Source organism: Arthrobacter cupressi (assembly GCF_900099975.1).
In the GTDB taxonomy this organism is placed as follows: domain Bacteria; phylum Actinomycetota; class Actinomycetes; order Actinomycetales; family Micrococcaceae; genus Arthrobacter; species Arthrobacter cupressi.
Map to the genome: position 1 here is coordinate 55,355 of NZ_FNEI01000006.1, position 57,671 is coordinate 113,025.

The window sequence follows — 57,671 nt, forward strand, 5'->3', positions numbered from 1 at the left end:
CCGAGGTCCAGCACCACCGGGTCGAGCTTGAAGTTGACTGAAGAACTGTCCAATACCTGCGCCATAGTCCCTTAAGCTTGTCAGATTTTCGCCGCCCGCTCACACCCGGTCCGGGCATCGGCCCGGCGATTACTGCGGCGCGTCACCGGCAGGCAACCATGAGTCCATGTCCCGGTCATCAAGTCCGGGCAAGAGTCGTTAGAGTGGACTTCATGGCCAACCCGATCCCGAGTGCTCCAGGCAGGAGGACCAACGCACCATTGCCGTCGGCAATCGGTGCGCACGTCGCGCCCGCCCCGCACCCGGCCCAGGCCTCGCTTCCCACAGTGGAGGAAGTGTCCGCCGGCGGCGTGGTGGTGGACACCTCCGACGGCGAACTTCGGGTTGCGATCATCGCCCGCCTTAACAGGGGTGGCCGGCTTGAGTGGTGCCTGCCCAAGGGGCACCCGGAGGGCAAGGAAAACAACGAAGAGGCCGCGGTCCGCGAAATCGCCGAGGAAACCGGGATCGAGGGCAACGTCCTGGCCCCGCTCGGCAGCATCGACTACTGGTTCACCGTCAGCGGCCACCGGGTCCATAAGACCGTGCACCACTTCCTGCTCCGGGCCACCGGCGGCGAGCTGACAATCGAGAACGATCCCGACCAGGAAGCCATCGACGCCGCCTGGGTTCCGCTGCACGAACTGGCACGGAAGCTCTCCTTCCCCAACGAGCGCCGGATCGCGGATCTGGCCAAGGAAGTCCTGCCGGAACATCTCTGAGCACACAGCTCATGGGACGATTAGCGCAATGTCTGCTGCCAAAAACAACCAGTCCGTCCAGTCCGGAGAAGCCCGTTCCAGCGCCATCATGGCCGCCGGGACCCTCGTTTCGCGGTTCCTCGGCTTCGCGAAAACCTGGATGCTGGCGGCCGCCCTGGGCCTGGGTTCCACGGTCAACGACACCTTCATCAATGCCAACAACCTGCCCAACCTGATCTTCCTGCTGGTGGCCGGCGGCGTGTTCAATGCCGTGCTGGTGCCGCAGATCATCAAGGCAAGCAGGGGTCCGGACAGGGGAGCGGACTACGTCAGCCGGCTCCTGACCCTTGCAGTGCTGGTGCTGCTGGGGCTGACGCTGCTGGTCACACTGGCGGCCCCCGTGGTCATCGACCTCACCACCCAGGGCTACTCGCCGCAGCAGAAAGCCCTGGCCGTCACCTTCGCGTTCTACTGCCTGCCGCAGATCTTCTTCTACGGCCTCTACGCCCTCCTGACCCAGATCCTCAATGCCAACGGCGCCTTCGGACCCGCCATGTGGGCACCCATCGTGAACAACGTGCTGGCCATGGCAGGGCTCGGCATGTTCATCTGGCTCCTCGGCGCCAACTACGTCAACCCGCACACCCTGGACAACTGGGGACCCTTCCAGACCTTCCTCATCGCCGGCTTCTCCACCATTGGCGTCGTCGCCCAAACGGCGGTGCTGTTCATTCCGGTCCTCCGGCTGCGCCTCGGCCTGCGTCCGCGCTTCGGCTGGCGGGGCGTGGGACTTGGCCGGGCAGCAAAGCTGAGCGTCTGGACGCTCCTGACGGCCGCCGTCGGGCAGTTGGCGTTCCTGTATGTCATGAAGATCGCCACGATCCCGGGCGCCGAACGCCTCCGCCTGGAGCACGCGGGCGAAAGGGAGGCGGCGGCAGCTCTGCCCGGCAACGCGGTGCTGGAAGTAGCAAGCCAGCTCTACCTGCTGCCGCATTCGATCATTGCCCTGTCCCTGGCCACCGTGCTCTTCAACCGGATGACCCACGCGTCCCAGGCGGGCAACCGCGCCGAGCTGCGTGAGGCCCTTTCGCACGGACTTCGGACCATGGCCGTCGCCACGGTCTTCGGTGCCCTGGCGCTGTTCGCCCTGGCCGGTCCGCTGGGCATGTTCTTCTCCGGCGGCAAGCCCCAGGACGGCGTGATGCTCGCCCAGACCCTCACCATCCTGGCCCTGAGCACGCCGTTCATGAGCGCCAACTTCATGATGTCGCGGGTCTTCTACGCCAATGAGGACGCCCGCACGCCCTTCTTCATCCAGGTCATCCTGGCGGGCGTGAACGTGGCGGGAGCCTTCGTCATCCAGTTCCTGCCGGTGGACCGGATCATCTTCGCCATCGCCGTGCTGTACACGCTCGGGAACATCCTGTCCGTGGTGATCAGCGTCGGCTTCCTGCGCCGGCTGCTGGGCCACGTGGACGGTCCACGGATCGCCAACTCCTACATCCGGATGGGCTACGCGGCGCTCGGTTCGGCCATCGCGGGCACGCTCGCGCTGTGGCTGCTCGGCAGCTACCGGGCGGACGGATTCGCGTGGAGCAGCCGGCCCGCCGCCCTGGTGACGATCGTCGTCGTCGGGCCCGTCATGCTGCTCGCCTACCTGCTGCTCCTCCGCCTCTTCCGCGTTGCCGAACTGCGCGACCTCCTCCGCCCGCTGCTGGGCCGCCTCGGCCGCGGCGGTTCCGCCACTGCTGCGGAAAGCCCGACGGCGGCACGCGCCACGGTCTCCGATGACACCGGCCTGATTCCGCGCATCTCGGGCGAGTTCGACGCCGCGTCCTTCCGTGCCGGGCCCGACCTTTCCTCCTTTGGTCCCGGCGGCCGAGCGGAACCCCAGGACGAACACGCAGGCTGGACCCGTCCAGCCCGCAGCTATCTTCCCGAGGAAGACAAGCAGGCAGCCGGGCGGGGTTCCCGGCTCCGGAGTTCTCCGCTGCGCCGCGACGTTCCGCTGCCCGGCAGGCGGACCCGCCAGGACCCGGCCGAAGGAGCCTCCCGCCGTGGCCGAAAACGCAGGAACCAGGAGTAACTTGCGCCTTCGGACACCGGGCCGGTCCAGCTCAATCGGCTAGGATCAGAAGCTGAGAGGTAGTTGCAGGCCACGGGTCAACCGGCTGACCGGGAGCCCCGGGAAAGGGCAACGCAGCTGCCGGACAGCCTAGGAGGAGCCAGTGTCCCAACCGATCGACGTCGGATCAGTACTCGGCGGCCGCTACAAGGTCACCGCCACCGTGTTGACCTCGCACGACCACGATCTGGTGCTCGACGGCGTCGACCAGGTCCTCAACCGGCCGGTCAGCATCCTTGTCGCCGGCCCCGGCAACGCCGACCAGCTTGCCCAGAGCGCCCGCGAAGTGGCCACGGGTGAGCGGCCCGGCAACGTGCAGATCCTGGACCTCGGCGTCAGCGAAAGCACCACCTACCTCATCGCCAACCACAGCACGGCTCCGGACCTGCTGGACCTTGTGGTGGCCACCAATCCTCCCTATGTGGAGCCGTTCTTCACCGACACCCTCGGCAGCGAAATCTTCGGCCAGGCGCGTTCGCACGAGCCCGAGACCTATGACGGACTGTACGACGACGATGAGCACGAGGCCGCGTACATCAACTACGACGACCCCGGAAACTACACCGCAGCTCCTGCCGAGCGCCAGGGACAGGCCGCCGGGGGAGCCGCTGTTCCACCGATGCCCGCGTCGAAGCCTGGTTCCGCCGGCGGCATCGGTTCGCGCATCGCTGCCGCCGCAGCAGGTGCGGGAGCCGCCGCGGCTGCGGCCGCTGCCGCAGTGAAGAGCGCCGGAAAGACCGGGAACGAGCCGGTCCATGACGACGCCGACAGCCCCGCGCCCGCGGGGCCCGGAGATGCCGAACCCACGGCACCGGCTGCTTCCCGCCCGCCCGCTGCGTCGCAGGCACCGGCAAACACTGCGCCCGCCCCGCTGACCCCCGCCCCCGCCTCGCCGCTGCCGCCAGCCACCCAGGCAGTTCCGGCCGCGCAGGCGGTGCCCCCGGCCCCTGCAGCGGTTCCGAAGGCTGCCCCACAGCAGGCTCCCGCGGCCGAACAAACCCCGAAGGTTTCCCTCTGGTCCGACGACGACCTCGCCGGAGCCGGTGCTTCTGGTGCTTCTGGTGCTTCTGGTGCGGCTGGTGCTGGAGTTGCGGCGGGCTCTGCTGGGGGACCCTACGACCGTGGGGCCAGCAACTTCCCGGCCTCGGCGCGTACCCAGACCAACGACTACGAGGACGACGACTACTACGAGGACGAGGAGCCGGTGCGGGAGCCTCGGTCCATGCGCTGGCTGGTAGGCGGCATCCTTGCCGCCGTCCTGGTCGTCGGGCTGATCCTTGCAGTCAACACCCTGGGCGGCCTGCTCGGCACCAACAACAACCCGCCGGCCGCGAACCAGCAGAGCACCGCGCCCTCCAGCGCGGATGCCGGCAACACGGGAACCTCCGACAACAACTCCAGCGCCCCGCCCGCCGCGGCAGCTCCTGCCATCGAAGAAATCACCCGCCAGGGCGACTTCGACTTCGCCGGCACCTACGACAAGGACCTGGCCAAGGCCTTCGATGGCAACGCCGCCAGTTTCTGGTCGAACATGGAGTTTGCCACCGCGAACTGGGGCGGTCTTGCCCCCGAAGGCGTACCCCTGGTCGTAAAGCTCAAGGAGCCCGCCGAAGTAAAGTCGGTCACGCTCAGCCAGCTGGGTGCCTCGGGTGGAAGCATCAGCGTCTACACGAACGACCGCCCGGCAATGGAAGGTGCCAAACTCGTGGCCACCAACAGCTTCACTTCGCCTGAACTGACCATGCCGCTCAGCTCGCCCACCACAGCGCAGTACGTGATCATCAACATCAAGACGCTGCCCAAGCTTGCCGCCCCGAAGACTCAGTTCGGCTTCGGCCTCCGGCTTGCCGAGGTCAAGGTCCAGTAGCACCGGAGCGCTGTCAGCGCCGGTGACCGCGGTGCGGTTTCCGGCGCTGACGCATTTAAGGGCAAGCTGCCAGCCCGCCTTCCGTCCGCTGCCGTGAAAGCTGCCCGACGCCGTCGGGCAGCTTTCACGGGGAGGTTGCGGTCGTGTTACGGGCGGCAGGGCCGGCGGCCTTGGGCAGGAACACCAGACGGTACCCTGAATGTGGTGGATATGAGGTCCCCGGAACCACCGGAATATTCAAAGGCGCCACGGGGTTGTGCCATGTGGCCGGGTTCGAGACCGGTGCATCGACTAAGGAAGAGGTTCACCCAACAGTGAGCAACGCAGAAAACACCGCGTCGCAGGTACGCGATGTCATCATCGTAGGCTCCGGTCCGGCCGGTTACACGGCGGCTGTCTACACGGCACGCGCCAACCTGAAGCCGCTGCTCATCGCCGGCTCGGTCACGGCCGGTGGAGAACTGATGAACACCACCGACGTCGAAAACTTCCCGGGTTTCCCTGACGGCATCATGGGCCCGGATCTGATGGAGAACTTCGAGAAGCAGGCTGCCCGTTTCGGCACCGAGATCCAGTTCGAAGACGTCACCGAACTCGAGCTTGAGGGCGACATAAAGACGGTCACCATCGCCACGGGGGAGACCTTCCAGGCACGCGCCGTCATCCTGTCCACGGGCTCGGCTTACCGCGAGCTTGGACTGGAGAACGAAAAGCGCCTCTCCGGCCACGGTGTCAGCTGGTGTGCAACCTGCGATGGTTTCTTCTTCAAGGACCAGGACATCGCCGTGATCGGCGGCGGCGACTCCGCCATGGAGGAAGCGCTCTTCCTCACCAAGTTCGCCAAGTCGGTCACCGTGGTCCACCGCCGCGACACCCTGAAGGCTTCGAAGATCATGGGCGACCGCGCCCAGGCCCACGAGAAGATCAACTTCGTGTGGAACACCGCCGTCGAAGACGTCGTGGGCGGCGACAAGGTCACCGGCCTGAAGCTGAAGAACCTGGTGGACGGCACCGAGTCCGAACTGGCTGTCACGGGCGTCTTCGTGGCGATCGGCAACGATCCGCGCACCGAGCTCGTCAAGGACAAGCTTGAGCTGACTCCCGAAGGCACCATCGCCGTCCAGGGCCGCAGCTCCAAGACGAGCATCAAGGGCGTCTTCGCGGCCGGCGACGTTATCGATCCGAGCTACCGCCAGGCCATCACCGCAGCCGGTTCCGGCTGCGTGGCCGCCCTTGATGTCGAGCACTACCTGGCAGAACTGCACGGCTGAGCTGAGCAGCCGGCAACAGTCCTTACGAAGGGAACGAAAGAATGAGCAACGCAAAAGACGTTACTGACGCAAGCTTTGGCACCGATGTCCTGAACGCAGACAAGCCGGTCATTGTGGACTTCTGGGCAGAGTGGTGCGGCCCGTGCCGCAAGCTGGGCCCGATCCTCGACGAGATCTCCGTTGAGTATGGTGACAAGGTGGACGTCGTCAAGGTCAACGTTGACGACAACCCCGCCATTGCTGCCGAGTACGGCATCACCTCCATCCCCGCCGTCTACCTCTTCAGCGGGGGAGAAGTGAAGAACACCGTCATCGGCGCCAAGCCGAAGCAGTTCTTCGAGAAAGAATTCGAAGCGGTCCTCTCCTAGGGAATTTCCCAGGTCAATCCGCTGAAGCCGGCGGCCGTTGCTCATCGGAGCAGCGGCCGCCTTTTTCGTACCCTGATTGCAAGGCGTTCGTGGCGTCTACTGGCCATTTCCGGCGAACAGGGGTGGGCAGCTGGCGAACCGGGTGGGCAGCTGGCGAACCCCACCCCTGTACTGCTGCGCAGATAAACCATCTTCTGTTTCAAGCAGGCTCCCTGCGTCAGGAGCGCCCCCGACAGGGCAGGACTTTTTCGGGGCGCCCGTACATGGCTAACCGGGCGGTACCGGCGTCTGGAATCCGCCTGTCCTCGCTGCCGGTACCGCCGCCGAAAGAGTTTCACGTGAAACACCAAGGCCCGCCTTCGCGATCCCTTATTCACGGCGATTGTTTCCGGCGTCTAGAGCCCGTGAACCGAATAGTCGCCTTTAAGGGCGGATCCAGCAGAGCTGAGACACTCATCGGTCGACCGGCCGATTGCAGACCTCGATCTTCCTCGTAGAACACTTAACGGCATACTTCACGCTCGCCCTCAGGGTTTCCTGATCCGCTCCCACTTTGCAGCAGATACTTGGGTTGCCAGCCTCGCCATGCCCAGCGCGGTCCATAGGCTGAACACATGCGAGGAAGCCGGCAGCGATTATCTGGCCTTGGTCGGCAGTAACCGGCCCGTCCGACTACCGTCAGATTCCAACCCCTCCCAGTGGCTGTAGCGGAAACGGCGCCCAGATATTGGGTGTGTTCCGATCCTTCGACCGAGCTTCGGCCCCATTTCGGCCGCTTAATCAAGGCGTCTACCGGACGCTGACCCGCCGGTGGTGAATGCGGTCTTAGTGCCCAAGTCCGCCGTACGAGCTCCCGTCCTGCGCGCCAGGCCCCCTGAATGTGTCCGCCCTGACCGCTTCAGTCAGGCTGCGTGCTGCGAATGACTGTTCCGCACACAAGTGCATGGTCCTGTTCCGGGCTACTTGAGAACCGGTGCAGAGGCATAACCCGAACGTGGTGCGGGGCTTACCGAGTCATGAAGCTCGAACTCGTTGAGATACCAACCCGGCGCCTAGCCTCTTGCCCAACTTGCTGTGCCCCGGGGATCACTCCGGAGCGACATTAATGCATCCACCGGCTCGAATGGGTTCAGGAATTCGGGGGAGGATCGTAGCGCCCAGTCTAGATACTCATGCCCACCCGCTATCTGTGGAGGCGCCGTCATCGTGTCCCTTCTGTCCTCGTGAGACGCGCACTCGGTTGGAGCTACTCCCAGGGCGTGGTCAGCCTGACTTTGCACAGCCTCACGAGTATTCGCAACGTTTCACACCGAGAGTTCCTCAAATCCTGCACCGCCTAAGTCCGTCCGCCTCCACATCCCGGAGCGCGTGGAATCCCTGTTCAATCTTCCTGCAAGACTCGTGGACAGTAGGAGTATGGAACTCATCCAGCATTCCGAACTCCGCTCTTTCTGTGATCAGCCAGCGTCGGAAACCCTCCCGGTCTTCTTTGCCATAGGCGGCGGCCCTTCCTTTCTTCGGTCCCCAATCGGACTCACGAAATCTGGCCAACTGCACCGCATGCTCGACGCGAGCGAGGCAACACTTCTCCAGTGTGCCCACAGGTCCGCCAGGCTCCTCGAGAAGGTAGAACGTTACGAGCGTCTGACCTGTCCCAATACGAGCAAGCAGGCGACGTTGCCTACTGGCCCCCCAAACGACCCCACCCAACGCTCAGGTCGGGGTTCCCAACTGTACCGTCCGGAGCACCCGCACATTGAGGCCCGCCAGTTCGTCGACCCCTGATGCTCGGCCCCCGCAAGGCCGCCGTTGCGTCCAGCATTCTATGTGCTGAAGCCGATGGGAATCCGTATCTGCCGGCGGCCTCACTTGGATACGTGGAGGCAGAACTCTGTTTCACGTGAAACACGAATCTTCCGCGCCGGACCCCTCGCGCCACCAAAGTGTCCGCCCAGCCAAATTGCTGCGCAGCTGTCGGCCTACGATGGCACCGCAGGCTGACGCAATCCACCGCCGGGCTTGCGTCCCGGAAGCGGTGGTGATGCCCGGTGCATCAAAACGGGCGCCGAGCACCGAGCACAGCGGGACCGCTTCCTTCGAGCGCCTGGAGTGGCCAGATCCGCGAAGACCGGGCACTGCCTTGGTTGCTCTTGAGCCGAAGGTCGTACCTAATCGTGCACCCCCGCACGACTTTCAATCCCCCGCTATCTGCCCTTCCGGGAGGCGTGCTGGGGGTACGTCATAGCTATCCAGGCCTCGGAATAGCGGGCGCCCCGCGAGTTGGCTACCGGCGCGCGAGTTGGCTACCGCCCCGCGAGTTGGCTACCACCCCGCGGGTTGGCTACCGGCCCGCGGGTGGCTACTCACGGCGGCCCCCATCTGCGGCTAGCGGCCTAATGGCCCAGCACGCACAGCGCCGGACGTCGGCCCCACCGGCGCGGGAGTTGCCGTGGAACCTACCATCCGACATCGACGCTAACGGCCGTGTAGCGAGTCGTTGTGTTTCACGTGAAACTGCGAGGTGTGGCCAGCCCGTCAGTGCGTGCCACTTCGGGAGGCGCCCTCAACCGCCATGCTCACCGCTGCTTGGGTAGCCGCTTGGAACAGGATGAAAAGGATTAGCGGCAGGCAGCTTGCCTCGTGCCCGCACACCGCACGACATAGATCTTGATCCGGGAAACCGCTCCTTACAGCCACCCGGCAGAGCCTCCGCAGCTCAGCGGGAAGAAGCCGACAGTGAGTGGTCTGTGCATGCCGACACCTGCTACGGAAGCGCCAATTCGGCAAAGCCGACGGGTCCGAGGTTGACGTAGAAGATACCTCCCGAGAGGCGTGCGCGTGGCGAACTACCGGCCAACGGCATCACCGGAGCGCGCGCCGCTCGACTCAACCTTCGGCTGCCTTCTTCGTTGTGAGAGGTAGCGAGCATCCACCGGGCCGGGGTAGGTAGGCCCGCCTAACGCCGCGGGAATTCGTCACTACGACGAGGCCCCGCCCGATCGATTTCCGCACCAGGTACAAGCTAGACATCCGATGATGCCAGCGAAACGTACCTGCGCCTGCTCGGGATGACGCATCTCACGAAAGAGTTATCCACCAGCGGCTGCAAAGTTATGCACAATGTTATCCACAGCCGAATGCACAGGTCACTTTAAGGGGGCTCCGTGGCCCCCGAAGACGAGCCAGGAACATCGAGGTATCAACTGCGAGTAGGGCTGGCCCGAGTGCTTGCGGGAACGAGCAACTGAATGGATCTTTTACCCTGAAGGGCGCGAAATTCGCCCAAAAGAGGCTCCAAGAACAAAAGATTATCTCCTCTCTGGATGTTTCACGTGAAACGGGGATAGGCAGGCAGGGGATCCGGCGCCTCACCCTCCCGTGGGGTGGGGCGATCAGGCACGTCAACCCTTCGCCACACGATGCACGCTGACCAGCAATCCACAAAGTTATCCACAGCGATATCCACCGACCGCTGACCTGTTTTCAACAACCGCAAAGCCGGCCCATGCACTCCAAAACGTCCGTCCAGTCGAGTGTAATCGTGGCGTGCAACGCAGGCGCAGGAGTCCCATGGGTGTAGGAACCTGGACTGCACCGCGGGCAGAAATAGGAGCACTCAGGAGGCAAACTCGGTGAGCCAGTTGTCAGCCTCCTGGTCACGCGACCACAGCAGGAGGACGGTCACACTCCCGCCAGCGGAAGTCAACGGCGACAAGACTGGGCGAGTCGCGATTGGCGTTTTGTCGGCGGCTGACGGTTTTTGGCGGAGCGTTCCCAGCATGCGGCGGACACACGCAACTACCCGTCTGCGCCTCCGCCAGCGGAGAGTTCAGATACTGCACAAACTTGGAGTGGACAGAGTGGCTGTCTTGGTCGATGAGCACGGTTGAAGATCCCAGCGTTCTGACCACCGGGACTCCAGGCAAAGGTGCGATCGCTCGGAACCTACAGGCGTCTCCGGTTCCAGCAGGCAGGCAAGGCGGTGCACGAATCGCAGCCTTCCAAGCTCGCGTCCTGTCAGCAACTCCATAACACGATCGGCCTCAATAGCGGTGTCAGATCTTATCCGCTGCAGGCCCATCAATACGGCTCCTGGAGACGCTCACTCAATTACCACAGCTTTTGGGCAAACAATACGATCATTTCTGGAGCCCTTACGCGAAGCCAGCCTGCAAACCCCACATCATGCATTCACGAAATCTGCCGCAGCCGGTGCAGCTCTGGTGGACCTGGCCTCGTTCGCGAGGCCAGCATGCCCGTTGCGCAACAGTGCGCAACAGCCCGTCGGGCACCACGCCAGCTACTGGTCTTCGCTGTATTGCCGTGAAGCGCTGCGAAGGCCGGAAATAGCTTGTCCACGCCTGTTGGGGGCTGCCGCTGAACCTATGTACTTTGGGCCGGAATTGGACATCTTCCGGCGTCCATGTTTCACGTGAAACGGCGCGAAAGTCCCGGGACCAGGGGCACAGCAAGTGCGTCCCCAGGCCGCGATAGAGTGCGGCGTAATCCTGGGCCACGATACAGCGCAGCGTATTCTGCCAGCCACAAGACTGCAGACCATCCGCGCATCGGACCAGGGCGTGCGCGATAGACCAACAAGAACGGAAAGACGCTGAATACAGGCATTAGAGCCAAGTGAAGAAGTTTTCCGGCGCGGGAGGCCAAAGACTAATGGGGCCTACCGCGATGAAATGGCTCCCCAACTGCAATGTGCCTGTCACGACGGCCACAGGCGCCCGCGCGTCGCCTGCGCTGCGGGTGTTTCACGTGAAACACCTGTCGTGGATCCAGGGGAGGGACCGTTGAACGAACCTACCGGCCACCCGGCCACGTGTGCCCGGCGAGGACTCCTTTTGCCACGGATTCGCCCGGGCTCGGTCGGCGCCGGCAAACCCAGCCCCAGGAGATCACGAGCCCCCCCGACGGGATCCACAGACTGGCGCCATGCCGCATTCCGGGGCCGCCACCCCGGGATGGGTCATGATGGGTCATCGAGGCCACCAAAAGGGCAGCAGAGGCGTCTCAGGGGCCCTAAGCCTCCGTGGCACCCGCGGACAGTCGGAAATCCCGGGCCGTAATAACCCCCTTCAAAAGCACAATGTCGGTGCATCCACCTCTTTGTGGACTCGCCAAGCGTCCGAACCTTAGTGCATATCGCACCCGAGAGACTCGGAAACTATTGGTTCGCGGACAGAGAGCATCAAACATGCAAGCGGTTGCGATATTCGAGGCCGATGTGAGCGCTTCGTGGGTGGAATGACACAGAAGAATCCAGCCCAGCAGCGTGCGCATAACGGTTCTGATTCATAATGCGGTTCCTGATCCATTCTCAGGGTGATTGGCCAGGTAAGCCGAACGCGGGCAGCCCGACCACCCGCAGATGACCGACTCAGTACAACCCATTTCGCACCAACGCTGGACGCGGAAGAGAATAGTCGGCAGACGAGTGAGACCGAACAACAATAGGAGGGGATCCGCCTGCCCAACGAAGCGGATTCACCGGCCCGCGCCGGGTAGATCGCCGCCACAAGCTACTCAGCCGCAGCGTCCGCCCCCGTGTAGCGTTAGACTTTCGGTGCCATTGAGCCTCGGAACGACGTGGGGCCATCGGCGCCCTATGGGGGCCACAACACGGCTAAAGCGCAGAGCTCGACACCGCAAATCGGCCCATACACACTTCGGCACCGTAGACGCGCACTGTACAGAACGCGAGAAAACTCAAGCTGGTCTGCATTGCGCCAGTTTCACGTGAATCCAAATAGCACCGCCGGCCATAACCCGCCAAGAAGATCAGTACATACACCTGGGAGAAACAAAGAAAAAGGGGCGCTTTCCCAAAAGAAAGCGCCCCTCAACCCAGCCGAGTAACTCTAGGAGTCCGCCCCCGGCGACAAAACCTCCATGATGCGGTTCAGGTCCTCAACGCTGGCAAACTCGATGCTCACGCGACCCTTGCGCGCACCAAGCGTGATTTTGACGCTGGTGTCCAAGCGGTCCGAAAGCGAGGATGCCAAGTAATCAAGGCGTTCGTGGCGGGCATTTGGCCGGGGAATGTTATTCTTCGCAGGCGTCGCGGGTTCCTGGTACAACGCAACTGCTTCCTCGGTGGCGCGCACTGACATGCCTTCGGCGACGATCTTCTGTGCGAGGCGTTCCATGGCAGCAGCATCCGGCAAAGCGAGAAGCGCCCGCGCGTGGCCGGCAGAGAGAACACTCGCGGCCACCCTGCGCTGCACCAAGGGCGGCAGCTTCAGGAGCCGCAGGGTATTGGAGACCTGGGGCCGGGACCGGCCGATGCGGTCAGCGAGCTCCTCGTGAGTGGTGCCAAAGTCTTCGAGTAACTGCTGGTAAGCGGCAGCCTCTTCCAGCGGGTTCAGCTGGCTGCGGTGGAGGTTTTCCAGCAGTGCATCACGCAGAAGGTCGTCGTCGCTTGTATCGCGGACGATTGCGGGGATGGTTTCCAGGCCGGCGGCCTGAACCGCACGCCAACGACGCTCACCCATGACCAGCTCGTACGGTTCTCCACCTTTTTCGGTTGAAGTACGTACAACAATTGGCTGGAGGACGCCGATTTCCTTAACGGAGTGAACAAGCTCCGCCATGTCGTCTTCATCGAAGACGCTTCGGGGCTGTTTCCGGTTCGGGTGGATGTCGCCGACAGGGATTTCAGCGAAGCGGGCGCCCGGCACGTCGACAAGTTCGACTTCCGCCGTCTCGGAGGCGGCAGCTGCCTTCGCGGGAGCACGGCGGGATGACTTGCTCGCCGGTGCAGGGGACGAAGAATTTTCCGCTGCTGCAGGCGCGGGTGAGGACTTGGCTGCACTCTTCGCCGCGCCGGTCTTCGCCTTGGAAGCGGGGGCTGCAGCGGAAGGAGCAGGAGCCGAATCGGCTGCAGCGGAAGCTGCCTTGGAGGACGTCCGCGCCGCGGGCTTCCTCTCCGCCACAGGACTCTCCTGGACAGCAGGACTGTCCGCCGTCGTCGAAGGCGCTTCGGAGGCGGGCGGCGCAGGAGCGGCCTTCTTCGCTTCCGGGAAGAACAGGTCTACCGGACGCGATGCTCCGGCGCCGTTTCCTGCAACACCAGCCGAAGCGGAGCTGGGAATGAGCGCACCAAGGCCTCTGCCCAATCCGCGACGCTTTTCGCTCATGTGTTTATCCCTCCAAAGGAACGGCAGGGAAGAAACCCGCCAAGGCTGTTGCAGTGTTTAGAGAAGTCTAGCGTTCAGCGATTTCCGCTGCGGCTTCCATGTAGGACAACGCGCCGCTCGATGAAGAATCATAGGTGAGCACCGTCTGCTGGTAGCTCGGGGCCTCGGAAATACGGACCGAGCGCGGCACCACTGCACTGAGAACCTGCTCCGGGAAGTGTTCGCGCACTTCGGTGGCCACCTGGGCCGCCAGGTTGGTGCGGCCGTCATACATCGTGAGTAGGATCGTCGAGACCACCAGGTCACCGTTGAGGTGCTTCTGGATCATTTCGATGTTCTTGAGGAGCTGGCTCAGGCCTTCCAGCGCGTAGTACTCGCACTGAATCGGGATCAGGACTTCACTCGCGGCGCAGAAAGCGTTAACGGTAAGCAGGCCGAGACTCGGCGGGCAGTCAATGAAGATGTAGTCGAGCCGGCCTTCGCCGTTCTTTTCCCGCTCCTTGGAGTACACGTCGATTGCCCGGCGGAGGCGCTGCTCGCGGGCCACCAGCGAAACGAGTTCAATCTCCGCACCGGCAAGGTGGATCGTGGCCGGTGCGCAAATGAGGTTCGGTACATCCGGGCAGGGTGCAATGACTTCGCCCAACGGCAGGTCATTGATCAGGACGTCGTAGATGCTGTCGACGTCGGCGTGATGCTCGATGCCGAGCGCGGTGGATGCGTTGCCCTGGGGATCAATATCAATGACCAGCACGTTCAGCCCCGCCGAGGCCAGTGCGGCAGCGAGGTTAACCGTCGTCGTGGTCTTGCCGACGCCGCCCTTCTGGTTGGAGACGGTGAAGACACGGGTCTTTTCCGGCTTCGGCAGCTTCCGCCCAAGCAGGCGTTCCCGTCGTCGGGTCTCATTAGCGAGCTGGCGGGCGATTGGGCTGGAGTCGTCGATCAAGTCCATCACATTCCCTCCACCGCTGACGGTCGTTTCACGTGAAACTATCGAGTTATCAACCAAGTTGGTGCTCATTTGCACCACGGAGCCCAGTGCGTTGGGCGCAGAGACTGCACGCGCGGACCCCAGGGAGATAAACGGGGGGATCCGCTGCGTGGAGGTTTCGCTACTGGCCACTGTCACACTCACTCTCATTCGGCGTTGGCTGCCGTTCTCTAGCCTAACGGCTCCGCCTGGGACACGCCGGACACAGCGCGGGATAGGCCTCGGAAACTAGGCGGATTTCCGCGGTTTGTCGACGAGGACCTTGACCACGGTGGTGGGCTCTTCCAGGAGTTCAGCGCCGCAAAGCACAACGCTGGTCTGGACTCCGCCGAGCTTTCGGATCACTTTGGCAGCCTTCTCAATTTCTTCTTCGGCGCTGCGTCCCTTGATCGCTACAAGCTCACCCTTGCCGTCGAGCAACGGGATGGTAAGTCCGGCAAGCTTGCTCAGCGCAGAAACCGCGCGGGCTGTCACGACGTCGGCCTTGACCAAGCCGACGGCAAGCTCGGCCCGGGTACGCATCACTGTGACGTTATCGAGTCCGAGGTCATCCACAACTTCCTGCAGCCAGATAACGCGCCGTTCAAGCGGTTCGATCAGGGTCAGCTCGAGGTCCGGCCGGGCGATCGCCAGGCAGAGGCCGGGCAGGCCGGCGCCGGATCCGACGTCGGCCACATGGCTGCCGCGGGCGATCTCCGATTCGATGACCGCACAGTTGAGCACGTGGCGACCCCACAGGCGGGGGATCTCCCGCGGACCGATGAGCCCGCGTTCGATCCCCGACGTCTCGAGGTGCTCCACATACCGGCGTGCCAGGTCCAGGCGGTCGCCGAAGATTTTCTCCGCGGCCAACAGGTCCGCTGCAGTGATGTCCGCCATGATCCTCTAGTCGGCCGAAACCACGATGTGGCGGTTGGCGCCTTCGCCTTCGGACTCCGAAACGAAGCCGAGGTCGGCGACGGCGTCGTGAACGATCTTGCGCTCATACGCGCTCATCGGTTCCAGGGCGACCGTGGAGCCGCTTTCCTTGACCTTCGCGACGGCGTCCTCGGCGATCTGCTGCAGCTCACCGGCGCGCTCCTTGCGGTAGCCGTTGATGTCCAGCACCAGGCGGGACCGGGTTTCCGTCGCCGAAAGCACGGACAGGCGGGCGAGTTCCTGGAGAGCCTCCAGGACTTCGCCATCGCGGCCGACCAGGCTCTCGAGGCCCTCAGACCCTTCCTCCGCGGCGATGGAGATGTAGGTGCGGCCATTACGCACCTCGATGTCGATGTCGCCGTCAATGTCGGCAATGTCCAGGAGTTCCTCGAGGTAGTCAGCGGCGACGTCGCCCTCTTCTTCGAGGCGGCTCGCGGCACTGCCCTTGGCGGCGGGCTGCTCTTCGGCCTGGGATGACAGGGACTCGTTGGCCAGCTCTTCGTTCACGCCTTCAGCCTTCGTCTCTTCAGTGCTTTCAACCGACATTACTTCTTCTTCCTGTTCTTGCGTTGTGGCTGGACGCGCTGACCCTTGGGCTTCTCGGGCTCGGCCGGAGCGGCTTCCTCTTCTTTCCTACCGCCGAGGACCGGCAGTACCGGCAGCCCCTTGGCGGCACGCCGTTCGGCGAGGGCCTTCGCGGCGGGGGAGCCCGGCGTCGGCATGCGGCGGATGACGAAGAACTGCTGGCCCATGGTCCACAGGTTGGTGGTGGTCCAGTAGATAAGCACACCGATGGGGAAGTTGATGCCGCCTACACCGAAAACGATCGGCAGGATGTAGAGCATCATCTTCTGCTGGCGCATGAACGGGCTGGCCATGGCCTCTTCGGACATGTTCTTGGCCATGATCTGCTTCTGCGTGATGAACTGCGACGCCGTCATGGCGAGGATCATCACGATGGACAGGATCCAAACAGAGGTTACGTTGCCGCCGGCCGGGGTGCCGTGGAGGAGGGTCGCGGAAAGCGGTGCGCCGAAGATGCTCGACTGGTCGAACTGGACCACCTGTTCGTGGCTCATTGCACCAATACCATTGCCCCGGTCCTTGGCCTGGGAGATGCCGGAGAGCACCTGGAACAGCGCGAAGAAGAACGGCATCTGGATCAGCATCGGCAGGCAGGCCGAGAACGGGTTGGTGCCGTGCTTCTTGTACAGGGACATCTGTTCCTGTGCCATTGCCTGGCGGGACAGCTGGTCGGTCTTGCCCTTGTACTTATCCTGCAGCTTCTTCAGGTCGGGCTGCAGGAGCTGCATGCCACGCTGGGCCTTGATCTGCTTGACGAAGACCGGAATCAGGGCGGCCCGAAGAACCAGCACGAGGCCGATGATGGACAGCGTCCACGTCCAGCCGTTGGCGGCCGGCAGCCCAATGAAGCTCAGACCCTCATGGAAACCGACCATGATGACTGAGACCAGCCATTTGAACGGAAACATGATTGTTTCAAAGAAGTCCATACGTTTTCCCTATTTCCTCAAGCCGCTTCCCGGCGGCCGTCTTCATCAGCCTGAGCAGCCAGGAACAGGTCCGGGTTGTTCAGTACAACAATTGTGGGGGTCTGGCCCTCGGGCCAGTGGCGGTGGCCGGCGGGGACATGGTCCACGCCGCCGGCGTTCCAGGGATGGCAGCGCGCGAGGCGTTTGGCGGCAAGCCAGCTGCCCTTGACGGCACCGTGAACCGTGACTGCTTCCAGCGCGTACGCGGAGCATGAAGGAAAGAAGCGGCACACCTGGCCGTACAGCGGCGAAATGATCCGCCGATAGGCCTTCAGCAGCAGGATGAGGATGTTGCGGGGCAGGTCCCAGAGAAAGGAAGCAAAGTTCCTTGAACCTGAAGCAAGGAAGCGGACGACGGCGGAGCCTAGCTCATGCACGCGGTGTCCCTTCCGTGGTGGTGCTGCCGGTGAAGTCCGGCAGCGGCGGCGGAACCGTTCCGCCAAGCCGTTTCCTGGTGGTTGCCAGGGCTGCATTGAAATCGCCCAGCAGCTGCTCCCAGTCCGCGGAGGCCGCAGCGGGCAGGGCCCGGACAACTACTGCCAGTCCGGTTCCCTGGTCTTTCAGCGCCAACGCAGCTGCTTCCCTCAGTCTCCTCTTAACGAGGTTCCGGGTGACAGCGTTCCCGACAGCTTTGGAAACAATGAAGCCGAACCGGCTCGGTTCATCGGCGGCAATAGTTGCCGTATATAACACTAAGTTCCGGCGTCCATTGCGGACGCCGGAACGTACTGTTGTTGAAAAGTCGGTTGAGGTCCGCAGACGATTGGGGGTGGCAAGCACCGCTTGACTCGCTTGGGGAAGGTTGACCGACGAGTCAGTTATTTACGCCGACAGCTCGACGCGGCCCTTGCTGCGGCGGGCAGCCAGGATGGCGCGGCCGGCACGGGTGCGCATACGAAGGCGGAAGCCGTGCTTCTTGGCCCGACGGCGGTTATTCGGCTGAAAAGTCCGCTTGCTCACGTTAGTTACTCCAGTGGATCAAAGGTGCGCCCACCCGATCAAAAGGGGAAGAACTGGCCGACGCTAAGTTTTTTGTGCATCCGCTCCCACCCAACCCCGGACTTGCCGAAGATACAGGTGGCCGAAAGCGGACACATAGGACTTCACAACGTTAGGGCAAAAACACGCCACCGGTCAAACCGGGAGGGCCTCAACCGGCTATCCCCAGCTGTGGCAAAGTCGCACCGGCAGCCTGTGGATGAAGTGGCTCACAGGGCCGTTTTTAGAACCACAACCATGTAATTATCCACAAGCAAGTCCCCAGCTATCTTCTAGGGAATCCATCCCCTAGAGTGTCTCAGTAGCCGATTTTCCACGGACTGTGCATAACCCTGTGGATTCGGTTGGAATCCACCCTTGGTTCGGACTTTTCGGCTGCCGGCAATTCAGGCACACACGGACCAGAGGAACCAGTTGATGACAGTAGACGAGACCAACCACGCCAATACTGTCGGAAGTTCCTGGCGCCGGGTCCTCAGCCTGCTCGAACAGGATGAGCGGGTCAGCCCTCGGCAGCGCGGTTTCGTCATCCTTGCCCAGGCCCAGGGCCTCATCGGTTCCACCCTCCTGGTTGCCGTCCCAAATGAACTGACCCGCGAGGTCCTCCAGACCCAGGTCAAGGACGCCCTGGACGACGCACTCCGGAGTGTCTTCTCGGACGACATCCGGTGCGCTATCGACGTCGACACCGATCTGGTGCCCGTCCACGAAGAGCCGGCTCCCGCCGTCGAGCTTTCCGCCGGCCCTGACGATGCCGTGGAACTGAAGCCGCAGCCGACTCCGCCCAGCACCTCCCACGAATTCGGACGGCTCAACCCCAAGTACGTCTTCGACACCTTCGTGATCGGTTCCTCGAACCGCTTCGCCCACGCGGCCGCGGTTGCGGTGGCCGAAGCGCCGGCCAAGGCGTACAACCCGCTGTTCATCTACGGCGACTCCGGTCTGGGCAAGACGCACCTGCTCCATGCGATCGGCCACTACGCCCGCCGGCTCTACGGCGGAATCCGGGTCCGCTACGTCAACTCCGAAGAGTTCACCAACGACTTCATCAACTCGATCCGCGACGACGAAGGCGCCAGCTTCAAGACGACGTACCGCAACGTGGACGTCCTGCTGATCGACGACATCCAGTTCCTCGCCGGCAAGGACCGGACGCTGGAGGAGTTCTTCCACACCTTCAACGCCCTGCACAACAACAACAAGCAGGTGGTCATCACTTCGGACCTGCCGCCGAAGCAGCTGGCCGGTTTCGAGGACCGGATGAAGTCCCGGTTCGAATGGGGCCTGCTGACCGACATCCAGCCACCGGAACTCGAAACCCGCATCGCGATCCTCCGGAAGAAGGCACAGAGCGAGGGCCTCTCCGCGCCGGACGATGCCTTGGAGTACATCGCCTCCAAGATTTCCAGCAACATCCGAGAACTCGAAGGCGCCCTGATCCGCGTCACGGCCTTCGCCAGCCTCAACCGCCAGCCGGTGGATGTGGCGCTGGCTGAAATGGTCCTGAAGGACCTGATCACCGACGACGGCGCGCAGGAAATCACTGCCGAGCAGATCCTGAAGCAGACGGCCGACTACTTCAAGCTCAGCATGGACGAGCTCTGCAGCAAGTCCCGGACGCGCACCCTGGTGACCGCACGGCAGATCGCCATGTACCTGTGCCGGGAGCTTACGGACATGTCCCTGCCGAAGATCGGGCAGGAACTCGGCGGCCGCGACCACACCACCGTGATCCACGCTGACCGCAAGATCCGCGAGCTCATGGCCGAACGCCGGGTCATCTACAACCAGGTCACCGAACTGACCAACCGAATCAAGCAGCAGCAGCGCGACTCCTGAGCCCCACTTCGACGGCCGCTGCGCCGCCACTACATACCTTATTAACAGGTGCATGTGGATAAGCCTGTGGACAGTTAAGGGGAGAACCGCGGTTAATGGGCTTAAAACCCTTAAGGCGCCTGTGGATCGTCAAAAACCGCCCTGGGGGTTGTCCACGTCCACACCCTGTTTAAAACCCAGGCTGCCCACATGCCGTGAACAAGCGTTAACCGCGGATCCGCGCGGCAGGGGGCGGTTATCCACAGTTTCCACAAAGGTTATTAACACTACTAATCCCAAAAAATCCAGATCCCTCAAACAACAATCTCCTTCCGACCGAACCACCCCGCAGCTCCCGGCCGTGCTGCGCACCGGCCGGCGCATTGAGGGATGGGTTAATGCCAAGACTTCCGGCTAAGCTGTCTGCATCGCGTCCCTCGGGCCCGGTTTCTTGTCATTTGCGATGCATGCACCCGGCAAGGAGCGGTCCGATGGGCCCAAGGCAGTTCTCCGGGACTTCCACAAAGCATTGGCAGCAGCGATCGCACTATGCGACAGCAATGAAAGGCGGCACCCTTCCGTGAAGTTCAGAGTCGACCGGGATGTCCTGGCAGAAGCCGTCACGTGGACAGCCCGATCCTTGTCTCCGCGGCCGCCCGTTCCCGTGCTATCCGGCCTCCTGCTCAAAGCCGAAGCAGGCACAGTCAGCCTTTCGAGCTTCGACTACGAAACCTCCGCACGCCTTGAAATCCCCGCGGACATCACCAGCGAGGGCACCATCCTGGTCTCAGGCCGGCTCCTGGCAGACATCTGCCGCAGCCTTCCCTCCGCTCCTGTCGATGTCGAAACCGACGGCAGCAAAGTCACCCTGAGCTGCCGCCGAAGCAGCTTCCACCTGGCAACGATGCCCGAGTCCGAGTACCCGCCGCTTCCGGCGCTGCCCGCCGTCAGCGGCACCCTGCCCGGGGATGCTTTCGCACAGGCTGTGTCCCAGGTGATCATCGCCGCCAGCAAGGACGACACCCTTCCGATCCTCACCGGCGTCCGGATGGAAATCGAAGACGACCTGATCACGCTCCTTGCCACGGACCGGTACCGGCTGGCCATGCGCGAAGTTCCATGGAAGCCCGTTACCCCGGGAATTTCCACGAGTGCCCTCGTCAAATCCAAGACCCTCAACGAAGTCGCGAAGACCCTCGGCGGCAGCGGTGACATCAACCTGGCACTGTCCGACGACGACAGCCGGTTGATCGGTTTCGAAAGCGGCGGCCGCACCACCACCTCCCTGCTGGTCGACGGCGATTACCCGAAGATCCGTTCCCTCTTCCCGGAATCCACCCCGATCCACGCCACCGTGCAGACCCAGGAACTCATCGAGGCCGTACGCCGCGTCTCCCTCGTGGCCGAACGGAACACCCCGGTCCGTCTTGCCTTCACTCCCGGCCAGCTGAACCTGGACGCCGGCACCGGCGAGGACGCCCAGGCCTCCGAAGAACTCGAAGCCCAACTCACCGGCGACGAGATCACAGTGGCGTTCAACCCGCACTACCTGATCGAGGGGCTGAGCGTGATCGAGAGCAAGTTTGTGCGCTTCTCGTTCACCAGCGCGCCCAAGCCGGCCATGATCACCGCCCAGGCCGAGGCCGACGGCGACGACCAGGACGATTACCGCTACCTGGTCATGCCGGTCCGCCTGCCCAACTAGGCACCGCTCGACTAAGCCCTTCCACGATTCCGCCACCCGCCACGCAGAAGAGAGTTCCCACCGTGCACATCGGACTGATCGGTCTTGGAAAAATGGGCTTCAACATGCGCGAACGCATGCGGAACGGCGGCATCGAGGTCACCGGCTACGACCGGAACCCCGACGTGTCGGACGTTGCCTCGGTCGGTGACTTGATCGCAGCCCTGCCCAGTCCCCGGATCATCTGGGTCATGGTTCCGGCCGGCAACATCACCGATGCCGTGGTGACCGAGCTCAGTGAGAAACTCGACGCCGGCGACATGGTGATCGACGGCGGAAACTCACGGTTCACGGAAGACCAGAAGCACGCCGAACTCCTCGCCGCCAAGGGCATCCGCTTCGCCGACTGCGGCGTCTCCGGCGGTGTGTGGGGCCTGCAGAACGGCTACGGCCTCATGGCTGGCGGAGCCGCGGAAGACATCGAGCTCGCGATGCCGGTCTTCGACGCCCTCCGCCCCGAGGGTGAGCGGGCCGACAGCTTCGTGCACGTCGGCGGCGTCGGAGCCGGCCACTACGCCAAGATGGTGCACAACGGCATCGAATACGGGCTGATGCAGGCTTACGCCGAAGGCTATGAACTGCTCGCGGCCAAAGACATCATTACGGACCTTCCCGGCACCTTCCGTGCCTGGCAGAAGGGCACCGTAGTGCGTTCCTGGCTGCTGGACCTCATGGTGAAGGCCCTGGACGAGGACCCGGGGCTGGCCTCGATCGATGATTACGTGGAGGATTCCGGGGAAGGCCGCTGGACCGTGGAGGAAGCGATCGCCAACGCGGTTCCGGCCCCGGCCATCACCGCCGCGCTCTTTGCCCGCTTCGCGTCGCGGGAAGAAACCTCCCCGGCCATGAAGATAGTGTCTGCGCTGCGGCACCAGTTCGGCGGGCACGCAACCCGTCCGTCCAGCTAGGCAGCCGGAGGCCGGCAGGACGCGTGTACCTCGAACACCTTTCGCTGAGCGATTTCCGCAGCTACGCCCAGGTTGACCTGAAGCTCGGCCCCGGAGTGACCGTACTGGTCGGTTCCAACGGGATCGGCAAGACCAACCTCATGGAGGCCATCGGCTACCTCGCCACACTGGGTTCGCACCGCGTGAGCACGGATGCCCCGCTGATCCGCTTCGGCAGCGAACGCGCCATGATCCGGGCGAAACTCGTCCGCGGAAGCCAGGCGACCGTCGTCGAGCTCGAAATTAACGCGGGCCGGGCAAACCGCGGGCGCATCAACCGCGGAAACCCAGTCCGGGCCCGGGACATCCTGGGCATCTGCCAGACCGTGCTGTTCGCTCCGGAAGACCTGGCCCTGGTGAAGGGCGATCCTTCCAGCCGCCGCCGCTTCCTGGACGACATGCTGGTCAGCCTCCTCCCCGCGCATGCTGCCACCCGTGCCGACTACGACCGCGTGCTCAAGCAGCGGAATGCCTTGCTGAAATCCGCCCGCGCCGGCCGTTTCACCGCCGGGCACGAGGCCACGCTCGACGTGTGGGACCAGCACATGGCCCGGGCCGGCGCCGAGCTGCTGCACGCCCGGCTTGAACTGGTGGAACGGCTCCGGCCCCACCTCCAGCGCGCCTATGCCCAGCTCACGGACGGGTCGAAGGACGCGGATGCGCGGTACCGCTCAACGCTGCAGGGCGTACTGGACGACGACGGCGGTCCCGCCGACGGGGCGGCCGCACCTGGCGCCGGGTTGGAGGAGCTGCGACTGCTAAGTGTCGACCAGCTGGCCGGGCGTTACGTCCAGGCGTTCGCGGCCGCGCGGCGCAAGGAACTCGAACGCGGGATCTCGCTGGTGGGCCCGCACCGGGATGAGCTCGATCTGCTGCTCGGACCGGCGCCGGCGAAAGGCTACGCCTCCCACGGGGAAACGTGGTCGATGTGCCTGGCGCTCCGGCTCGCGTCCTACTACGTAATGCTCGATGACGCCCTGACCGGCGGCTCGGCTCCGATCCTCATCCTGGACGATGTCTTCGCGGAGCTGGACGTGCAGCGGCGGCGTAAACTGGCGGCAATAGTCGCCGGTGCCGAACAGGTGCTGGTGACGGCCGCCGTCGACGCCGATATCCCCGAAGAGTTGGCCGGGCGGCGGGTGAAGGTTGTCCCCGGAGGCATAGATGGCGAAGGATGACGGCGGACTGCAGCCCGGCCGGGAGCCGGACCGGATCGACGCCGCCCAGGCGGCGCTGAACAGGATGCGCGAAGCCGCGGCGGCGCGCGGTGAAGTGCGCCGTGCCGCCCCGGGCAAGGCCGCGCCGAAACGGAAGGGCCTGCGCGACATCCGCGGTTTCAGCCAGTTCCACGGCACCGGCAGGGATCCCCTGGGCCTGGGCAAAGTGGTCGGCCGGCTAGTGGCCGAGAGGGGCTGGACTTCGCCGGTGGCCGTGGGCTCGGTCATGGCTGAATGGGATGCCCTGGTGGGCCCGGAAATCGCCGCCCACTGCACTCCCGAGAGTTTCACCGACACCACCTTGCACGTGCGCTGCGACTCCACCGCCTGGGCCACGCAGCTGCGGCTGCTGAATTCGAGCCTGCTGGAACTGTTCCGGAAGGAACTCGGAGAGGGCGTGGTGACGGCCATCCACGTCCTCGCTCCGACAGCTCCGAACTGGCGGAAAGGCGGCCGCAGCGTCAACGGCCGCGGGCCCCGTGACACCTACGGCTGATCGAATTTCCGCCCGCAGCGGGCACTTCCCGAAAATCGCGCACAGCGGCCGTAAACGCACCCTCGCCGTATAGCTCCCCGACTGGTGCCGTCTTGGGCGGTTCCAGACGGGGCCAGCGGCCTGCCACAGGCACGTTTGCACAGAACCGCCACGCGCCAAATCGGAATGAAGGGTCCGGGCACGATAGAATCGTGGAAGACAACTGGGCGCCGGCGAACGGTTGATTGGCCCGCTGCGAAGCACATGAGCAGCGGATCCGCCAGTCAAGGAGTCGCCGGCGTTATCAGTGGCGTCCCTGTTGGCGGCCGCCGCATCCCGAGTGGAGTGTCCTTCCCGGACCTGCTCCGCCCGTGTGCGGTGACGGCCGGCGACCATCGAACACAGAGGAGTCGAAAGCGCCTGTGGCTAACGACAATGCAGAGATCTTGGCAGCTGGGCCCGCGGAGGACCTTGCCAGCATTCCGGACGCGTCCGCCGGTGCCAGGGAATACGGCGCCAGTGACATCACCGTACTTGAAGGCCTCGAGGCGGTCCGCAAGCGCCCCGGCATGTACATCGGGTCCACCGGCCCGAGGGGCCTCCACCATTTGGTCTACGAAGTGGTGGACAACTCGGTCGATGAAGCGTTGGCCGGCTACTGCAGCCACATCGAAGTAACGCTCCAGGCCGACGGCGGCGTCAAAGTCGTCGACGACGGCCGCGGCATCCCCGTTGACATGCACCCCACCGAGGGCAAGCCCACCGTGGAGGTGGTCATGACCATCCTGCACGCCGGCGGAAAGTTCGGCGGTGGCGGCTACGCGGTGTCCGGCGGCCTGCACGGCGTCGGCATCTCCGTGGTGAACGCCCTCTCGCGCCGGGTCGACACCGAAGTCCGCCGCCAGGGCCACGTCTGGCGGATGTCCTTCGCTGACGGCGGCAAGCCGCAGGGCGAACTGGTCCGGGGCGAAGCTACGGACCAGACCGGTACCTCCCAGACGTTCTACCCTGACGGCAGCATCTTCGAAACCACCGAGTTCGATTTCGAGACGCTCCGCGCCCGCTTCCAGCAGATGGCCTTCCTCAACAAGGGACTGCGCATCACTTTGACGGACGAACGCCCGGTCAAGCAGGCGGACGGCGAAGACCTGGATTTGGACGCGGTCTCCACCGAAGGCGAAGTCCCGGCCGAGCACCGCACCGTGGTGTACCAGTACAACGAGGGCCTGCTGGACTACGTCAAGCACCTGAACTCGAGCAAGAAGGTGGACATCGTCCACGAGGACGTCATCGCCTTCGAGACCGAGGACACTGAGCGGCACATCGCCGTCGAAGTCGCCATGCAGTGGACCACCGCTTACTCCGAAAGCGTCCACACCTACGCGAACACCATCAACACCCACGAAGGCGGCACCCACGAAGAGGGTTTCCGCGCGGCGATGACTTCGCTGATCAACCGCTACGCGCGCGAAAAGTCCATCATCAAGGAGAAGGACGACAACCTCACCGGTGACGACATCCGTGAAGGACTCACCGCAGTCATCTCCGTGAAACTGTCCGAGCCGCAGTTCGAAGGCCAGACCAAGACCAAGCTGGGCAACTCCGAGGTCAAGGGCTTTGTCCAGCGTGTGGTCACTGACCAGCTTGGCGACTGGCTCGAGCGCAACCCGGGCCCTGCCCGCGACGTCATCCGCAAGGCCATCCAGGCAGCCCAGGCCCGCATGGCGGCACGGAAGGCCAGGGACAACGCCCGCCGCAAGAGCCCGCTGGAATCCTTTGGCATGCCCGGCAAGCTGTCGGACTGCTCCTCAAAGGACCCTTCGCGCTGCGAGGTCTACATCGTGGAGGGTGACTCCGCAGGCGGTTCGGCCAAGCGCGGCCGCAACCCGGAAACCCAGGCCATCCTGCCCCTGCGCGGCAAGATCCTGAACGTGGAGCGCGCCCGCCTGGACAAGGCGCTGGGCAACAATGAAGTCCAGTCCATGATCACCGCCTTCGGCACCGGCATCGGCGAAGACTTCGACATCTCCAAGCTGCGGTACCACAAGATCGTGCTCATGGCCGACGCCGACGTGGACGGCCAGCACATCACCACCCTGCTGATGACCCTGCTGTTCCGCTACATGCGTCCGCTCATCGAGAACGGCTATGTGTACCTGGCCCAGCCGCCGCTGTACCGCATCAAGTGGTCGAACGCTGCGCACGATTACGTCTACAGCGACCGGGAACGGGATGAAACGATCCGCAAGGGTGCCGCGATGAACAAGCGCCTCCCGAAGGACAACGGCATCCAGCGCTACAAGGGTCTGGGCGAGATGGACTACACCGAGCTGTGGGACACCACCATGGACCCGGACCGCCGCACACTGCTGCAGGTCACCATGGAGAACGCCGCCGCAGCGGATGAGATCTTCTCCGTGCTGATGGGCGAGGACGTCGAGTCCCGCAGGAACTTCATCCAGCAAAACGCCAAGGACGTCAGGTTCCTGGATATCTAAACAGGCTTCTCAGCCCGCTTACATTCCAGAACTTACATATACCTGAAACGGAATACATACTATGAGTGACGAAACCCCCGAGGTACCCGAGGAACAGGACACCCCGGAGACCGTTCTTGAAGGCGACGTGCTGGTTGACCGCATCGAACAGGTGGACCTTCAGACCGAAATGCAGCGGTCGTACCTGGACTACGCCATGGCCGTCATCGTCGGCCGCGCCCTCCCGGACGTGCGGGACGGCCTGAAGCCGGTCCACCGCCGCGTGCTGTACGCGATGTTCGACGGCGGATACCGCCCCGACCGCTCCTTCAACAAGTGCGCCCGCGTGGTCGGCGACGTCATGGGTACCTACCACCCGCACGGCGACATGGCGATCTACGACGCCCTGGTCCGCCTCATCCAGGACTGGACCATGCGCTACCCGCTGGCGCTTGGCCAGGGCAACTTCGGCTCCCCGGGTAACGACGGCGCCGCAGCTCCGCGTTACACCGAAACCAAGATGGCCCAGCTGGCCATGGAGATGGTCCGGGACATCGACGAGGAAACCGTCGACTTCCAGGACAACTACGACGGCAAGAACCAGGAACCCACCATCCTGCCGGCGCGTTTCCCGAACCTGCTGGTCAACGGCTCCTCGGGCATCGCCGTCGGCATGGCCACGAACATCCCGCCGCACAACCTGCGCGAGGTGGCCGACGGCGTCCAGTGGTACCTCGAGAACCCGCAGGCCTCCCGCGAGGAACTGCTCGAAGCGCTGCTCCTGCGCATCAAGGGCCCGGATTTCCCGACTGGCGCAACCATCCTCGGCCACAAGGGCATCGAAGAGGCGTACCGCACGGGCCGAGGCTCCATCACCATGCGCGCCGTGGTGAACGTGGAGGAAATCCAGGGCCGTACTTGCTTGGTGGTCACCGAACTGCCGTACCAGGCCAACCCGGACAATCTGGCCATCAAGATCGCCGAACTGGTCAAAGACGGCAAGATCCAGGGCATCGCGGACCTCCGCGACGAAACCTCGGGCCGCACCGGCCAGCGCCTGGTGATCGTGCTCAAGCGTGACGCCGTGGCCAAGGTGGTGCTGAACAACCTCTACAAGCACACCCAGCTGCAGGACAACTTCGCCGCCAACATGCTGGCGATCGTCGACGGCGTGCCGCGCACCCTGACGCTGGACGCCTTTATCCGGCACTGGGTGACGCACCAGATGGACGTCATCGCACGCCGGACACGGTACCGCCTGCGCAAGGCCGAAGAAGAGGCACACATCCTCCGCGCCCTGCTCAAGGCGCTGGACATGCTGGACGAGGTCATCGCCCTCATCCGCGCCTCCAGCACCACGGAGGCAGCCCGCGACGGCCTGATGGAGCTGCTGGACATCGACGAACTCCAGGCCCGCGCCATCCTCGACATGCAGCTGCGCCGGCTGGCAGCGCTGGAACGGCAGAGGATCCAGGAAAAGCACGCGGAACTGGAAGCCCTGATCGCTGAGTACAAGGCGATCCTCGCTTCCGAGCAGCGCCAGCGCGAAATCATCAGCACCGAGCTCGCCGAGATCGTGGCCAAGCACGGCGACGACCGCCGGACCCACATCCTCATGGGCTTCGACGGGGACATGTCCATCGAGGACCTGATCCCCGAAGAAGAAGTGGTGGTCACTATCACCCGCGGCGGCTACGTCAAGCGCACCCGCAGCGACAACTACCGCTCCCAGCAGCGCGGCGGCAAGGGCGTCAAGGGCGCCCAGCTGCGCGGCGACGACGTCGTGGAGCACTTCTTCGTCACCACCACGCACCACTGGCTACTCTTCTTCACGAACCTCGGCCGGGTGTACCGTGCCAAGGCCTACGAGCTCGCCGAAGCCGGCCGGGACGCGAAGGGCCAGCACGTCGCCAACCTGCTGGCGTTCCAGCCTGACGAGCACATCGCCCAGGTGCTGGACCTGCGCGACTATGCCCAGGCCCCTTACCTGGTGCTCGCCACCAAGAGCGGCCTCGTCAAGAAGACCCGCCTGGAGGACTACGACACCAACCGCAGCGCCGGCGTCATCGCCATCAACCTGCGCGACGAGGACGAGCTGGTCTCGGCACAGCTGGTGTCCGAAACCGATGACCTCCTCCTGGTGTCCCGCAAGGGCCAGTCCATCCGCTTCACCGCAACGGACGAGGCACTCCGCCCCATGGGCCGCGCCACCTCCGGCGTGACCGGCATGAAGTTCCGCGAAGACGATGAGCTCCTGGCCGCGGACGTAGTCAAGGACGGGTCCTACGTTTTCGTGGTGACCGAGGGCGGTTACGCCAAACGGACCGCCGTCGAGGAATACCGCCTCCAGGGCCGTGGCGGCCTTGGCATCAAGGTGGCGAAACTGGCCGAAGAACGCGGCGACCTGGTCGGCGCCCTCATCGTCCAGGACGAGGACGAGGTCCTGGTGGTGATGGAAGGCGGCAAGGTTGTCCGCTCCGCCGTCTCCGGCGTTCCCGCTAAGGGCCGCGATACGATGGGCGTCATCTTTGCCAAGCCGGACAAGAACGACCGCATCATCGAGGTGGCGCGCAACAGCGAACGCGGGCTCGAAGGTGAAGAGACGGACGAAGAAGAACAGCCCGGAGCCACGGATAACGTAACCTTGGCTGCAGACGGCGGTGCCGCCCAGGCGGCCGCAACCAGCGACGGGACCCCCGAAGCGGACAGCAGCCAGGAACCCGGCGCCGAGCTGAATGAAGACAACACCGGAGGAACGAATGAGTAATCCTGACTCATATCCCAAGCCGAACACAGACGTCCCCGGCGGACTTCGTCAGCCTTCTGGCGCTCCCCAGACCGCTCCGGCGGCCGGTTCCCGTCCGCCGGTCCCGGCGGGCGCCCCGGCCTCCGCGCAGCGCCCGGCCGGCGCTCCGGCTTCCGCGCAGCGCCCCGCCTCACCTGGCCAGCGCCCCGCGGCCCCGGGTGCGCGTGCTGGTCAGCCCGCACGTCCCGCGTCATCCGGGCAGCGCCCGGGCAATCCGGGACTCGTGAAGCCGGCGCCGAAGGCCAAAGTGCGCCGCGCGCGCCTGCTGGTCAGCAAGGTGGACCCCTGGTCGGTCCTGAAGATGGCCTTCCTGCTGTCCGTGGCCCTCGGCATCGTCACAGTCGTGGCCGCCATGGTGCTCTGGACTGTCCTGGACCTCACGGGCATCTTCGATCAGGTGGACAGCTTGCTGGGCACCCTTGCCGGGTCCGAAGGCGGTGGCTTCGAACTCAAGAAGGTCGCTTCCTTGGGCCAGGTGTTGTCCTTCGCCACGATCATTTCGGTGGTCAACGTGGTCCTGCTGACCGCCCTGTCGATGTTGAGCGCCGTGCTTTATAACATTTCCGCAACGCTCGTCGGCGGTATCGGCGTCACGCTGACTGACGATTAGCAAAACCCCCGGAAATCCGCGGAAAAACCGCGCGGAACCGGAGGAAAATGCCTCGATTTGAGATCGGGCCGGGGTGTGCTGTAGAGTCATATCTCGGCCCGATGAGGCATCGGGGCGTATAGCTCAGGCGGTTAGAGCGCTTCGCTGATAACGAAGAGGTCCCAGGTTCAAGTCCTGGTACGCCCACGGAACCTGTACGGTTCCACGGTAAAGGTCCGCAAGGATCGGAACGGGGTGCACTGTGAAGAAGTTGCTGATTGTTGCAGCTGCGATCGCAGGCGTCCTGCTCTACCGGAAGGTGCAGGAATCCGAAGCCCGGAAGACAGTCTGGAGCCAGGCAACCGACACGGTTGACTAGCCGGATGCAGGACGGAAGCGGTGAAAGCCGGCAGATGTCTTGCGGTAGTATGGACGGGTTGCTTCTTATGGGGGCATGGCGCAATTGGTAGCGCACCTGCTTTGCAAGCAGGGGGTTCGGGGTTCGAGTCCCCGTGCCTCCACCATAGGGAAGAGTCCCGGTCAGAAATGACCGGGACTCTTTTGTTTTCACGGCACTGTCTTTTCGAGAAGAACGGCCTTTTCAAGGGGCACCGCGGAACGGGAGTGAGCTTGAACTTCGTCTTTGCGGCCCTGGGTGTCCTTGGCGTCGCAGCCTCCGGCCCGCTGATTGCCGCAACCCTCGCGGGCACCACCGCCACCGCGCTGGGGATCGCCTTCTGGCGCAACGCTATTGCCGCCGTCGTGCTGGCTTCCCCGGTCCTGATCCGGGAACCGCGGCAGTTCCGTGACATCACCCGGCGCGAAGCGCTGTGGACGGGGGTCGCTGCCGTGGCCCTGGCCGCGCACTTCGCCTGCTTCATCACCTCCCTTCAGCTCACCTCGGTGGCCGCTTCCACCGCGCTGGTTTGTTTGCAGTCGGCCTGGATCGCCGTCTTCGAGTTCCTGCGCGGCACCCGGCACCATTGGGCGGTGCCGGCCGGCCTTGGGGTCGCACTGGGCGGCGTGGTGGTTATCACCGGCTTCGACATGGGGTCTTCGCCGGAGGCGCTCTGGGGCGACGTGCTTGCCTTGGCCGGCGGACTGTTCGGTGCCCTCTACGCGCTGGCCGGGGGCCGTGCACGGCAGACCATGGGAACCGGCAGCTATACCGCGCTGTGCTACGGAATCTGCGCCGTGCTGATAGCCCCGCTGGCGCTGGCCATGGGCCAGCCGCTTGTCAGTTTCGACGCCGGAGGCTGGCTGGGGATCCTGGCGATCACCCTCTGCGCCCAGTTGGTGGGCCACACCATGTTCAACCACCTGCTGGCAACCATGAGTCCCCTGCTCGTGTCCATGATCATCCTGCTGGAAATCCCGGGAGCGGCCCTGCTTGCCGCCGTGTTCCTGCGCGAGGCGCTGCCGGGCGGCACCTACATCGGGCTGGGGCTGATCCTGGCGGGGCTCGCCGTCGTGGTCGGCGGGCAGCGGAATGGAGCAAAGGGCGACGGCGACCGGGCCGCTACCGCGCTCGGAACGGACTGAGGCGCGGCTCGCGGGAGTCTACTGGCCGCCGCGGCGAACGCTCTGGCTGGAGCTCGCGGTGTGGATCGCCCGGAGCAGCTTGGCCGGGAAATACACCGAGAAGAAGACGACCATGGGCGCCTTCAACGCCATTTTCTTGACGTTGTGGGCCTTATAGGTGCGGTCGAAGCGGGTCACGTAATAGCGGTAGTCCCGGGGTGAGTCCTCGAGCCGGCGGGCGGACATGCCGGAGACCATCTGCGGCCAGTACTGCACCCGTAGCTCGTGTTCGAAAAGATGCAGCGAGAGGTCGATGTCCTCGTGCATCTCGTCTTTCTCGTCCAGGCACGCTTCGTCGCGGATGGTTTCCCAGGCCGTGCGGCGCAACGCCATGTTGGAGCCGAAGAGGAAGTGATACTGGTGCTTGGCCAGGCGGAGCATCAGCTGGCGCATCTTGTCGTCGGCCTTGAGCCCGAAGCGGCGCATGGGCATGTCGTAGTAGACCACGGGGCCGGTGGCGGCTTGGACATCCGGGTCCATGAAGGCGTTCTGGACTTGTTCCACCCAGTCGGGTTCGAGGACCGAGTCCGCGTCGATGCGCCCCAGGACCTCTCCCGTGGCGGCGTTGAGCCCGAAGTTACGGGTGGGAATGAGGCCCTGGGTCTGATCCTGGCTCAGCAGGATGATCGGGCTCTCGGGGTATTCCTGCTGCATCTGGCCAACAATCATGGCCGTGCGGTCCGTGGACATGTTGTCAACGACGATGATCTCGGCTGCGGGAACCGACTGGTAAATGGCGGCGATGAGGCACTGCCTGATGACGCTTTCCTCGTTGTACGCCGGAATGACGATGGAGACTTCCGGCCTGGGTGCGTCAGGAGCGGCGAATTCTTCGGGCGATCTATCGGCTGACATCCAGATAAATCTAACACCAGCGTTGTGGCCGGCGCGGGAGCGTCCGGTGACGTCTGGATAAACATTGAGGGACCCCGCAATGCGGGGTCCCTCAATGGAATGCCTGATGGTGCGGGATCAGCCTTCGTTCTTGCTGCTGTCCTTTTCTTCATCCTTGTGCAGGCTTGCGGCGATGTTCTTCACGGCGGTCTTGGCGTCCGTGGCCACCTTGGCGGCGGTGTCCTTCGCGGCATCGGCGACGTCGGCGGCCTTCTCCGCTACGTCGGCCGCGGTCTCCTTGACGGTTTCGGCAACCGATCCGGCGTGCTCACCTTCCGCCTTGACCTCATCGGGAGTGGGGAACGGGATCGGGGCCGAATTCTCCGGTGCGGCCGAGTTCTCCGGGGTCACCGGGACGGGGGTCTTCCACGGGTCCTCGACCGGCTTGGATGCCTTCCATGCGGCAACACCGGCAGCGACGGCGGCGGCAATTACCGTGACGATCAGGAGGCCGCGCTTCTTAGGCTTCTCCTTGCGGCCGAGTCCGGCAGCGACGGCCTTGCCGGTCTCCTCGGCTACCGACTTGAACTGGGCTCCGGCAGCCTGTGCCTGGTCCTGGAGATTGTGGACGACGCCGGAATCCACCAGTTTCTGCGCGACGGCGTCAACCTGGGCGGGCGCGCTTTCGAGGACATGGTGCACGGCGGTCGACGCCTGGCCGAGCTGTTCGGACAATTTAGGCAAGTACTCCTCCACAACCTTGTCGCGGGCAACTCCGAGTGCCGGGGTTGCTTTGTTCAGTGCTTCCTGGATCTTCGGAGAGGCGTCCTCGACGGCGTCGTGGATCTTCGGCGCGAGGTTCGCCAAGCCTTCCTGGAGCTTCGGGGTAACGGTTGCGACGCCTTCAGCCAGGTTCGTTGCGGCCGTCTTGAGCCCTTCCTGGATCTTCGGAGAGGCGGAATCGATTCCGTGCTGGATACGGGGAACCGCCCAGTTCACGGCAGCTTCGACGCGCGGGGCAGCCCAGTCTTTGGCGGTGTCTACGCCTGCTGCCACGGAGTGCTCAAGGTCGCGGGCAATACGGTCTGATTTCTTCACAACTACCTCCCGATACACATGCTCGTTTGTTGTTAGCCTACGTCGCATGTCCGGCACCGGCTATTCATCCGACGCATTCGCAGGAGATTTCACCGAGCGCGGAACTGACTTACGGGCCCCTGCCGCGTTGACCCTGCATGAAAGAATGGGCCCATGACCATTGCAACCGCAAAAGCAACCATCCACACCAGCCTCGGCGACATCGTGGTGAACCTCTTCGGCAACCACGCGCCCAAGACGGTGGCCAACTTCGTCGGCCTTGCCACTGGCGAGAAGTCCTGGACCCACCCGGAGACCGGCGAAGACAAGACCGGTACCCCGCTGTATGACGGCACGATCTTCCACCGCATCATCAAGGACTTCATGATCCAGGGCGGAGACCCGCTGGGCCGCGGCATCGGTGGCCCGGGCTACAAGTTCGATGATGAAATCCACCCCGAACTGAACTTCAACAGCCCCTACAAGCTGGCCATGGCCAACGCCGGCATCCAGATGGGCAAGGGCACCAACGGTTCCCAGTTCTTCATCACCACGGTCAACACGGACTGGCTGTTCGGCAAGCATTCCATCTTCGGTGAGGTGGCAGACGACGAGTCCAAGAAGGTCGTCGACGCCATCGAGGCCGTCCGCACCGGCATGGGCGACCGTCCGGTCGAAGACGTCGTCATCAACAGCATCGACGTCGTCCAGCTCTGATTTCCGGAGCCTGAATAACACATGAGCTTTGGATACCCGGCGGCGGAGCCGTCAGCAGGCGTTCCGGTCTGTCCCAGGCATCCGGACCGGCCCTCCTATGTGCGGTGCCAGCGTTGCGGCCGCCCGGCGTGCCCGGAATGCCAGCGGGCGGCCGCCGTCGGGTTCCAATGCGTTGACTGCGTCAACGAACTGAAGCGTTCGACGCCGTCAGTCCGTTCCGTGTACGGCGGCACCGCCGTCGCCGGCCGCCCTACGGTGACGCTGGCACTGATTGCCGCCTGCGTCCTGGTGTACGTCCTGCAGTGGATCGTGCCCGGGGACGCCATTTTCCAGAACTTCGCGTTCGCCTCATTCTTCGCAGATCCACAGTACGGCCGCTTTGAGCCGTGGCGCATGCTCACCGCAGCTTTTCTGCATTCCCAGGGCTTCTTCCTCCATATCGCTCTCAACATGTACACGCTGTGGATCTTCGGCCAGGCCCTTGAGCCCTTGCTCGGCCGCGCACGCTTCCTTGCCATTTACCTCTTGTCCGCGATCGGCGGTTCGGTAGGCTACTTCCTGCTCACACCGTTGGACCCGCCGATCGCGGTGGTTGGCGCCTCCGGCGCTGTCTTCGGCCTGTTCGGGGCCATGCTGGTGATCCAACGGCACCGCGGCGGTGACACTAGGCAACTGTGGGTGCTGATCGCCATTAACGGGGTCATCGGCTTCATGGTCTCCGGCATTGCCTGGCAGGCGCATCTTGGCGGGCTCATCACCGGTGCGCTCAGCGCCGCCGTGGTCGCCTATGCCCCGCGCGGGCCGCGCCGCGCGCTGTTCCAGGCCGGTGGGCTCGCTGTCGTCGCGCTGCTCCTCGTGCTCGCCAGCGCCTTCCGCGCGGCCTCCGTCTAGCGCGGTAGACCCGCGGCCCTGGCTGCCGCCTCCCCCGCCGCCGTCCCGCCCCTTCTTTTGGCGTGCACGGCCGGCGATCCAAGGCCATCCCGGATGAACGTCCATGCTCCTGGGAACACCCAGCCTCAACTTTTCCACAGCTGTTATCCACACTGTGTGTAACTTACAGCTATGTAGTTCACCCGATGTGTTCCCCTATCCGCGCCTTTTTCTTGGATGAAACTGCGGCGCGACCACAATGGGTCCACAGCTGTGGATAACTTCCCGGAGCCTCCTTGTGGTTATGTGGACAAATCGGCCAGATCGGTCCTGGTTGTGGAAAAGACCCGGGAGAAGTGGAATCCACAGCCCACAGGGTGCGATATCAACAGGCTTTTCAACACTGTTAATAACTCACACGGCTGTAGTTCAACCCCTCAAACCACGCCGGAAACGGCTCGAAACCGGGGTTTTCGCCGGCCGATAGCCACAGCTTTTCCCCAGCTGTGGATAACTTGTGGGAGGCGGCTTGTTGTTAAGTGGGTAACTTCGCCGGGCTAGACAGCAGGGGCCGAAAGGACCTTGCCGGTGGGAGAAGATGAAGTTGTCCATCCTGGCACCGTGAACACTTGGTGAAGCCCAAGCCACGATCCACAGCCTTGTTCACAGTGGGGAAAACCAGCGACCGGACCCGGGCGGCAGAAAAGCCCGGAAATCCAGGGTTTCCAGGGCTGGCGGCGGGCTTTCCACACTGCGTTTCCACACCTGTGGAAAAAGTTGCCCACTTTTGTGGACAGCCCCGGAGGGGGTCGCTACATCCAGATCCCGGAGCTCCCGCGGCGGTGGCTGTCCACAAGGTGGGTATCGATCATGCCGATCGCTTCCATCAGGGCGTACATCGTGGTGGGGCCCACGAACGCGAAGCCTTTCTTCCTCAGCGCCTTCGACAAGGCAATCGACTCCGCCGACTGCGTGGCGAGGTCGGCGACGGTGGCGGGCTCCGGCGTCGAATCCGGCTGGAAGGACCACACAAAGTCCACCAGTCCGCCGTCGGCCCGCAGCGCGAGGGTGGCGTTCGCGTTGGTGATCGCGGCACGGATCTTGAGGCGGTTGCGGACGATCCCGGCATCCAGCATGAGCCGCTCGACGTCGGCCTCGCCGAAGTGCGCCACCTTCTCCGGATCGAAGTCCAGGAGGGCCGCACGGAAGGCCTCGCGCTTGCGCAGGATGGTGGCCCAGGACAGGCCCGCCTGGAAGCCCTCGAGGCTGATGCGTTCGTACAGACCGCGTTCATCCCGGACCGGCATGCCCCACTCGGTGTCGTAGTACTCCCGCAGCAGAGGATCGGTGGCCGCCCATGGTGGGCGGGCAAGGCCGTCTTCGCCAAGGATCGTGCCTGCCGGTGTCATGGGGTTCCTCCAAAGGGGATGGTCAACGCTGCTGTGGATATTGTGCGCCCTGGCAGTGACATTGCTACGAAAGGCCGGTAACCCGCATGGTGATGTTGATGCGGCCGTGCTCCAGTCCGCAGTCCTGCGGGGCGGTTCCAGGATGCACCTTGACCACTCCGTGGTAGGCGAAGCGGGATGAGCCGCCGAACACGAAGAGGTCCCCGGAGCGCAGGACAAGATCCGTGTAGGGCTTGCCGCGGCTTTCGGTGTTGCCGAAGCGGAACACGCAGCTGTCACCGATGCTCAAGGAGACCACCGGGGCCGCGGAGCGTTCGTCCTTGTCCTGGTGCATGCCCATCTTGGCCGCGTCATCGTAGAAGTTCACCAACGCGGTGTCCGGCGTGTAGGCGGCCGCCGTTTCCGGCAGGGAGCCGGTGGCCGCGAGTGCCTTGCGGCCAAGCCTTACCATCCAGTCCGGGAAGTCGAGAACCCGGCGGCCATTGACGTCGAAGGCCTCCCGCGTGTACCGGTAGGGCTGCCAATGCCAGCCGAGGCAAACGGTCTGTACCGACATGGGGTGCCCGCCGGGCAGCACTGCCGCCCTGGGCGGCACGGGTCCAGCCGCCCAGCCCCGGAAACGGGCAGCGATCCAGCGCTGCTGCTCCGGACTCAGCCAGCCCGGCACGTGGACGGCGCCGTCGGCGATCCGGCGGGGTCCGGCGTCGGGCACGGTCAGCAGCTCGGCCGGGAACAAGGGCTCTGCCGGGAAAAGCGGCCCGGTCACGCGGCCTCCAGCGCCAGCAGCGTCCGCTTGGCCTCCGCTCCGCCAAGATACCCGCCGAAGGAGCCGTCCGAGCGCACCACCCGGTGACAGGGCACGACGACGGGAAGCGGGTTGCTCGCGCAGGCGGAGCCCACGGCGCGGACGGCCCTGGGACTGCCCGCGGCCTGAGCCACCTGGGCGTAGCTTTCCGTACTGCCGTACGCGATGTGCGGAAGGTGATCCAGCACGCTCAGCCGGAAGCCGCTGCTCAGGCTGAAATCCAGCGCGACGTCGAAACGCCGCCGGGCACCCGCGAAGTATTCCTCCAGCTGGCGGGCCACTGAGTCCAGGGGGGACGGGTCCTCCAGGATCCGGGGACTCAGCTTGTCCGCGAGCGTTTGAAGCACGGCATCGTGGCCTTCCGAGGCGAAGGCGACCCGTACCAGCCCCCGTTCCGTGGCGGCCAGCAACAGCGGGCCGAGCGGCGAATCGACCGTGCAGTAGGAAACGTCGACGAGGTGCCGGTTCGCGGCGGCAGCAGCCAACCGTGCGTGCAGGCGCTCCAGCGTGCCCGCGCCGATTTCCTCCAGGCCGGCCCGGAGTCCTTCGGGCAACACCGGGACGTTGTTGTCACTCATCGGCTTGTCTTTCATCGGTCGGCTCCTTGGGAAGCTGCGCTGCGGGGCTGGATGAGGGCGGCACGGAGGGCTTTGACGCCATCGGCACCTGCACGGCGGGCGGCCTCGGGCGTGACCCCCAGCAGCGCAGAGACGTCCTTGTACGGCAGGCCGGCCAGGTAGTGGTATGCCACGGCCTGCCGCTGTTTCGGTGGAAGCTGCCCGACGGCGTCGAGCACTTCCGGGTGTCCCTCCCCCGGGATGCCGAGCGGGGATTCGCGGGGCGGGAGTTCGTCCATGGGCAGGGACTGGCGCTGCCGGGCACGGAGGATGTCGATGGCCTTGCGGTGGGCGATGGTCACCAGCCAGGCCTGCACCGTGGCGTCGTCCGGCAGTTCGGGGTAGGCCTTCAGCGCGGACAGGAAGGTTTCGGACCAGGCATCTTCGGCATCGTGGGCCCCGAGGACAGCACGGCAGACCCGCAACACCACGGCACCGTGGGCGCTGACGACCTTCTCAAAGGGCGGCTTGCCCATCAGAAGAGTTTGCTTTCCTTCACGGCGACGGGTTCCTCAAGTTCCAGCAGGAAGCGCTTGTTCGCCAGGCCGCCGGCATAACCGGTCAGGCGGCCGTCGCTGCCGACCACGCGGTGGCAGGGAATGATGATGCTCAGCGGGTTCCTGCCCACTGCGGATCCCACCGCCTGGGCGAGATTCGGGTCGCCGAGCCCGGCGGCGAGGGCACCGTAGCTGACGGTTTCCCCATAGGGAATTTCTTCGAGCCGGGCCCAGACGCGTTCCTGGAACTCGTTGCCGCTCGCCTTGTATTCGAGGTCGAACGACGTGCGCTCCCCGCGCAGGTACTCCCGGAGTTGTGCGATAACGGGGGCGAAAGGCGGGTCGGCAGGGTTGGCGCGCTCACCGAAGAATTCCGGAGGTGGCATGTGCCAGTGGCCTTCGTAGAAGACACCGCTGAGCACCCCGTCCCGGGCCGTCAGGGTCAGGGTTCCGAGCGGGGAATCGATGGTGGTGTGCCTGGTGGTCATATCAGGTAGACGCTGCAGGCGGACGGAATGTGAGGCCGCTTCCGGAAAAGATGGTTCAGGAACGCCAGCGCGTGGTCATGAGGAAGCCCGCGATCGCGATGCCGAAGCCGGCCACGATATTCCAGGATTCCCATGCCGCCACGGGGTACTGGCCGCTGGTGATGTAGAAGGTGATGATCCACAGCAGCCCGACGATCATGAGGCCGAACATTACCGGCTTGAACCAGACCGGGTTCGGCTTGTACTGCTCCTTGGCGGCGGTCTCAACAGTGCGGGCAGGCCGCTTGCGGGGCTTCGACTCGGGCACGGTTCCTCCTGGGCCTTTTTGAATGAAGGGCCGCGTGCCGGCTTGATATCCTGCAGGAAGGAAAATTCCAGCGGTCTGCGCGTTCGCGGTACTTCCGGGTTCGTCTCTAGCTGCCAAGTCTAGCCGGACTTCGGGTGCGCTCCGTGCGGCCTCAACGATGGGTTCAGTACAGCAGCCATGAGCACAACCAAGATCCTCGTCGTCGACAACTACGACAGCTTTGTCTACACCCTGGTGGGCTACCTGCAGGAGCTGGGTGCGGAAACCACGGTGGTCCGCAACGACGACGTCACCCTTGCGGAGGCGATCGAGCTTGCCGACGCCCGCGACGGCGTCCTGGTCTCCCCCGGCCCGGGAACGCCGGCCGAAGCCGGGGTCTGCATCGAGCTCATCAAATGGTGCGGCAAAAACAACAAGCCCATGTTCGGTGTGTGCCTGGGCCACCAGGCGCTGGCCGAAGCCTACGGCGGCACGGTCACCCACGCCCCGGAACTCATGCACGGCAAGACTTCCCCGGTACAGCATGAGGGTAAGAGTGTCTTCGCCGGACTGCCCTCCCCGGTGACGGCCACCCGGTACCACTCCCTGGCGGCCGTCCGCGAGACCATTCCGGACGTCCTGGAGATCACAGCAGAAACCGCCAACGGCGTAGTCATGGGCCTGCAGCACAAGACTGCTCCCCTGTGCGGAGTGCAGTTCCACCCCGAGTCGGTACTCACCGAGGGCGGCTACCAGATGCTGGGCAACTGGCTCGAATCGCTCGGCATGGCCGGTGCGGCCGCGAAGGCTGCAACCCTCAGCCCGCTGATCCAGCGCTAAGCCAGCCCTTCAACCAAGAGCCCCCTTCAACCGAGAGCCAGCGGGCTGGTAGTCCGGCCGCCGGGGTGCCCTTATCCCTGGGATTTGCCGCTTTGGGTGGGTTTCGGCTTCGGCGTCTCGGACGGGGTGGGCGTCGGCTCCGGCGCCGGCGCCGGGGCCTTCGCCACTGTCACCGTGACCGTGCTGCCCTGGTCCACGAGGGCCTTCGCTTCAGTGCTCTGCCTGGTGACGGTTCCCGGAGCTACCTGGCTGTTTTCCTGCTCCACTACTTCCATCGTCAGGCCGAGGTCCTGCAGGGCCTTCTCTGCCTCGGCGCGCGTCCGGCCCACGAGCTGCGGCATCGCCACCTTGCCGCTGGAAACCACCAGCTGAACGGGGCTTCCAGGCGCCACGACCGCCCCGGGCGCAGGGTTGCTGCTGATGACGGAGCCTGCCGGAACGGAGGGACTGTTTCCGATGATGGTGCTAGCCGTCAGGCCCACCAGGCGCAGCATGTCCCGCGCGGCGGCCTCGGTCTGGTTCGCCAGGTTCTTGGGCACGGTGACGGAACTGGGCCCGTCGGAGACCTTCAGGGTGACATGGCTTCCCTCGGCCACTTCCGTGCCTACGGACGGGTCCGTGCCGATGGCCGTTCCCTGCGGGATTTTGTCGTCGTTCACCCGCACGGGAGCGTCGGGAACGAGCTTCGCGTCGTAGATCCTGCGGATGGCGTCGGCTTCGCTCATGTTGGCGACCGACGGGATCAGGACCTTGACCGGCTCGGCCGGCTTCTGGTTCATGAAGTAGTACAGCCCCAGGCCGACGCCCGCCAGGACCAGCACGGTGAAGAGGATGACGACGGCGGTCCATGCCCGGCGTCGTGACTTCTGGCGCCGCGTCCGCTCGCGTTCGGGCGGGAAGCCGAGCGGCATGGCGTCGTCGTCGGGCTCGTCGGTGTAGTTTGCCGGCAGCGGTTCCTCGTTCGCGTGGTTGCGGCCCGCATTGCCGTCGAGGAAGCCGATGCCGGTGAAGCCGACCAGCGTCTCCGGTTCGCTGTCCTGCCCGGCCCCGGGGCCGACGTCGTCCGTTCCGTTCGCCGTTTCCGGTTCCGTGACTGCGGGGACTGCTATGCCGTTGAGGGCCGCGCGCAGGGCGCGGCGGAAGGCGGCGGCGTCCGGGAACCGGTCCGCCCGCTCCTTCTGCAGGCCCTTCGCCAGGACGCTGTCCAGTGCCTCGGAAACTTCGGGGTTGAAGCTGCTTGGCGCCGCGGGCGTTTCCCGGACGTGCTGGTACGCGAGCGAGACCGGGCTGTCTCCTGTGAAGGGGGGCCGCGAAGTCAGCATCTCGAAGAGCAAGCACGCCGCGGAGTAGAGGTCGCTCCGGGCGTCCACTGCTTCACCGCGGGCCTGCTCCGGGGACAGGTACTGGGCGGTGCCCACCACGGCCTGCGTCTGCGTCATGGTGGCGGCCGAATCGGCGATGGCCCGTGCGATGCCGAAGTCCATCACCTTCACGGTGTTGTCGTCGCAGACCATGACATTTCCGGGCTTGATGTCGCGGTGGACGATTCCGGCCTTGTGGCTGTATTCCAGGGCGGACAGGACGCCGAGGCAGAGCTCCACGGCCTTGTTGATGTCCAGCTCATTGCTGCGGATCAGCTCCCGCAGAGTCCGGCCGGACACGTACTCCATGACGATGTACGGAACCCGGACGGTCTCGCCGTGGCCGGCGTCCACGGTGTATTCACCGGTGTCGTAGATCGCCACAATCGAGGGATGGTTCAACGACGCCACGGCGTGGGCCTCACGCTTGAACCTGGCCTGGAACTGGGGGTCCCGGGCCAGGTCCGCGCGCAGCAGCTTCACGGCCACGGTGCGGCCGAGCAGCGTGTCAGTACCGCGGTGCACATCCGCCATGCCGCCGCGGCCCAGGAGTTCTCCTAGTTCATACCGCCCGTTGAGGACGCGCTGGTCTGTCACCGGATGGCTGTCCTCTCTGTGCGCGGGTGCCGAACGTCGGGTATCCATGGGTTCCTATTTGGTGGACGACGGGGACGGTGATGCAGTGGCCTTGGACAGATGGTAGACGACGGTGGCGCCCGAGTTGACCTCGGTGCCCGCGCGTGGCTCGGTGCTGACGAAGGTGTCCGGCGCCTGGCCGACCTCGCCTTCGACCGGGTCACCCTTCACCCAGCGCAGCCCGGCGCCTTCGATGGCGGCCCGGACCTGGGCTTCCGTGGCGCCCGCGGCGATGGTGGGAACGGCAATCTTTTCCGGCCCCTTCGAATAACTGACCTCGATGGTTTCCCCCTTCAAGACCGGGCCCGAAGGCTCGATGTTGGTAACGGTACCCGGTGTGGACGTGTTGAAAACCTCTGTTCCCTTCACCGCGAAGCCAAGAGCGATTAGTTCACTGCGGACGGTCTCGTAAGGGCGGCCGAGATACTGTGCCGGAATCAGGTCCACCGTGGCCGGCGTGGATTCGGTCGGGCTTGGCGTCTCCGAGGTCTCCGTGGCGCTGGGCGAGGCCGAACTGGGCGAGGCACTGGTCGACACCGGACGGCTCGTGCTCGACGACGGCGCCGGGGACACCGGGTTGAACAGCCCCATTTGGGTGAGCAGGAAGCCCAGCCCGGCGAAGAGGAGCAGGAGCAGCAGGGCAATCAGCGGCCAGGTCCACGGGCTGCGCTTCCTGCGGGCCGGCTGCGGCTCGTAGTCCTCCTCGTCCTCTTCGGTGTAGAGCACTCTGGACTCGTCCGGGTTGTAGTTCCGTTCGGCCGCCAGGGAGTCGGAGCGGGAGGGCTGCTGGCCGGCTGCGGCTCCCGCAACTGCCCCTGCACCGAGCACCGGAAGCGCGGAAGTCGCCGTCGTCTGTTCCCTGCCGTGGGCAGTGCCCACAATCCCGGTCGCCGCGGTCGCGACGCCGGTGGGCGCCGTAATGGGGCCGGTGGCCCCTTCGAACAGGAGCATCCCGGGAACGGCGGCGTGTGCCGCGGAGATATTCCCCGCGCGGATTGCTTCGGCGGCTTCAGCCAGCTTGATGGCATCCGCCGGACGGTTCCTGGGATCCTTGGCCAGCATCGACATCAGCAGGGCCCGGACCGGAACCGGAAGGCTCTCCGGCAGCGGCGGCGGGGCGTCGTTGACCTGGGCGAGGGCGATGGCGATCTGCGATTCGCCGGAGAACGGGCGGTGTCCTGTGAGGGACTCGTAACCGATAACGCCCAGGGAATATATGTCCGACGAGCCGGTCGCGGTCTGCCCGGTGGCCTGCTCGGGGGCGAGGTACTGCGCGGTTCCCATGACCTGGCCGGTCTGGGTTAGCGGTACCTGGTCCGCGAGGCGCGCGATACCGAAGTCCGTCACCTTGACCCGGCCGTCCGGGGTGATGAGCAGGTTGCCTGGCTTCACGTCGCGGTGCACCAGGCCCTGGGCGTGGGCCACGGCCAGCGCACGGGCGGTCTGCGAAATGATGGACATGGCGCGGTCCGGCGAAAGTACGCGTTCCCGTTCAAGGATGGTGCTCAGGGGCTGGCCCGGCACTAGTTCCATGACGAGGTAGGCGGAGCCTTCTTCCTCCCCGTAGTCGAACACGTTGGCGATTCCCACGTGGTTCAGGAGGGCCGTGTGGCGCGCCTCGGCGCGGAACCGCTGCAGGAAGCCGGGGTCGCCCGTGTATTCCTCCTTGAGGACCTTGATGGCGACGATGCGGCCCAGGACCTGGTCCTTGGCCTTCCAGACCTCCCCCATCCCCCCGATCGCAATCCGGCTGGTCAGCTGGAACCTGCCGCCGAGGGTGATTCCTGACGTAGGTCTCACTTGTTCAACACCGCCTCAAAGATCTTCTTCGCATTCGGACTGGTTAGCTGTGCGCCGGTGGTCACATCGACACCTTCGATCACGATGGTGACGGCCACCTGCGGGTCATTTGCCGGGGCGAACCCGGTAAACCATGAATTGTTCAAGCCGCTGTCTCCCAGCTGGGCGGTGCCGGTCTTTCCGGCCACCTCCACGCCCGGGACGGCGGCGCCCCCGCCGATGCCCTTGGACACGACGCCGGTCATCCACTCGGTGATCTGGCGCGCGATCGCGGGGCTGGTCGAGTTGCGGAGGACTTCCGGCTCGGGTTCGCTAATGACCCGCAGGTCAGGGGCGCGCACATTCTTGATGAGGTTCGGTTTCATCTGCACGCCGCCGTTGGCGATCGCGGCGGTCATCATCGCGATCTGCAGCGGCGTCGCCTTGACGTCCCGCTGCCCGACGGCGGATTGTGCCAGGGCGGCATCGTCCAGGTCCGGAGGGAAGACGCTGACCGCGGACTGGAGTTTGAGCTGGTCACCGAAGTCCTGGCCGAAGCCGAACTTGCGCGCCTGGTCCGCGATCGCTTCCTGGCCGAGGTCCAGGGCGATGCGGGCAAAGGGAGTGTTGCAGGACTGCTCCAGTGCGAAGGCGAAGTCCGCCGTGGTGCGCGTGTAGCAGTTGCCGCCCGCGTAGTTCGGCAGTGAGGCCGAGGAACCCGGCAGCGGCAGGCTCGCCGGGTTGGGCAGCTCGCTGTCCTTGTTGTACTTGCCGGAGTTCAGGGCGGCCGCAGTGTCGATCAGCTTGAAGACCGAGCCGGGAGCCAGCAGGGCACCTGTGGGTCCGCTGACGGACTGGTTCAGGTTGATGCCCGGAATCTTGTTGAGCTGCTCGAAGCTGGCCTGCTCCTTGGCCACATCATGGGTGGCGATCAGGTTCGGGTCGTAGGACGGCTTGGAGACCATGGCGAGGATGGCGCCGGTCTTCGGGTTCGTCACCACGATCGAGCCGCGCTGGCCGTCCGGGATCAGGTCGTAGGCGAGCTTCTGGATTTGCGGGTCGAGGGTGAGCTCAACGGAAGCGCCCTTCGCCTGGCGGCCCAGGAAGACCTGGCTGATCCGGTCGAGGAACAGCTGGTCCGAGCTGCCGGCGAGCTCGTCACGGAGTTCCTGCTCGAGGCCGCTGGCACCATACGTGCGCGAGAAGTAGCCGGTAATTCCGGCGTAGAGCTCCGGCTGCGTGTACTTGCGCTGGAAGCTGCAGGTTTCGTCCCCGGCCACCGACTCGGCGATCGGCTTGCCGGCAACAATGATTGCGCCGCGGTCCTTGCAGTAGTCGGCCAGGACCGCCCGCTGGTTCCACGGGTTGTCATTGAGTTCGTCAGCACCAACTACCTGGACGTAGCTGATGGCGCCGAAGATCAGGGCGAACATGGCGACGGCGGCCAGCCATGCGCTGCGGATGGACTGGTTCACGGCTGCTTCACCGCCTCGCTGGGGGTATCGGTCATGGGTGTGGTGTCGATGGGGCTGCGGGCCGTGTGCGAAATCATCAGCAGCAGGCCCACGATGATCCAGTTGGCCAGCAGCGAGGAGCCGCCTGCCGCCAGGAACGGCGTGGTGAGGCCGGTCAGCGGGATCAGGCGGGTCACGCCGCCGATCACCACGAAGCATTGCAGCGCGATGGCGAAGGAGAGTCCGCAGGCGAGCAGCTTGCCGAAGGCGTCCCGGGTGCCCAGGGCCGCACGGAAGCCGCGGGTGAACAGCAGCAGGTACAGCAGGACCACGGCGAACAGGCCGATCAGGCCCAGCTCCTCGCCGATCAGGGCGATGATCATGTCGCTGTTGGCGAAGGGAACGAGGTCCGGACGGCCCTGGCCAAGGCCCGTGCCGACCAGTCCGCCGTCGGCCATGCCGAACAGGCCCTGGACGATCTGCCGGCTGCCGCCGGGGAAGCGGTCGTACACCTCGGGCGTGAACGCGTTCCACCAGCTGTCCAGGCGGAAGCCCACGTGCGGGAAGATCCGCGATGCGACAAAACCGCCGCCCAGGATCAGGCCAAGGCCGATCACCACCCAACTGATGCGGCTGGTGGCGACGTAGATCATCACGATGAACAGGCCGAAGAACAGGATGGATGAGCCAAGGTCGCGCTGGAACACCAGCACACCAATGCTCACAAGCCACGCCGTAATCATCGGACCCATGTCCTTGAACCGCGGGAACTGCAGCGGCCCGATCTTGCGCCCGGCCAGCAGGATCAGGTCCCGGTTTGAGGACAGATACCCCGCGAAGAATACGGCCAAGGTGATCTTGGCGATTTCGCCGGGCTGGAAGGTCATGGGGCCGAGCCGGATCCAGACCCGGGCGCCCAGTACCTCGCCCGCGGAGATGAACGGGATCAGCGGCAGCACCAGCAGAATGGCGCTGGCCGCCAGCGAAATGAAGGTGAAACGGCGCAGGATCCGATGGTCCTTCAGGAACCAGATCACGGTAATCGCGACGGCGACCGCAATGAGCGTCCAGCGCAACTGGTTGTTACCGGTGTCGTCCCCGGGACCGTCCATCCGGTGGATGAGGGCCAGGCCGAGGCCGTTCAGGGCCACCACAATCGGAAGTATTGCCGGATCGGCATATTTCGCCCGCAGGCGCAGCACAATGTGGAACGCGAAGGCGGCAACGGCCAGCAGGCTCGACTGGAACCAGAAATCGTTGTCGAACGGGGTCTCGGAGTTGAGGTCCACCATGGCGCTGGCACCGATACCGACGGCGAGGGCAAGCACCAGGAGGGCAAGCTCGACGTTGCGGCGCGGCTTGGGTGCGGCGTCGGGCTGGATCATGGCGACACCTCCTCGCATGAAGCGTTGCTCGGCGTGGCCGTCGGCGACGCGGACGGGGTGGCTGAGGGCGAAGCCTTGGTGGACGGCGTTGCCTTGGCGCCGGGCGACGGAGTCGGCTTCGCGCTCGGCGTGGGACACGCGGATGGGGTGGAATCGTCCGGTTCCTCAAGGTTGTGCACGATGCGCTGCGCCGCCTCGAGGCTGTCCGCCGGGATGGTCTGCCGCACGCGCTGCTGCTGGAATTCGGGGAGTGAATCCAAGGGCAGTTCCGTTACGGATTCCAGGTTGGACAGCTGGATGGGGCCCAGGCGCTGGGAGATTCCGTTGAAGATCGCCACCCGGTTGTCGTATTCGCCCACGTAGAAGCGGGTCTGGGTCCAGGCATAGCCAAGCCACAGCCCGGCCACCAGGAACACGGCCAGGACGGCGGCCGCGAGAATGGTGAGCCAACGGCGCCGCCTGGTGGGCAGGACCACTACTTCTTCGCGGTCCTGTTCGGCTTTGTGGGTGAGCATGGTGGCAGCCCGGCGCGCGACACTGCGCCCGGCCACGGTGGGGATGGATCCGGTTTCTGCGGCTGTGGCGGCGGCACCCACCAGTTCGTGCGGACGGGAGGCGAGTTCCTCGCGGAGGACCTCGGCGGAAAGGTGCTCCCCCAGGTGCGGGTCCGTCACGGCAGGCGGCTCGCCCGCGGACGTGCCGCCGTCGTCCCCCGCCGCTGTCGGTGCCGGGCCGGCGGGCGCGTCACCCGTCGTCCCGGAGAAAGCGGCGCGAACCGTGGTGCCGGCGTCCTTTCCAGCGGTGACCGATTCAGCCGCCGCGGGCTTGGCGGCCGCTGCTTTTGCGGGCGCTGTTTCACCGGCCGCGGTGCTTTCCTTCGCGTCACCCGACTCGGGTTCGGCGGGGGCGACGATGTCCACGGACGCCGTGTTGACGTCGTCGCCGGTTTCTTCGGCGATCTCAAGCATCACCACGGTGACGTTGTCCGGGGCGCCGTTGGCCAGCGTCAGCTGGATCAGCAGTTCAGCGCATTCGGCGAGGTTGCGGGTCTCCCGGACCACCTGCTCCACCACCGGGCCGGGCACATAGTTCAGCCCGTCGGAGCACAGCAGCCAGCGTTCGCCGGCTTCGACGTCCAGGACCGCCAGGTCCAGCTCGGGGCTGGCATCGACGTCGCCGAGCACCCGCATGAGGACGTTCTTGTGCGGATGCGTTTCGGCTTCCTCCGGACGGAGCCGGCCCTCGTCGATGAGCCGCTGCACGAAGGTGTGGTCCACGCTGATCTGCTCGAAGGTGGTGCCGCGCAGTCGGTAGGCACGGGAATCGCCGATGTGGGCGAAGTGCAGCTGCTTGTCTTCCAGCAGGAGCGCCGTGACGGTGGTGCCCATGCCGGCCAGCTTCGGATCCATGTGTACGAGCTCGGAGAGCAGGGAGTTGGCGGTCTGGATCTCGTCGGCGAGGACGGTTTCGGCGCCTTCGGGATAGTCATCGTGGTCCAGGTGGATCATGTCCAGGACGGTGGAGGCGGAGGCGACGTCGCCGCCCGCATGCCCGCCCATGCCGTCGGCGACCACGGCGAGGTGGCGGCCCGCGTAGGCCGAATCGTCGTTCTTGGCGCGGAGGCGGCCGACGTCAGAGCGCGCCGCGTACCGCATGATCAGCGGGCGCGCGTCAGGCGTGGGCTTTCCCTCGGAAGCCTGGGGTGACGCCATGGCTATGGCCTCAATTCAATGACCGTCTTGCCGATCCTCACGGGGACGCCAAGCTCCACCGGCAGGGCCCGGGTCAGTTGCTGGTCGGCCAGGTAGGTGCCGTTGGTGGAGCCGAGATCTTCGATGAACCAGCGGCTGCCCTGCGGGAACAGGCGTGCGTGCCGGCCCGAGGCGTAGTCGTCTTCCAGGACCAGGGTGGCTTCCTGGGCGCGGCCGAGCAGGATGGGGCTCGCTGCCAGCGGCAGCGTGGTGCCCTTGAGCGGACCTTCGACGACGACGAGCTGCCGTGCCTGCTGCTTTGCCACCGGCGCGGGGGGCGCCAGTTCGGGGTGCTTGCGTACTTCCCGTGCGGTCGGGGCGCCCGTGGCCGCCTTGCGACCGATCATGAGGTCCCGGCGCATGGCCGACACGATGCTGAAAACCAGCACCCACAGGAGCAACAGAAAGCCGAAGCGCAGGGCCGTGATGGTCAGTTCGCTCACGCGCGGCCCCCGGGGTTGTGGCTGCCGGGCTGCACGTTCAGAAGCCTGAAAATGATCTTGGTACGTCCCATCGTGATCGTGGAGCCGTCGGTGAGTTCCGTGCTGCCATCCAATTTGTGCCCATTGACGTAGCTGCCGTTGGTGGAGCCCAGGTCCACGGCACGGACGAAGCCGCCCTCGCTGCGGATTTCGAGGTGCTTGCGTGAGACCCCGGTGTCCTCCACGAGGATGTCCGCTTCCGAGGAACGGCCCAGGATCACCGAGGGCGCGTTGAGTGAGTAGCGCTGGCCGCCGATGTCCAGGACGGGCTGGAGCCGGGAGGGTTCCCGCGACGGAGCCGCAGGAACATTGCTGCGGGGCGCGGGGGAGCCGCCGGATTTTTCGGTCCGGGACGTGATTTCGAAATGGCCCTCGCGCTGGGCGTCATCCTGGCGGAAGGAGATCCGTACCGGCCCCTGCAGGGTGTACCCCTGGCTGCGGACGTGCTGGATGACGACGTCGCACAGTTCCTCCGCGAGTGGAGTACCCCACTCCTGGGCCCGGGTGAAGTCCTCCACGCTGAGCAGGACGTCAAAGACGTTCGGGGCCAGGGTGCGGCCCGCTGCGATGGTGAGGGACTTGTTGTCCAGTTCGCGGCGGAGCCTGCTGGCTATTTCCACCGGTTCCACCTTGGCCCGGGAGCCGGTGGAGAAGACGCCGCGGACGGCTTTTTCAATGCCGCGCTCAACCCTGTCGAGCAATCCCATGGTCTTCCTCCTTCCGTTCCATAGACCCGGCAACAAACTGTGCGGGGGCTTCACTCCCCGCATCAGGCATGGACCTTTGGAGTCCGTGACGGCATGGCCTTATCCGGGCCATTCCTTTCCCGATACTACTGGGGATGGCTGTGAATGGCCTTATTCCACAACGGCCCGGCCTGCGGAAAAGTTCATCGCGGGCGCCCGTGTACCCGGCCCAAGAGGGCTGGAAAACCGCGTAAATCCGGGGTTCGGCAGCCCTGCGGCGGCCCGATTGGTGTTTTTCCTCCAATGTCCGTTATGCTTGATCTCGCTGCTTTTGCAGGGCAGGAAGCGGGGAAACCCGCGGACTGTGTCCGTGCAGAAGAAGTTGCGCGCGAGTGGCGGAACGGCAGACGCGCTGGCTTCAGGTGCCAGTGTCCGAAAGGGCGTGGGGGTTCAAATCCCCCCTCGCGCACGCATCGAAAACACCCCGGTCTTCGGACCGGGGTGTTTTTTGTTACCCCGCGGCCTGCCCCGACGGCCGGGGGCCATGAGGACAGGACAGGTGCCGCGTTCTCAGCCGCCGCGCAATGCCCCGAATCCGGCAACCAGGGCGTCCAGGCCCATGCTAAAGGCGAGGTCCGAGGGGTAGTTCACCGGGCCGAGGCTCTGCATGGCTGCCGTGAAATGCGGAGTGGATTCGGCGAGCTTGCCGGAGTCGAAGATGTCCGCGGGCGCGGTCGCGTCGAAGGCGGCGCCGAAGATGTAGGCCTCGAGGGCCACGATGCAGGGAATGATCCGGTCTTCGGGGAAGCCGGCGCGGAGGAAGCCTTCGGTGACGGCCTCGTACATGGCGAGGGTCTGCGGGGCGTCGGTGACGGGAAGGACGGCGATCACGGAAATCAGGGGAGTGTGGGCCGAGAAGATGTCGCGGTAGGAGTACGCCCATTTCCGGACGGCGTCCTCCCAGGGCAGGGTGCCGAAACCGCTGGAGTCCACCTGGGACATGAGGTCCTCTTCCACGAGCTTGAGGACGTCGTCCTTCGAACCTACGTGGTTGTAAAGCGCCGAAGGGGCCACTCCCAGTGATTTGGCCAGGGCCGCCATGGTGAGCCCGTCGTAGCCCTTCCTGCTCACCAGGGCCAGCGCCGCGGCGGTGATGCCGGCCTTGTCCAACACCGATCCCACGGGCCGGCCGGCCCTCCGGCGCGGCTTCGTTTCGGCCGGTGAGGGGGAGGGCTCGGGCATCAGTGACCTTTCTGGAAACGGCGTTTCCAGCATTATTCCACCGGGGGCTTCCCAGTTACCCAAGTCACGGGTACAGTAGGGATAAATGAATGGCATTCATTTATAGCTTTACAGGCCGGCCAACGGAGCACGGCCACGGAAAGGACATCATGTTGAATCTCGACCGCGACGTCGTCATCGTTGGCGCTGGTCCGTCCGGCCTGACCGCTGCGCGCGAACTGAAGAAGGCCGGGCTCACGGTCGCCGTTCTCGAAGCCCGTGACCGTGTGGGTGGGCGCACCTGGACCGACACCATTGACGGCGCCATGCTCGAAATCGGCGGCCAGTGGGTCTCCCCGGACCAGACCGTCCTCATGGAAACCCTCGAGGAACTCGGCCTGGAAATGTACTCCCGCTACCGCGAGGGCGAGTCCATTTACATCGGCGCGGACCGCAAGCACACCCGCTACACCGGCGCCTCCTTCCCGGTCAGCGAAAGCACCGCCGTCGAGATGGACAAGCTCACCGCCATCCTGGACGGCCTGGCTGCCGAGATCGGCGCCGAGGAGCCCTGGGCCCACCCCAAGGCCCGCGAGCTCGACACGATCTCCTTCCACCATTGGCTGCGCCAGAACTCCCCGGACGAAGAAGCCTGCAACAACATCGGCCTGTTCATCGCCGGCGGCATGCTGACCAAGCCCGCCCACGCCTTCTCCGCCCTCCAGGCAGTCCTCATGGCCGCCTCTGCCGGCTCCTTCAGCAACCTCACCGATGAGGACTTCATCCTGGACAAGCGCGTCATCGGCGGCATGCAGCAGGTCTCCCTGCGGATCGCCGCGGAACTGGGTGACGACGTCGTACTCTCCTCCCCGGTGCGCACCATCAACTGGGAAGAAGCCGCCCCTGGCGACGAAACTGCCGGCCACCGCGTTTCGGTCGAATCCGACCGCGCCACCGTCAACGCCCGCTTCGTCATCATGGCCGTCCCGCCGAACCTGTACAGCCGCGTGTCCTTCAACCCGCCGCTGCCGCGCCGACAGCACCAAATGCACCAGCACCAGTCCCTGGGCCTGGTCATCAAGGTGCATGCCGTCTACGAGACCCCGTTCTGGCGCGAAAACGGCCTTTCCGGCACCTGCTTCGGCGCGGGCTCCCTGGTCCAGGAGGTCTACGACAACACCAACCACGGCGACGCCCGCGGCACCCTGGTCGGCTTCGTCTCCGACGAAAAGGCGGACGCCATGTTCGAACTGAGCGAAGAGGACCGCAAGGCCGCCATCCTGGACTCGATCGCCGAATACCTGGGCGACGAAGCCAAGAACCCTTCCGTCTTCTACCTCTCCGACTGGGGCTCCGAGGAGTGGACGCGTGGCGCCTACGCGGCCAGCTACGACCTCGGCGGACTCTCCCGTTACGGCAAGGACCAGCACACGGCCGTCGGCCCGATCTACTGGTCCTCCTCCGACCTGGCAGCGGAGGGCTACCAGCACGTGGACGGCGCCGTGCGCATGGGCAAGAAGACCGCCGCCCGCATCATCGCGGCGAACGACCGGGCAGCGCAGCCGGTCGCCTAAAGGCAAGCAGGAAAAATTAGAGCGGCCCGGCCCCTGGAAATCCAGGGACCGGGCCGCTTTGACGTGCAGGGGAAGGCGCACGAATCCGGAAGCTCAGGTGAAGATGATCCCCTCCGGGACGTCCGGGCGGATTTCGGTGCCGACCTTGCGGGCCAGCACCTCGTCCAGGCGGTCCAGCGGACCGATCAGGACCCTGCCGCCGGCCTTTGCGACACGGATCGCGGCGTCCACCTTCGGCTTCATGGAGCCTTCGGCGAACTCGAGTTCGCCGATCGCTTCGGGGGAGGCCGTGAGGATGTCGCGCTGCTCCGGGGTGCCCCAGTTCTCGCTGACGAAGTCGCCGTCGGTAAGCATGATCAGCGTGTCCGCCTCAAGTTCGGCCGCGAGGGCTGCACTCGCGGCGTCCTTGTCGACGACGGCCTGCATGCCGATCTGGTGGCCCCGGCCATCGAGCTTGACCGGAACGCCGCCGCCGCCCACGCAGACCACCAGGGTGCCGTTGTCCAGGAGGGTGCGGACCAGCGGGGCCTGAAGGATGCTGATGGGTTCCGGGGAAGGGACCACGCGCCGGAAGGCCTTGCCGTCCTTGGCGATGGTCCACCGGTATTCGGACGCGGCCTCGGCGGCATCCTGCGCGGAGTAGGTGGGGCCGATGAGCTTCGTGGGGCGGTCGAAGGCGGGATCGTTTTCATCCACCACGGTGGTGGTGACGATGGCGGCCACTTCCCGCTCCCCGGCGAGGGCGTTGGAGAGCTCCTGTTGGATCACGTAGCCGATCATCCCCTGGGTTTCGGCGCCGAGGATGTCCAGCGGGTAGGCGGCGACATCCTGGTAGGCCAGGTTTTGCAGGGCAAGGAGGCCCACCTGGGGTCCGTTGCCGTGCGTGATCACCAGTTCGTGCTCGCGTGCCAGCTTGGCAAGTGCCCGGCAGCTTTCCTTGACGTTGGCCCGCAGGCGGTCGGCCGTCATGGGCTCGCCGCGCTTCGCGAGGGCGTTTCCGCCCAGTGCAACCACTAGTCGCATCTGAATCCTCCTTGGGAACTGGCTCTTGAATACCGCAGATGGTATACCATCTGGAGGAACAAGCCGAGGTGGTCGCAAGACGGCCCGGTAACTTCAGGGCATTTTCACGGCGATTCTGGCTTTAGGAGCCTTGTGGCAGCTTCAAACCGAGCGAACTGTATACCATCAATTTCCATCGATGCCGCCTTGGTGACCACGCTCCGGGAAGCGCCCGGGACGGGAAAGGTCCACTCGGTCTTCAACCGGACCGTCAACGTCCTGGCTCCCTGGGGCCAGTTGGTCACCGTGGCCGCCCGCCAGCTCGACGACGCACCATGGACCGTCCGCGCAGATACCCGCGGCTGGACAGACATGGGCATCCGGGCGGGCGATCCCGTCGGCTTCAGTGCGCGCGAAATCTCCTTTGACTCCCTGGATACGGCGGTGCTGCTGCCCGGCGCCCGGGAATGGTTTGCGAAGCGCATCCCCCTGGCGGCCATCACGACGGCGGAGCTCGCCTCGTGTGCCGCGGCGCTCGGGGGCCTGCTTGAGGACCACGGCATCCGCGGCGGCATCCTGCAGGAACACCCGAAAGAGGGTACCGCCCAAGCCAATGCCTTCGACGCCGGAATCGCGCAGGGGCTGCGGACGGGTCGCGAAGCCCTCGAAGCGGCGGTCCGCGCCGGCGACGGCGCGGCAATCGGCGGGACGGCACTGCAACTGCTCGGCCTCGGTTCCGGCCTCACCCCCGCAGGCGACGACTTCCTCTGCGGCCTGGCGCTGTTCTCCGCCCAGCCGGGCAGCCGGCTCGGTGCCGTGCGCGCGGCGCTGTCCGCCGTCGTCGGGCAGCACCCGGACCGCACCACCCTGCTCAGCTGGACGACCCTGCGCGAGGCAGTGGACCGGCGCGCCCGCGAAAGCCTCCTCGAGCTGCTCAGCATGCTTTTCCGCCACAGGGCGGAAGACGCCGCCGGGCTTGCCCGGCACCTTCGTGCCCCGGTTGACCGTGCCCTCGGCATCGGCCACACCTCCGGGACGGACATCCTGTCCGGCCTCCTGGCCGGACTTCGACTCGAAACAGAACTGAGAGGGTCCTTGTGAGCGTCACAGCGGTGATCAAGAAGAACAGCTACTTCGATTCGGTGTCGCTGATGTCGATATCGACGAAGGCCAACGGACTCGACGGCGTCGGGCAGGCGTTCGTTGCGATGGCGACCGAAATGAACAAGGGGGTCCTGCAGAACCTCGGCCTGCTCACCCCGGAACTGGCGGAGGCCGGTAACGGCGACCTGATGATCGTGGTGGTCCCCGCCCCGGGCGCCGATGCGGAAGCAGTCATTCCGCAGATCGAGGAACTGCTCACCCGCAGGGCGCCCGCGGGCGGCGGCGCGGCCATCTCCTACCGCACCATCGCCGCGGCGGCACAGGCGGACCCGGGCGCGAACCTCGCGATCATCGCCGTCAACGGGGCCTACGCGGCACGCGAGGCCCGGAAGGCCCTGGACAACGGCCTGAACGTGATGATGTTCAGCGACAACGTCCCTGTGGAGGAAGAGATCGCCCTCAAGGCCCTCGCCCACGGGAAGGGCCTGCTGATGATGGGCCCGGACTGCGGAACGGCCATCATCAACAACGTGGCACTCTGCTTCGGCAACGCCGTCCGGCCCGGCCCGGTCGGGATCGTGGCCGCTTCCGGCACCGGTTCCCAGGAGGTCAGCGTCCGGATCCACGCCCTCGGCGGCGGCATCTCGCAGCTGATCGGTACCGGCGGCCGTGACCTCAGCGCCGAGGTGGGCGGCGTCATGATGATCGACGGCATCCGCGCCCTGGCGGCGGACCCGAAGACCGAGGCGATCGTTCTCGTGTCCAAACCCCCGGCACCCGAGGTGGAGAAGAAGGTCCTCGCCGAAATCGCCGGCGCCGGCAAACCCGTGGTGGTGTACTTCATCGGCGGCTCCGAAGAAGCCGTCACCACCGCGGGCGGCACCTTCGCCGCGAGCAGCCTCGACGCCGCCCTGGCCGCCGTGCGCCTCACCGGCCTGCCCTCGGCCCAGGCCCCGGCCACAGACACGGCACACATCGAATCCGTGCGGGCCCGCCTCACCCCGGAACAGACGAACATCCGCGGGCTGTTCTGCGGCGGCACCCTGTGCGACGAATCGATGTACGCGCTGCTCAACGCCGGGGAGGAGGTCTGGAGCAACATCCAGAAGGACCCCGAATTCGTGCTCGGCGCGGCGGACCCTAGTCGCGGCCACACCTTCCTCGACTTCGGCGACGACGAGTTCACCAACGGCCGCCCGCACCCGATGATCGACCCCTCCAACCGCCTGGCCCGCCTGGTCGAAGAGGCCAAGGACCCCTCCGTGGCCGCCATCGTCATGGACTTCGTGCTGGGCTTCGGGGCCCACGAAGACCCCGTGGGCGTCACCCTCCCGGCGATCACCGAAGCCAGGAAGATTGCCGCCGACGCCGGCCGGCACCTGGAGATCGTGGCGTACGTCCTTGGGACCGACCGTGATACGCCGGGCCTGGCCGCGCAGACCGCGGCCCTCGTGGCGGCGGGCGTCACCATCACCACCAGCAGCACCGCAACGGGCGAGTTCGCCCGCGCAATCGTCCGGGAAGGAATCAAGGCATGAGCATGTCGAAACTGTTCGAGAGCGAGCTGAACGTCGTCAACGTAGGCCTCGCGATGTTCGAAGAGGACATCGCAGCACAGGGCGCCACGGTCCGCACCCTGGACTGGGCGCCTCCCGGCGGCGGCAAGGCCGAAGTCATCGCCGCGCTGGACAAGCTCGAAAACCCGGAGATCGCGGCGAAGATCGCCGCCGCGAACGCCGAGGCGGCGGACCGCATCATGAACGCCAAGCCGATGCTGGTGGGCTTCGGCCGGGCGATCGACGTGGTCCCCGGCATGACGGCAACCACCATCCTGCACGCAGGCCCGCCCATCACCTGGGAGCGGATGTCCGGGCCCATGAAGGGGGCGGTCACCGGCGCGCTGGTCTTCGAAGGGCTGGCCGCCGACCTCGAGGACGCCGCCCGCGTGGCGGCCTCCGGCAAAATCACCTTCTCGCCCTGCCACGAGCACGACTGCGTGGGCTCCATGGCCGGCGTCACCTCGGCCTCGATGTACATGCACGTGGTCCGCAACGAGACGCACGGAAACTACGCCTACACAAACCTGTCCGAGCAGATGGCCAAGATCCTGCGCATGGGCGCCAATGACCAGAGCGTGATCGACCGCCTGGTCTGGATGCGGGACGTCCTTGGCCCCATGCTCAAGGAGGCCATGGAAATCGGGGGGGCCATCGACCTGCGCCTGATGCTCGCCCAGGCCCTCCACATGGGGGACGAGGCGCACAACCGCAACGTCGCCGGCACGGTCCTGCTCTTCCAGGCCCTGGCGCCTGCGCTGCTGCAGACCGGTTTCAGCACCGCGCAGAAGAAGGAGGTCTTTGACTTCATCGCCAGTTCGGACTACTTCTCCGGCCCCACCTGGATGGCGACGGCGAAGGCTGCCCTCGACGCCGCCCACGGCATCGAAAACTCCACCATCGTCACCACCATGGCCCGCAACGGCGTCGAGTTCGGCATCCGGGTGAGCGGCCTGCCGGGCAACCACTGGCTCACCGGCCCGGCCCAGAAGGTGATCGGACCGATGTTCGCCGGGTACAAGCCGGAGGATTCCGGGCTGGACATCGGCGACAGCGCCATCACGGAGACCTACGGTTTTGGCGGCTTCGCCATGGCCGCGGCACCGGCGATCGTCGCGCTGGTGGGCGGCACGGTGGAGGAGGCCATCGCCTATACGCACGCGATGGGCGAAATCACCACCACCGAGAACCGGAACATCACCATCCCGTCGCTGGGCTTCCAGGGCCTCCCGACGGCGATCGACGTCCGCAAGGTGCTGGACACCGGGATCCTTCCGGTCATCAACACCGCCATTGCGCACAAGGACGCCGGCATCGGCATGATCGGCGCCGGCATCACCCACCCGCCGGCCGAGGCCTTCGAGAAAGCAATCCTTGCCCTCGCGGAGAAGCTCGCCTGAACCGGGCACCCAGCGACAAACCGAACGAGAACCCCTAAGAGAAAGCAGTTGTGGCGATGACGACTCCACCGGGCACAGTTGAAAGCACCGCCGCCGCGGCCGGGCTCGAATCCGAATTCGAGCACACGCCGGTCCCGCAGACGCACCGGAAATCCCTCCTGACGGTCTCTGCCGTCTGGTTCGGATTCCCGATGATCCTGACCAAT

At 65.1% G+C, this 57,671-nt stretch carries 49 protein-coding genes and 3 tRNA genes (2 of these 52 running past the window's edge); 26 read left to right on the plus strand and 26 right to left on the minus strand.

All coding sequences use genetic code 11. The features are described 5' to 3' along the window. Positions 1-65 carry the 5' end (the start) of a CCA tRNA nucleotidyltransferase gene (locus tag BLP88_RS08755; RefSeq protein ID WP_074588511.1) on the minus strand. 1,426 nt of this gene lie to the left of the window's left edge, so the window shows 65 of its 1,491 coding nt (coding positions 1-65); its start codon is at positions 63-65; its stop codon lies beyond the left edge, outside the window. A gap of 195 nt (positions 66-260) precedes the next feature. Here BLP88_RS08755 and BLP88_RS08760 point away from each other — a divergent pair, with 195 nt between their 5' ends. The 5 genes from BLP88_RS08760 (at position 261) to trxA (ending at position 6,371) form a co-directional block, all read left to right on the plus strand. Next, positions 261-761, plus strand: coding sequence for an NUDIX hydrolase (locus BLP88_RS08760; protein WP_074588512.1), 501 nt, complete (start codon positions 261-263; stop codon positions 759-761). A 28-nt stretch (positions 762-789) separates the two neighbouring features. Next, positions 790-2,826 (plus strand): murein biosynthesis integral membrane protein MurJ, encoded by a 2,037-nt coding sequence (gene murJ, locus BLP88_RS08765; protein WP_074588513.1) that lies wholly within the window; start codon positions 790-792, stop codon positions 2,824-2,826. 142 nt (positions 2,827-2,968) lie between these two features. Then, positions 2,969-4,732 carry an ABC transporter substrate-binding protein gene (locus BLP88_RS08770; protein ID WP_074588515.1) on the plus strand — a complete coding sequence of 588 codons (1,764 nt, stop codon included), beginning with the start codon at positions 2,969-2,971 and terminating at the stop codon, positions 4,730-4,732. Positions 4,733-5,046: 314 nt separating this feature from the next. Further along, entirely contained in the window at positions 5,047-6,003 is a 957-nt protein-coding gene (trxB, locus tag BLP88_RS08775; RefSeq protein ID WP_074588516.1) for a thioredoxin-disulfide reductase, read from the plus strand. Between the two features lie 41 nt (positions 6,004-6,044). Continuing rightward, positions 6,045-6,371 (plus strand): thioredoxin, encoded by a 327-nt coding sequence (trxA, locus tag BLP88_RS08780; RefSeq protein ID WP_074588517.1) that lies wholly within the window; start codon positions 6,045-6,047, stop codon positions 6,369-6,371. A gap of 5,870 nt (positions 6,372-12,241) precedes the next feature. On the opposite strand, the gene BLP88_RS08785 is transcribed toward trxA, so the two are convergent. From BLP88_RS08785 to rpmH, 8 genes are all read right to left on the minus strand, one after another. Further along, complete coding sequence (locus BLP88_RS08785; protein WP_074588519.1) at positions 12,242-13,519, minus strand: ParB/RepB/Spo0J family partition protein; 1,278 nt, start codon at positions 13,517-13,519, stop codon at positions 12,242-12,244. A gap of 67 nt (positions 13,520-13,586) precedes the next feature. Next, positions 13,587-14,642 carry a ParA family protein gene (locus tag BLP88_RS08790; protein ID WP_074588756.1) on the minus strand — a complete coding sequence of 352 codons (1,056 nt, stop codon included), beginning with the start codon at positions 14,640-14,642 and terminating at the stop codon, positions 13,587-13,589. 96 nt (positions 14,643-14,738) lie between these two features. Continuing rightward, the gene (rsmG, locus tag BLP88_RS08795) at positions 14,739-15,389 is read right to left on the minus strand and encodes a 16S rRNA (guanine(527)-N(7))-methyltransferase RsmG (protein WP_074588520.1); all 651 of its coding nucleotides are present in this window, start codon (positions 15,387-15,389) and stop codon (positions 14,739-14,741) included. A 6-nt stretch (positions 15,390-15,395) separates the two neighbouring features. Then, positions 15,396-15,974 (minus strand): Jag family protein, encoded by a 579-nt coding sequence (locus BLP88_RS08800; protein ID WP_074588521.1) that lies wholly within the window; start codon positions 15,972-15,974, stop codon positions 15,396-15,398. Continuing rightward, positions 15,974-16,942: a membrane protein insertase YidC gene (yidC, locus tag BLP88_RS08805; RefSeq protein WP_074588523.1), complete on the minus strand. Its 969-nt coding sequence runs from the start codon at positions 16,940-16,942 to the stop codon at positions 15,974-15,976. The genes BLP88_RS08800 and yidC overlap by 1 nt, the downstream gene beginning before the upstream one ends. Positions 16,943-16,959: 17 nt before the next feature. Continuing rightward, a complete protein-coding gene (gene yidD, locus BLP88_RS08810; protein ID WP_074588524.1) occupies positions 16,960-17,454 on the minus strand; it encodes a membrane protein insertion efficiency factor YidD in 495 nt (164 codons plus the stop codon). After that, entirely contained in the window at positions 17,351-17,761 is a 411-nt protein-coding gene (gene rnpA / locus BLP88_RS08815) for a ribonuclease P protein component (protein WP_074588525.1), read from the minus strand. Before rnpA ends, yidD begins: the two co-directional genes overlap by 104 nt. 42 nt (positions 17,762-17,803) lie before the next feature. Next, the gene (rpmH, locus tag BLP88_RS08820) at positions 17,804-17,941 is read right to left on the minus strand and encodes a 50S ribosomal protein L34 (RefSeq protein ID WP_074588526.1); all 138 of its coding nucleotides are present in this window, start codon (positions 17,939-17,941) and stop codon (positions 17,804-17,806) included. A gap of 456 nt (positions 17,942-18,397) precedes the next feature. On the opposite strand from rpmH, the gene dnaA reads away from it, so the two are divergent. From dnaA to BLP88_RS08875, 12 genes are all read left to right on the plus strand, one after another. After that, positions 18,398-19,819, plus strand: coding sequence for a chromosomal replication initiator protein DnaA (gene dnaA, locus BLP88_RS08825; protein WP_074588528.1), 1,422 nt, complete (start codon positions 18,398-18,400; stop codon positions 19,817-19,819). Between the two features lie 559 nt (positions 19,820-20,378). Continuing rightward, a complete protein-coding gene (gene dnaN, locus BLP88_RS08830; protein ID WP_074588529.1) occupies positions 20,379-21,503 on the plus strand; it encodes a DNA polymerase III subunit beta in 1,125 nt (374 codons plus the stop codon). A 62-nt stretch (positions 21,504-21,565) separates the two neighbouring features. After that, positions 21,566-22,450: a phosphogluconate dehydrogenase (NAD(+)-dependent, decarboxylating) gene (gene gnd, locus BLP88_RS08835; RefSeq protein ID WP_074588530.1), complete on the plus strand. Its 885-nt coding sequence runs from the start codon at positions 21,566-21,568 to the stop codon at positions 22,448-22,450. A gap of 23 nt (positions 22,451-22,473) precedes the next feature. After that, on the plus strand, positions 22,474-23,667 hold the full coding sequence (recF, locus tag BLP88_RS08840) for a DNA replication/repair protein RecF (protein ID WP_074588531.1): 1,194 nt from the start codon (positions 22,474-22,476) through the stop codon (positions 23,665-23,667). After that, entirely contained in the window at positions 23,654-24,202 is a 549-nt protein-coding gene (locus BLP88_RS08845; protein ID WP_074588533.1) for a DciA family protein, read from the plus strand. Before recF ends, BLP88_RS08845 begins: the two co-directional genes overlap by 14 nt. 401 nt (positions 24,203-24,603) lie before the next feature. Then, positions 24,604-26,679, plus strand: a complete 2,076-nt coding sequence (gene gyrB, locus BLP88_RS08850) for a DNA topoisomerase (ATP-hydrolyzing) subunit B (RefSeq protein ID WP_074588534.1) — start codon at positions 24,604-24,606, stop codon at positions 26,677-26,679. Between the two features lie 61 nt (positions 26,680-26,740). Further along, positions 26,741-29,425, plus strand: coding sequence for a DNA gyrase subunit A (gene gyrA, locus BLP88_RS08855; RefSeq protein ID WP_074588535.1), 2,685 nt, complete (start codon positions 26,741-26,743; stop codon positions 29,423-29,425). Further along, complete coding sequence (locus BLP88_RS08860) at positions 29,418-30,074, plus strand: DUF3566 domain-containing protein (RefSeq protein ID WP_074588536.1); 657 nt, start codon at positions 29,418-29,420, stop codon at positions 30,072-30,074. Before gyrA ends, BLP88_RS08860 begins: the two co-directional genes overlap by 8 nt. A 112-nt stretch (positions 30,075-30,186) precedes the next feature. Next, positions 30,187-30,260 (plus strand) — tRNA-Ile (locus BLP88_RS08865). A 55-nt stretch (positions 30,261-30,315) separates the two neighbouring features. After that, complete coding sequence (locus tag BLP88_RS19030; RefSeq protein ID WP_210210398.1) at positions 30,316-30,432, plus strand: DLW-39 family protein; 117 nt, start codon at positions 30,316-30,318, stop codon at positions 30,430-30,432. Positions 30,433-30,501: 69 nt separating this feature from the next. Beyond that, positions 30,502-30,577 (plus strand) — tRNA-Ala (locus BLP88_RS08870). A 106-nt stretch (positions 30,578-30,683) separates the two neighbouring features. Then, positions 30,684-31,595, plus strand: a complete 912-nt coding sequence (locus BLP88_RS08875) for a DMT family transporter (protein ID WP_074588757.1) — start codon at positions 30,684-30,686, stop codon at positions 31,593-31,595. Positions 31,596-31,613: 18 nt separating this feature from the next. Here BLP88_RS08875 and BLP88_RS08880 read toward each other — a convergent pair whose 3' ends face one another. Together BLP88_RS08880 and BLP88_RS08885 are read right to left on the minus strand one after the other, a co-directional pair. Further along, on the minus strand, positions 31,614-32,489 hold the full coding sequence (locus BLP88_RS08880) for a glycosyltransferase family 2 protein (RefSeq protein WP_074588538.1): 876 nt from the start codon (positions 32,487-32,489) through the stop codon (positions 31,614-31,616). Between the two features lie 117 nt (positions 32,490-32,606). Next, complete coding sequence (locus BLP88_RS08885; RefSeq protein WP_074588539.1) at positions 32,607-33,566, minus strand: hypothetical protein; 960 nt, start codon at positions 33,564-33,566, stop codon at positions 32,607-32,609. 153 nt (positions 33,567-33,719) lie between these two features. Between BLP88_RS08885 and BLP88_RS08890 the strand changes: the two genes are divergently transcribed. After that, positions 33,720-34,262, plus strand: a complete 543-nt coding sequence (locus tag BLP88_RS08890; protein ID WP_074588540.1) for a peptidylprolyl isomerase — start codon at positions 33,720-33,722, stop codon at positions 34,260-34,262. 21 nt (positions 34,263-34,283) lie between these two features. Then, complete coding sequence (locus tag BLP88_RS08895; RefSeq protein WP_074588542.1) at positions 34,284-35,153, plus strand: rhomboid family intramembrane serine protease; 870 nt, start codon at positions 34,284-34,286, stop codon at positions 35,151-35,153. A 791-nt stretch (positions 35,154-35,944) separates the two neighbouring features. On the opposite strand, the gene BLP88_RS08900 is transcribed toward BLP88_RS08895, so the two are convergent. From BLP88_RS08900 to BLP88_RS08925, 6 genes are all read right to left on the minus strand, one after another. Beyond that, positions 35,945-36,541: a DNA-3-methyladenine glycosylase I gene (locus tag BLP88_RS08900; protein ID WP_074588543.1), complete on the minus strand. Its 597-nt coding sequence runs from the start codon at positions 36,539-36,541 to the stop codon at positions 35,945-35,947. A 64-nt stretch (positions 36,542-36,605) separates the two neighbouring features. Continuing rightward, a complete protein-coding gene (locus BLP88_RS08905) occupies positions 36,606-37,277 on the minus strand; it encodes an alpha-ketoglutarate-dependent dioxygenase AlkB family protein (protein ID WP_074588759.1) in 672 nt (223 codons plus the stop codon). A 26-nt stretch (positions 37,278-37,303) separates the two neighbouring features. After that, positions 37,304-37,939, minus strand: a complete 636-nt coding sequence (locus tag BLP88_RS08910) for a methylated-DNA--[protein]-cysteine S-methyltransferase (RefSeq protein ID WP_245679819.1) — start codon at positions 37,937-37,939, stop codon at positions 37,304-37,306. Beyond that, entirely contained in the window at positions 37,936-38,439 is a 504-nt protein-coding gene (locus BLP88_RS08915) for an RNA polymerase sigma factor (RefSeq protein WP_074588544.1), read from the minus strand. The genes BLP88_RS08910 and BLP88_RS08915 overlap by 4 nt, the downstream gene beginning before the upstream one ends. Then, complete coding sequence (locus tag BLP88_RS08920) at positions 38,439-38,948, minus strand: methylated-DNA--[protein]-cysteine S-methyltransferase (protein ID WP_074588546.1); 510 nt, start codon at positions 38,946-38,948, stop codon at positions 38,439-38,441. Before BLP88_RS08920 ends, BLP88_RS08915 begins: the two co-directional genes overlap by 1 nt. A 55-nt stretch (positions 38,949-39,003) precedes the next feature. Beyond that, positions 39,004-39,255 (minus strand): cell division protein CrgA, encoded by a 252-nt coding sequence (locus BLP88_RS08925; RefSeq protein WP_074588547.1) that lies wholly within the window; start codon positions 39,253-39,255, stop codon positions 39,004-39,006. Between the two features lie 177 nt (positions 39,256-39,432). On the opposite strand from BLP88_RS08925, the gene BLP88_RS08930 reads away from it, so the two are divergent. Further along, positions 39,433-40,074, plus strand: coding sequence for an aminodeoxychorismate/anthranilate synthase component II (locus tag BLP88_RS08930; protein ID WP_074588549.1), 642 nt, complete (start codon positions 39,433-39,435; stop codon positions 40,072-40,074). A 71-nt stretch (positions 40,075-40,145) separates the two neighbouring features. On the opposite strand, the gene pknB is transcribed toward BLP88_RS08930, so the two are convergent. From pknB to BLP88_RS08965, 7 genes are read right to left on the minus strand one after another with little or no spacing between them, the layout of a single operon-like run. After that, positions 40,146-42,080, minus strand: coding sequence for a Stk1 family PASTA domain-containing Ser/Thr kinase (pknB, locus tag BLP88_RS08935; protein WP_074588550.1), 1,935 nt, complete (start codon positions 42,078-42,080; stop codon positions 40,146-40,148). A 6-nt stretch (positions 42,081-42,086) separates the two neighbouring features. Further along, positions 42,087-43,871, minus strand: coding sequence for a protein kinase domain-containing protein (locus tag BLP88_RS08940; protein WP_074588552.1), 1,785 nt, complete (start codon positions 43,869-43,871; stop codon positions 42,087-42,089). After that, a complete protein-coding gene (locus tag BLP88_RS08945) occupies positions 43,868-45,325 on the minus strand; it encodes a peptidoglycan D,D-transpeptidase FtsI family protein (protein ID WP_074588554.1) in 1,458 nt (485 codons plus the stop codon). Before BLP88_RS08945 ends, BLP88_RS08940 begins: the two co-directional genes overlap by 4 nt. Next, a complete protein-coding gene (locus tag BLP88_RS08950; protein ID WP_074588762.1) occupies positions 45,322-46,689 on the minus strand; it encodes an FtsW/RodA/SpoVE family cell cycle protein in 1,368 nt (455 codons plus the stop codon). The genes BLP88_RS08945 and BLP88_RS08950 overlap by 4 nt, the downstream gene beginning before the upstream one ends. Continuing rightward, positions 46,686-48,401 (minus strand): PP2C family serine/threonine-protein phosphatase, encoded by a 1,716-nt coding sequence (locus BLP88_RS08955; RefSeq protein WP_074588556.1) that lies wholly within the window; start codon positions 48,399-48,401, stop codon positions 46,686-46,688. Before BLP88_RS08955 ends, BLP88_RS08950 begins: the two co-directional genes overlap by 4 nt. 2 nt (positions 48,402-48,403) lie before the next feature. Continuing rightward, positions 48,404-48,883 (minus strand): FHA domain-containing protein FhaB/FipA, encoded by a 480-nt coding sequence (locus BLP88_RS08960; protein ID WP_074588557.1) that lies wholly within the window; start codon positions 48,881-48,883, stop codon positions 48,404-48,406. Next, positions 48,880-49,629 carry an FHA domain-containing protein gene (locus tag BLP88_RS08965; RefSeq protein WP_074588559.1) on the minus strand — a complete coding sequence of 250 codons (750 nt, stop codon included), beginning with the start codon at positions 49,627-49,629 and terminating at the stop codon, positions 48,880-48,882. The genes BLP88_RS08960 and BLP88_RS08965 overlap by 4 nt, the downstream gene beginning before the upstream one ends. Before the next feature lie 365 nt (positions 49,630-49,994). Between BLP88_RS08965 and BLP88_RS08970 the strand changes: the two genes are divergently transcribed. Beyond that, a tRNA-Leu gene (locus BLP88_RS08970) sits at positions 49,995-50,077 on the plus strand. 101 nt (positions 50,078-50,178) lie between these two features. Here BLP88_RS08970 and BLP88_RS08975 read toward each other — a convergent pair. After that, positions 50,179-50,850: a TetR/AcrR family transcriptional regulator gene (locus BLP88_RS08975; RefSeq protein WP_245679820.1), complete on the minus strand. Its 672-nt coding sequence runs from the start codon at positions 50,848-50,850 to the stop codon at positions 50,179-50,181. A gap of 149 nt (positions 50,851-50,999) precedes the next feature. Here BLP88_RS08975 and BLP88_RS08980 point away from each other — a divergent pair, with 149 nt between their 5' ends. Beyond that, positions 51,000-52,403, plus strand: coding sequence for a flavin monoamine oxidase family protein (locus BLP88_RS08980; RefSeq protein WP_074588562.1), 1,404 nt, complete (start codon positions 51,000-51,002; stop codon positions 52,401-52,403). 93 nt (positions 52,404-52,496) lie between these two features. Here the strand turns inward: BLP88_RS08980 and BLP88_RS08985 are convergent, their stop codons facing one another. Further along, positions 52,497-53,426 (minus strand): carbamate kinase, encoded by a 930-nt coding sequence (locus BLP88_RS08985; protein WP_074588564.1) that lies wholly within the window; start codon positions 53,424-53,426, stop codon positions 52,497-52,499. A gap of 189 nt (positions 53,427-53,615) precedes the next feature. On the opposite strand from BLP88_RS08985, the gene BLP88_RS08990 reads away from it, so the two are divergent. The 4 genes in view from BLP88_RS08990 to BLP88_RS09005 are tightly spaced (at most 56 nt apart) and all read left to right on the plus strand, a layout consistent with a single transcriptional unit that may run on beyond the window. Beyond that, a complete protein-coding gene (locus BLP88_RS08990) occupies positions 53,616-54,506 on the plus strand; it encodes an oxamate carbamoyltransferase subunit AllH family protein (RefSeq protein ID WP_074588566.1) in 891 nt (296 codons plus the stop codon). Continuing rightward, complete coding sequence (gene fdrA / locus BLP88_RS08995) at positions 54,503-56,047, plus strand: acyl-CoA synthetase FdrA (protein ID WP_074588568.1); 1,545 nt, start codon at positions 54,503-54,505, stop codon at positions 56,045-56,047. The genes BLP88_RS08990 and fdrA overlap by 4 nt, the downstream gene beginning before the upstream one ends. Next, the gene (locus tag BLP88_RS09000; protein ID WP_074588570.1) at positions 56,044-57,465 is read left to right on the plus strand and encodes a YlbE family protein; all 1,422 of its coding nucleotides are present in this window, start codon (positions 56,044-56,046) and stop codon (positions 57,463-57,465) included. Before fdrA ends, BLP88_RS09000 begins: the two co-directional genes overlap by 4 nt. Before the next feature lie 56 nt (positions 57,466-57,521). Next, positions 57,522-57,671, plus strand: partial view of a cytosine permease gene (locus BLP88_RS09005; protein WP_074588572.1) — the start only. Its footprint extends 1,170 nt past the window's final position; only the first 150 of its 1,320 coding nucleotides appear in the window; its start codon is at positions 57,522-57,524; its stop codon lies off the right edge, out of view.

Coding starts and splice junctions, on each gene's coding strand:
- BLP88_RS08785 (WP_074588519.1), bottom strand. CDS start 13,519: ATGAGCGAAAAGCGTCGCGGATTGGGCAGAGGCCTTGGTGCGCTCATT.
- BLP88_RS09000 (WP_074588570.1), top strand. CDS start 56,044: ATGAGCATGTCGAAACTGTTCGAGAGCGAGCTGAACGTCGTCAACGTA.
- BLP88_RS08845 (WP_074588533.1), top strand. CDS start 23,654: ATGGCGAAGGATGACGGCGGACTGCAGCCCGGCCGGGAGCCGGACCGG.
- BLP88_RS08955 (WP_074588556.1), bottom strand. CDS start 48,401: ATGGCGTCACCCCAGGCTTCCGAGGGAAAGCCCACGCCTGACGCGCGC.
- BLP88_RS08895 (WP_074588542.1), top strand. CDS start 34,284: ATGAGCTTTGGATACCCGGCGGCGGAGCCGTCAGCAGGCGTTCCGGTC.
- gyrA (WP_074588535.1), top strand. CDS start 26,741: ATGAGTGACGAAACCCCCGAGGTACCCGAGGAACAGGACACCCCGGAG.
- BLP88_RS08890 (WP_074588540.1), top strand. CDS start 33,720: ATGACCATTGCAACCGCAAAAGCAACCATCCACACCAGCCTCGGCGAC.
- BLP88_RS08985 (WP_074588564.1), bottom strand. CDS start 53,426: ATGCGACTAGTGGTTGCACTGGGCGGAAACGCCCTCGCGAAGCGCGGC.
- BLP88_RS08800 (WP_074588521.1), bottom strand. CDS start 15,974: ATGTCGGTTGAAAGCACTGAAGAGACGAAGGCTGAAGGCGTGAACGAA.
- BLP88_RS08950 (WP_074588762.1), bottom strand. CDS start 46,689: ATGATCCAGCCCGACGCCGCACCCAAGCCGCGCCGCAACGTCGAGCTT.
- BLP88_RS08975 (WP_245679820.1), bottom strand. CDS start 50,850: ATGCCCGAGCCCTCCCCCTCACCGGCCGAAACGAAGCCGCGCCGGAGG.
- yidD (WP_074588524.1), bottom strand. CDS start 17,454: ATGCAGCCCTGGCAACCACCAGGAAACGGCTTGGCGGAACGGTTCCGC.
- dnaA (WP_074588528.1), top strand. CDS start 18,398: ATGACAGTAGACGAGACCAACCACGCCAATACTGTCGGAAGTTCCTGG.
- BLP88_RS08965 (WP_074588559.1), bottom strand. CDS start 49,629: ATGGGATTGCTCGACAGGGTTGAGCGCGGCATTGAAAAAGCCGTCCGC.
- BLP88_RS08915 (WP_074588544.1), bottom strand. CDS start 38,439: ATGGGCAAGCCGCCCTTTGAGAAGGTCGTCAGCGCCCACGGTGCCGTG.
- BLP88_RS08860 (WP_074588536.1), top strand. CDS start 29,418: ATGAGTAATCCTGACTCATATCCCAAGCCGAACACAGACGTCCCCGGC.
- BLP88_RS08920 (WP_074588546.1), bottom strand. CDS start 38,948: ATGACCACCAGGCACACCACCATCGATTCCCCGCTCGGAACCCTGACC.
- pknB (WP_074588550.1), bottom strand. CDS start 42,080: ATGGATACCCGACGTTCGGCACCCGCGCACAGAGAGGACAGCCATCCG.
- rsmG (WP_074588520.1), bottom strand. CDS start 15,389: ATGGCGGACATCACTGCAGCGGACCTGTTGGCCGCGGAGAAAATCTTC.
- BLP88_RS08980 (WP_074588562.1), top strand. CDS start 51,000: ATGTTGAATCTCGACCGCGACGTCGTCATCGTTGGCGCTGGTCCGTCC.
- BLP88_RS08880 (WP_074588538.1), bottom strand. CDS start 32,489: ATGTCAGCCGATAGATCGCCCGAAGAATTCGCCGCTCCTGACGCACCC.
- trxA (WP_074588517.1), top strand. CDS start 6,045: ATGAGCAACGCAAAAGACGTTACTGACGCAAGCTTTGGCACCGATGTC.
- BLP88_RS08900 (WP_074588543.1), bottom strand. CDS start 36,541: ATGACACCGGCAGGCACGATCCTTGGCGAAGACGGCCTTGCCCGCCCA.
- BLP88_RS08930 (WP_074588549.1), top strand. CDS start 39,433: ATGAGCACAACCAAGATCCTCGTCGTCGACAACTACGACAGCTTTGTC.
- BLP88_RS08910 (WP_245679819.1), bottom strand. CDS start 37,939: ATGAAAGACAAGCCGATGAGTGACAACAACGTCCCGGTGTTGCCCGAA.
- yidC (WP_074588523.1), bottom strand. CDS start 16,942: ATGGACTTCTTTGAAACAATCATGTTTCCGTTCAAATGGCTGGTCTCA.
- murJ (WP_074588513.1), top strand. CDS start 790: ATGTCTGCTGCCAAAAACAACCAGTCCGTCCAGTCCGGAGAAGCCCGT.